Annotated in this window: 50 protein-coding genes and 2 pseudogenes (2 of these 52 running past the window's edge); 37 read left to right on the top strand and 15 right to left on the bottom strand. The window is 72.1% G+C overall.

What is annotated here, in order from left to right; genetic code table 11:
• From atpB to LOK55_RS04965, 9 genes are all read left to right on the top strand, one after another.
• A protein-coding gene (gene atpB / locus LOK55_RS05005; protein ID WP_229934567.1) for a F0F1 ATP synthase subunit A crosses the window boundary here: on the top strand, positions 1–141 show its final stretch. It extends 648 nt beyond the left edge of the window; 141 of the gene's 789 nt are visible here — the last part of the coding sequence; its start codon lies off the left edge, out of view; the stop codon is at positions 139–141.
• A 49-nt stretch (positions 142–190) separates the two neighbouring features.
• On the top strand, positions 191–427 hold the full coding sequence (gene atpE / locus LOK55_RS05000; protein WP_141380743.1) for an ATP synthase F0 subunit C: 237 nt from the start codon (positions 191–193) through the stop codon (positions 425–427).
• 29 nt (positions 428–456) lie between these two features.
• Positions 457–1,002, top strand: a complete 546-nt coding sequence (locus tag LOK55_RS04995; protein WP_229934496.1) for a F0F1 ATP synthase subunit B — start codon at positions 457–459, stop codon at positions 1,000–1,002.
• Positions 1,002–1,790 (top strand): F0F1 ATP synthase subunit delta, encoded by a 789-nt coding sequence (locus tag LOK55_RS04990; RefSeq protein ID WP_229934495.1) that lies wholly within the window; start codon positions 1,002–1,004, stop codon positions 1,788–1,790. Before LOK55_RS04995 ends, LOK55_RS04990 begins: the two co-directional genes overlap by 1 nt.
• 15 nt (positions 1,791–1,805) lie before the next feature.
• Entirely contained in the window at positions 1,806–3,446 is a 1,641-nt protein-coding gene (gene atpA / locus LOK55_RS04985; protein ID WP_229934494.1) for a F0F1 ATP synthase subunit alpha, read from the top strand.
• Positions 3,447–3,476: 30 nt separating this feature from the next.
• Complete coding sequence (locus LOK55_RS04980) at positions 3,477–4,391, top strand: F0F1 ATP synthase subunit gamma (protein ID WP_229934493.1); 915 nt, start codon at positions 3,477–3,479, stop codon at positions 4,389–4,391.
• Positions 4,392–4,414: 23 nt separating this feature from the next.
• The gene (gene atpD / locus LOK55_RS04975) at positions 4,415–5,869 is read left to right on the top strand and encodes a F0F1 ATP synthase subunit beta (protein ID WP_141380738.1); all 1,455 of its coding nucleotides are present in this window, start codon (positions 4,415–4,417) and stop codon (positions 5,867–5,869) included.
• A gap of 1 nt (position 5,870) precedes the next feature.
• On the top strand, positions 5,871–6,131 hold the full coding sequence (locus LOK55_RS04970) for a F0F1 ATP synthase subunit epsilon (RefSeq protein ID WP_229934492.1): 261 nt from the start codon (positions 5,871–5,873) through the stop codon (positions 6,129–6,131).
• A 93-nt stretch (positions 6,132–6,224) separates the two neighbouring features.
• Positions 6,225–6,974: a YaaA family protein gene (locus tag LOK55_RS04965; RefSeq protein WP_229934491.1), complete on the top strand. Its 750-nt coding sequence runs from the start codon at positions 6,225–6,227 to the stop codon at positions 6,972–6,974.
• A 52-nt stretch (positions 6,975–7,026) separates the two neighbouring features.
• Here LOK55_RS04965 and LOK55_RS04960 read toward each other — a convergent pair whose 3' ends face one another.
• Positions 7,027–7,527, bottom strand: coding sequence for a DUF4282 domain-containing protein (locus LOK55_RS04960; protein ID WP_229934490.1), 501 nt, complete (start codon positions 7,525–7,527; stop codon positions 7,027–7,029).
• A gap of 158 nt (positions 7,528–7,685) precedes the next feature.
• Between LOK55_RS04960 and LOK55_RS04955 the strand changes: the two genes are divergently transcribed.
• From LOK55_RS04955 to LOK55_RS04945, 3 genes are all read left to right on the top strand, one after another.
• A complete protein-coding gene (locus LOK55_RS04955; RefSeq protein ID WP_229934489.1) occupies positions 7,686–7,907 on the top strand; it encodes a hypothetical protein in 222 nt (73 codons plus the stop codon).
• 2 nt (positions 7,908–7,909) lie between these two features.
• Complete coding sequence (locus LOK55_RS04950) at positions 7,910–8,716, top strand: PP2C family serine/threonine-protein phosphatase (protein WP_229934488.1); 807 nt, start codon at positions 7,910–7,912, stop codon at positions 8,714–8,716.
• A 66-nt stretch (positions 8,717–8,782) separates the two neighbouring features.
• Positions 8,783–11,689 (top strand): FtsK/SpoIIIE domain-containing protein, encoded by a 2,907-nt coding sequence (locus LOK55_RS04945; protein ID WP_229934487.1) that lies wholly within the window; start codon positions 8,783–8,785, stop codon positions 11,687–11,689.
• Between the two features lie 108 nt (positions 11,690–11,797).
• Here the strand turns inward: LOK55_RS04945 and ald are convergent.
• Together ald and LOK55_RS04935 are read right to left on the bottom strand one after the other, a co-directional pair.
• Positions 11,798–12,913, bottom strand: a pseudogene (ald, locus tag LOK55_RS04940) (alanine dehydrogenase).
• Positions 12,914–12,980: 67 nt separating this feature from the next.
• Positions 12,981–13,970 carry an asparaginase gene (locus tag LOK55_RS04935; RefSeq protein ID WP_229934486.1) on the bottom strand — a complete coding sequence of 330 codons (990 nt, stop codon included), beginning with the start codon at positions 13,968–13,970 and terminating at the stop codon, positions 12,981–12,983.
• A gap of 59 nt (positions 13,971–14,029) precedes the next feature.
• Here LOK55_RS04935 and LOK55_RS04930 point away from each other — a divergent pair, with 59 nt between their 5' ends.
• Positions 14,030–14,503 (top strand): OsmC family protein, encoded by a 474-nt coding sequence (locus LOK55_RS04930; protein WP_229934485.1) that lies wholly within the window; start codon positions 14,030–14,032, stop codon positions 14,501–14,503.
• A 12-nt stretch (positions 14,504–14,515) separates the two neighbouring features.
• Here the strand turns inward: LOK55_RS04930 and LOK55_RS04925 are convergent, their stop codons facing one another.
• Complete coding sequence (locus tag LOK55_RS04925; protein WP_229934566.1) at positions 14,516–15,241, bottom strand: 1-acyl-sn-glycerol-3-phosphate acyltransferase; 726 nt, start codon at positions 15,239–15,241, stop codon at positions 14,516–14,518.
• A 207-nt stretch (positions 15,242–15,448) separates the two neighbouring features.
• Between LOK55_RS04925 and LOK55_RS04920 the strand changes: the two genes are divergently transcribed.
• Both LOK55_RS04920 and dxr read left to right on the top strand, forming a co-directional pair.
• Positions 15,449–16,414: an FKBP-type peptidyl-prolyl cis-trans isomerase gene (locus LOK55_RS04920; RefSeq protein WP_229934484.1), complete on the top strand. Its 966-nt coding sequence runs from the start codon at positions 15,449–15,451 to the stop codon at positions 16,412–16,414.
• 84 nt (positions 16,415–16,498) lie between these two features.
• Positions 16,499–17,596, top strand: coding sequence for a 1-deoxy-D-xylulose-5-phosphate reductoisomerase (gene dxr / locus LOK55_RS04915; protein ID WP_229934483.1), 1,098 nt, complete (start codon positions 16,499–16,501; stop codon positions 17,594–17,596).
• Between the two features lie 188 nt (positions 17,597–17,784).
• Here dxr and pflA read toward each other — a convergent pair whose 3' ends face one another.
• The 4 genes from pflA to LOK55_RS04895 form a co-directional block, all read right to left on the bottom strand.
• Entirely contained in the window at positions 17,785–18,621 is an 837-nt protein-coding gene (pflA, locus tag LOK55_RS04910) for a pyruvate formate-lyase-activating protein (RefSeq protein WP_268252310.1), read from the bottom strand.
• Between the two features lie 60 nt (positions 18,622–18,681).
• Positions 18,682–20,955 carry a formate C-acetyltransferase gene (gene pflB / locus LOK55_RS04905; protein WP_229934481.1) on the bottom strand — a complete coding sequence of 758 codons (2,274 nt, stop codon included), beginning with the start codon at positions 20,953–20,955 and terminating at the stop codon, positions 18,682–18,684.
• A 240-nt stretch (positions 20,956–21,195) separates the two neighbouring features.
• Positions 21,196–21,930, bottom strand: a complete 735-nt coding sequence (locus LOK55_RS04900) for a DUF1775 domain-containing protein (protein WP_229934480.1) — start codon at positions 21,928–21,930, stop codon at positions 21,196–21,198.
• Positions 21,931–22,062: 132 nt separating this feature from the next.
• Positions 22,063–22,704: a hypothetical protein gene (locus LOK55_RS04895; RefSeq protein ID WP_229934479.1), complete on the bottom strand. Its 642-nt coding sequence runs from the start codon at positions 22,702–22,704 to the stop codon at positions 22,063–22,065.
• Positions 22,705–22,838: 134 nt separating this feature from the next.
• Between LOK55_RS04895 and LOK55_RS04890 the strand changes: the two genes are divergently transcribed.
• Positions 22,839–24,182, top strand: coding sequence for an RIP metalloprotease (locus LOK55_RS04890; RefSeq protein WP_229934478.1), 1,344 nt, complete (start codon positions 22,839–22,841; stop codon positions 24,180–24,182).
• On the opposite strand, the gene LOK55_RS04885 is transcribed toward LOK55_RS04890, so the two are convergent.
• The gene (locus tag LOK55_RS04885; protein ID WP_229934477.1) at positions 24,157–26,166 is read right to left on the bottom strand and encodes an anthranilate synthase family protein; all 2,010 of its coding nucleotides are present in this window, start codon (positions 26,164–26,166) and stop codon (positions 24,157–24,159) included. The two genes, LOK55_RS04890 and LOK55_RS04885, sit on opposite strands and share 26 nt — an antisense overlap.
• Positions 26,167–26,393: 227 nt before the next feature.
• Between LOK55_RS04885 and ispG the strand changes: the two genes are divergently transcribed.
• On the top strand, positions 26,394–27,545 hold the full coding sequence (gene ispG / locus LOK55_RS04880) for a flavodoxin-dependent (E)-4-hydroxy-3-methylbut-2-enyl-diphosphate synthase (RefSeq protein WP_229934476.1): 1,152 nt from the start codon (positions 26,394–26,396) through the stop codon (positions 27,543–27,545).
• 152 nt (positions 27,546–27,697) lie between these two features.
• Here ispG and LOK55_RS04875 read toward each other — a convergent pair whose 3' ends face one another.
• Positions 27,698–29,299 (bottom strand): RNB domain-containing ribonuclease, encoded by a 1,602-nt coding sequence (locus LOK55_RS04875; RefSeq protein ID WP_229934475.1) that lies wholly within the window; start codon positions 29,297–29,299, stop codon positions 27,698–27,700.
• Positions 29,300–29,376: 77 nt separating this feature from the next.
• On the opposite strand from LOK55_RS04875, the gene LOK55_RS04870 reads away from it, so the two are divergent.
• From LOK55_RS04870 to LOK55_RS04855, 4 genes are all read left to right on the top strand, one after another.
• Positions 29,377–30,429 (top strand): hypothetical protein, encoded by a 1,053-nt coding sequence (locus LOK55_RS04870; protein WP_229934474.1) that lies wholly within the window; start codon positions 29,377–29,379, stop codon positions 30,427–30,429.
• An 11-nt stretch (positions 30,430–30,440) separates the two neighbouring features.
• Positions 30,441–32,213, top strand: coding sequence for a proline--tRNA ligase (locus tag LOK55_RS04865; RefSeq protein WP_229934473.1), 1,773 nt, complete (start codon positions 30,441–30,443; stop codon positions 32,211–32,213).
• 4 nt (positions 32,214–32,217) lie between these two features.
• Positions 32,218–32,391, top strand: coding sequence for an NIPSNAP family protein (locus tag LOK55_RS04860; protein ID WP_229934472.1), 174 nt, complete (start codon positions 32,218–32,220; stop codon positions 32,389–32,391).
• Between the two features lie 502 nt (positions 32,392–32,893).
• A complete protein-coding gene (locus tag LOK55_RS04855) occupies positions 32,894–33,970 on the top strand; it encodes a TIGR00730 family Rossman fold protein (protein WP_196325245.1) in 1,077 nt (358 codons plus the stop codon).
• Positions 33,971–34,014: 44 nt separating this feature from the next.
• Here LOK55_RS04855 and LOK55_RS04850 read toward each other — a convergent pair whose 3' ends face one another.
• Both LOK55_RS04850 and LOK55_RS04845 read right to left on the bottom strand, forming a co-directional pair.
• The gene (locus tag LOK55_RS04850) at positions 34,015–34,818 is read right to left on the bottom strand and encodes a DUF1206 domain-containing protein (RefSeq protein WP_229934471.1); all 804 of its coding nucleotides are present in this window, start codon (positions 34,816–34,818) and stop codon (positions 34,015–34,017) included.
• A 2-nt stretch (positions 34,819–34,820) separates the two neighbouring features.
• Positions 34,821–35,447: an acetate uptake transporter family protein gene (locus tag LOK55_RS04845; RefSeq protein ID WP_229934470.1), complete on the bottom strand. Its 627-nt coding sequence runs from the start codon at positions 35,445–35,447 to the stop codon at positions 34,821–34,823.
• 139 nt (positions 35,448–35,586) lie between these two features.
• Here LOK55_RS04845 and nusA point away from each other — a divergent pair, with 139 nt between their 5' ends.
• From nusA to rbfA, 4 genes are all read left to right on the top strand, one after another.
• Positions 35,587–36,576 (top strand): transcription termination factor NusA, encoded by a 990-nt coding sequence (gene nusA / locus LOK55_RS04840; RefSeq protein WP_141381122.1) that lies wholly within the window; start codon positions 35,587–35,589, stop codon positions 36,574–36,576.
• Entirely contained in the window at positions 36,569–36,838 is a 270-nt protein-coding gene (locus LOK55_RS04835; protein ID WP_308066637.1) for a YlxR family protein, read from the top strand. The genes nusA and LOK55_RS04835 overlap by 8 nt, the downstream gene beginning before the upstream one ends.
• A 92-nt stretch (positions 36,839–36,930) precedes the next feature.
• Positions 36,931–39,783 (top strand): translation initiation factor IF-2, encoded by a 2,853-nt coding sequence (gene infB / locus LOK55_RS04830; RefSeq protein ID WP_229934469.1) that lies wholly within the window; start codon positions 36,931–36,933, stop codon positions 39,781–39,783.
• 70 nt (positions 39,784–39,853) lie between these two features.
• On the top strand, positions 39,854–40,294 hold the full coding sequence (gene rbfA, locus LOK55_RS04825; protein ID WP_141381124.1) for a 30S ribosome-binding factor RbfA: 441 nt from the start codon (positions 39,854–39,856) through the stop codon (positions 40,292–40,294).
• Positions 40,295–40,378: 84 nt separating this feature from the next.
• Here rbfA and LOK55_RS04820 read toward each other — a convergent pair whose 3' ends face one another.
• A complete protein-coding gene (locus LOK55_RS04820; RefSeq protein WP_229934468.1) occupies positions 40,379–41,257 on the bottom strand; it encodes an A/G-specific adenine glycosylase in 879 nt (292 codons plus the stop codon).
• Positions 41,258–41,301: 44 nt separating this feature from the next.
• Here LOK55_RS04820 and truB point away from each other — a divergent pair, with 44 nt between their 5' ends.
• The 4 genes from truB to LOK55_RS04800 all read left to right on the top strand — a co-directional run bounded on the left by truB (position 41,302) and on the right by LOK55_RS04800 (position 44,164).
• Positions 41,302–42,294 carry a tRNA pseudouridine(55) synthase TruB gene (gene truB / locus LOK55_RS04815; RefSeq protein ID WP_229934467.1) on the top strand — a complete coding sequence of 331 codons (993 nt, stop codon included), beginning with the start codon at positions 41,302–41,304 and terminating at the stop codon, positions 42,292–42,294.
• Positions 42,291–42,659: a hypothetical protein gene (locus LOK55_RS04810; protein WP_141381127.1), complete on the top strand. Its 369-nt coding sequence runs from the start codon at positions 42,291–42,293 to the stop codon at positions 42,657–42,659. The genes truB and LOK55_RS04810 overlap by 4 nt, the downstream gene beginning before the upstream one ends.
• Positions 42,660–42,734: 75 nt before the next feature.
• Positions 42,735–43,199, top strand: coding sequence for a hypothetical protein (locus LOK55_RS04805; protein WP_229934466.1), 465 nt, complete (start codon positions 42,735–42,737; stop codon positions 43,197–43,199).
• The gene (locus tag LOK55_RS04800) at positions 43,196–44,164 is read left to right on the top strand and encodes a bifunctional riboflavin kinase/FAD synthetase (protein ID WP_229934465.1); all 969 of its coding nucleotides are present in this window, start codon (positions 43,196–43,198) and stop codon (positions 44,162–44,164) included. The genes LOK55_RS04805 and LOK55_RS04800 overlap by 4 nt, the downstream gene beginning before the upstream one ends.
• An 89-nt stretch (positions 44,165–44,253) precedes the next feature.
• On the opposite strand, the gene deoC is transcribed toward LOK55_RS04800, so the two are convergent.
• Positions 44,254–44,970, bottom strand: coding sequence for a deoxyribose-phosphate aldolase (deoC, locus tag LOK55_RS04795; RefSeq protein ID WP_229934464.1), 717 nt, complete (start codon positions 44,968–44,970; stop codon positions 44,254–44,256).
• A 125-nt stretch (positions 44,971–45,095) separates the two neighbouring features.
• On the opposite strand from deoC, the gene LOK55_RS04790 reads away from it, so the two are divergent.
• The 5 genes and pseudogenes from LOK55_RS04790 to LOK55_RS04770 all read left to right on the top strand — a co-directional run bounded on the left by LOK55_RS04790 (position 45,096) and on the right by LOK55_RS04770 (position 52,371).
• Complete coding sequence (locus LOK55_RS04790; RefSeq protein WP_141381131.1) at positions 45,096–45,308, top strand: heavy-metal-associated domain-containing protein; 213 nt, start codon at positions 45,096–45,098, stop codon at positions 45,306–45,308.
• Positions 45,305–47,546 (top strand): annotated as a pseudogene (locus tag LOK55_RS04785) (heavy metal translocating P-type ATPase). The gene LOK55_RS04790 and the pseudogene LOK55_RS04785 overlap by 4 nt, the downstream one beginning before the upstream one ends.
• Before the next feature lie 389 nt (positions 47,547–47,935).
• Positions 47,936–50,095, top strand: coding sequence for a DEAD/DEAH box helicase (locus LOK55_RS04780; protein WP_196323870.1), 2,160 nt, complete (start codon positions 47,936–47,938; stop codon positions 50,093–50,095).
• A gap of 162 nt (positions 50,096–50,257) precedes the next feature.
• Positions 50,258–51,286: a 6-phosphofructokinase gene (locus tag LOK55_RS04775; protein ID WP_229934463.1), complete on the top strand. Its 1,029-nt coding sequence runs from the start codon at positions 50,258–50,260 to the stop codon at positions 51,284–51,286.
• 236 nt (positions 51,287–51,522) lie between these two features.
• Positions 51,523–52,371, top strand: coding sequence for an endonuclease domain-containing protein (locus LOK55_RS04770; RefSeq protein WP_196323868.1), 849 nt, complete (start codon positions 51,523–51,525; stop codon positions 52,369–52,371).
• A gap of 163 nt (positions 52,372–52,534) precedes the next feature.
• On the opposite strand, the gene LOK55_RS04765 is transcribed toward LOK55_RS04770, so the two are convergent.
• Entirely contained in the window at positions 52,535–54,658 is a 2,124-nt protein-coding gene (locus LOK55_RS04765) for a S9 family peptidase (protein ID WP_229934462.1), read from the bottom strand.
• Positions 54,659–54,844: 186 nt separating this feature from the next.
• Between LOK55_RS04765 and LOK55_RS04760 the strand changes: the two genes are divergently transcribed.
• The 3 genes in view from LOK55_RS04760 to LOK55_RS04750 are tightly spaced (at most 29 nt apart) and all read left to right on the top strand, a layout consistent with a single transcriptional unit that may run on beyond the window.
• Positions 54,845–56,215, top strand: a complete 1,371-nt coding sequence (locus LOK55_RS04760; protein ID WP_229934461.1) for an inorganic phosphate transporter — start codon at positions 54,845–54,847, stop codon at positions 56,213–56,215.
• Positions 56,212–56,544 (top strand): peptidase, encoded by a 333-nt coding sequence (locus LOK55_RS04755; RefSeq protein ID WP_229934460.1) that lies wholly within the window; start codon positions 56,212–56,214, stop codon positions 56,542–56,544. Before LOK55_RS04760 ends, LOK55_RS04755 begins: the two co-directional genes overlap by 4 nt.
• 29 nt (positions 56,545–56,573) lie before the next feature.
• A protein-coding gene (locus LOK55_RS04750; protein WP_229934459.1) for a metallophosphoesterase crosses the window boundary here: on the top strand, positions 56,574–57,110 show its 5' portion. 372 nt of this gene lie beyond the right edge of the window; the window shows 537 of its 909 coding nt (coding positions 1–537); its start codon is at positions 56,574–56,576; its stop codon lies off the right edge, out of view.

Raw genomic sequence — 57,110 nt, 5'->3', positions numbered from 1 at the left:
TGGTCGGCCCTTGCGGCCGGATCGTTCGCCTTCGGCCTCGCCTTCACCCTGTTCGAAATCCTGGTGGCCGTCCTCCAGGCCTACGTCTTCACCATCCTCACCGCGGTCTACATCCAGCTCGCGGTGGCAGAAGAGCACTGAGCGGGCGAGGCTCCCGCCTCACCCACCCAACCCCGAAAGGAAAACACCCGTGGACGCAACTACGGTTCTCGCCGAGCTTTCCGGCAACGTCGCCACGATGGGCTACGGCCTCGCGGCCATCGGCCCCGCCATCGGCGTGGGCATCGTCGTCGGCAAGACGATCGAGGGCGTCGCCCGTCAGCCCGAGCTGGCCGGTCGCCTGCAGGTCCTCATGTGGATCGGTATCGCCTTCACCGAGGCGCTCGCCTTCATCGGCATCGCGACGTACTTCATCTTCACCAACTGATCGCCCGCCACCAGAGTTAAGGAGACAGGATGCACAGTCTTGTCGCGTACGCAGCGGAAGAAGGAGCGGCGCAGAACCCGCTCATCCCCGCGTGGTACGACATCATCTGGTCGGCGCTCTGCTTCGTCATCATCCTGTTCGTCTTCTGGAAGGTCGCCCTTCCGAAGATGAAGGCACTGCTCGACGAGCGCTCCGCCGCCATCGAGGGCAACATTGCGAAGGCGGACGAGGCCCAGCGCAAGGCCGAGGCCGCGCTCGAGGAGTACACGGCGCAGCTCGCCGAGGCTCGCAAGGAGGCCGGCGAGATCCGTGAGGCCGCCCGCGAGGACGGCAAGAAGATCATCGCCGAGGCGCGCGAGATCGCGTCTGCTGAGGCTGCGCGTCTGATCGCAACCGCGCACACGCAGATCGAGGCGGAGCGCCAGTCGGCCCTCGTCTCGCTGCGCAGTGAGGTCGGCACGCTCGCGCTCGACCTGGCCAGCGGTGTCATCGGTGAGTCCCTCTCCGACGACGCGAAGGCCAAGCGTGTCGTCGACCGCTTCCTCGCCGAGCTCGAGACCGAGAAGGTCACGTAATGGGCAGCGCGACCACTCAGGCACTGGCGACGACCACCGCCGAGCTGAAGGCAGCGAAGGTGAGTGACCTCACGGTCGCCCGCGAGTTGTTCACGGCCGCGCGTGAGATCGCCGAGTCGGCGCAGCTGAGCGGCGCGCTCTCGTCGTGGGGCGCTCCGGCAGCGGCGCGCGCCCAGGTCGCCCGCACCGTGTTCGCCGGTTTCGGCGCGACCTCGGTGCAGCTCGTGGCATCGGCGGTGTCGCAGCGGTGGTCCTCGACCGAGGACCTCATCGCCGGCATCGAGGAGCTCGCGATCCGCGCTGCCGCCATCGGTGCGCCGGACGCTGACATCGAGGGAGAGCTGTTCCAGATCGCCCGTACCGTCGCGGCGAACCCGGAGCTCGAGCTCGCCCTCGGCAGTCGCCTCGGTGACGCATCCGCCAAGGGTGCACTCATCGAGAAGCTGTTCTCCGGTCGGACGAGTGAGGCGACGACGCTCATCGCGTCGCAGCTCGTGCAGCAGCCGCGTGAGCGGCGCGTGCGCGCCCTGCTGAACCGTGCTCTCGACCTCGTCGCCGACGAGCGCGGCCGGACCGTTGCGACGGTGCGTGTCGCCGCGGCGCCGGATGCCGCGCAGCAGCAGCGCCTCGCGGAGGCTCTCCGCGCGCGCTACGGCAGCGACGTCACCGTCAACGTCGTCGTGGACCCCGAGGTCCTCGGCGGCATGCGGGTGGAGATCGGCGACGACGTCATCGACGGCACCGTCTCTTCCCGAATCAACGACTTGCGCCAGCGCCTCGCTGGCTAGAAAAGAAGGAACACCATGGCAGATCTCACCATCAGCCCCGATGCCATCCGGGATGCGCTGAAGGACTTCGTCGCATCCTACGAGCCGGCGTCCGCGAGCGCGACCGAGGTCGGCACGGTCGTCGACGCGGCCGACGGTATCGCCCACGTCGAGGGTCTTCCCGGCGTCATGGCCAACGAGCTGATCCGCTTCGACAACGGCGTGGAGGGCCTCGCGCAGAACCTCGACGAGAAAGAGATCGGTGTCGTCGTCCTCGGCGACTTCTCCGGCGTCGAGGCGGGCCAGAAGGTCACCCGCACCGGCGAGGTGCTCTCGGTCGCCGTCGGCGACGGCTACCTCGGCCGCGTCGTCGACCCGCTCGGCAACCCGATCGACGGTCTCGGCGAGATCGCGACCGAGGGTCGCCGCGCGCTCGAGCTGCAGGCGCCGGGCGTCATGAGCCGCAAGAGCGTGCACGAGCCGATGCAGACCGGCATCAAGGCCATCGACGCGATGATCCCGGTCGGCCGCGGCCAGCGTCAGCTGATCATCGGCGACCGCCAGACCGGCAAGACCGCGATCGCGATCGACACGATCATCAACCAGAAGGACAACTGGGCCTCGGGCGATGTGAACAAGCAGGTGCGCTGCATCTACGTCGCGATCGGTCAGAAGGGCTCCACCATCGCCTCCGTCAAGGGTGCGCTGGAGGATGCCGGGGCGATGGAGTACACGACGATCGTCGCCGCTCCCGCCTCCGACCCCGCCGGCTTCAAGTACCTCGCCCCCTACACCGGCTCGGCCATCGGCCAGCACTGGATGTACGGCGGCAAGCACGTGCTGATCATCTTCGACGACCTGTCCAAGCAGGCCGAGGCCTACCGCGCCGTGTCGCTGCTGCTGCGCCGCCCGCCGGGCCGCGAGGCCTACCCGGGCGACGTCTTCTACCTGCACTCGCGTCTGCTCGAGCGCTGCGCGAAGCTCTCCGACGACCTCGGCGCCGGATCGATGACGGGCCTCCCGATCATCGAGACCAAGGCCAACGACGTCTCGGCGTACATCCCCACCAACGTGATCTCGATCACCGACGGCCAGATCTTCCTGCAGTCCGACCTCTTCAACGCCAACCAGCGCCCCGCGGTCGACGTCGGCATCTCGGTGTCGCGCGTCGGTGGTGACGCCCAGGTGAAGTCGATCAAGAAGGTCTCGGGTACGCTGAAGCTCGAGCTCGCCCAGTACCGCTCGCTCGAGGCGTTCGCGATGTTCGCCTCCGACCTCGACGCGGCCTCCCGCCGTCAGCTCGAGCGCGGTGCGCGTCTGACCGAACTGCTCAAGCAGCCTCAGTACTCGCCGTACCCCGTCGAGGAGCAGGTCGTCTCGATCTGGGCCGGCACGAACGGCAAGCTCGACACCATCGAGGTCGAGGACGTGCTGCGGTTCGAGCGCGACCTGCTCGACTACCTCAAGCGCAACACCTCGATCCTCGACACCCTCCGCGAGACCAACGTTCTCGACGACGACACCGTCGCCGAACTTAACAAGGTCACCGACGCGTTCATCCTCGAGTTCCAGGGCGGCAAGGGCCAGGCCATCAACAAGCCCGGCCACGAAGAGGTCGCCTCGGCGCACGCGGAAGACGTCAACCAGGAGCAGATCGTCAAGGGTCGCCGCGGCTGAGGCCGGGCATCCCTCTGATACAGGACATCCATGGGCGCACAACTCCGGGTCTACAAGCAGAAGATCGCTTCTGCTCAGACGACCAAGAAGATCACGAAGGCGATGGAACTCATCGCGGCTTCGCGCATCCAGAAGGCGAAGGCGCGCGAGCGCGCCTCCTCGCCCTTCGCGCGTGCCGTGACGCGGGCCGTCTCCGCCGTCGCGACGCACTCCAACACCCAGCACCCGCTGACCACCGAGCGCGAGAACATCCGCCGCTCGGCGGTCGTCATCTTCGCCAGCGACCGGGGCCTGGCCGGCGCGTTCAACTCGCAGATCCTCCGTGAGGGTCTGCAGCTGGGCGAGCTGCTGCGCTCCGAGGGCAAAGAGGTCGAGTACTTCCTCGTCGGGCGCAAGGCCGTCGGCTACTTCCAGTTCCGTCGCATGCCGTCGGCGGGCGAGTGGGTCGGTGACACCGACACGCCGCACTTCAACACCGCCGAGCAGATCGCGGGCGCCCTGCTGGATGCCTACGACCGTGGCGGCGAGGAGGAGGGCGGTGTCGACGAGATCCACCTGGTCTTCAATCGCTTCGTCAGCATGATGACCCAGGAGCCGCAGACCGTGCGTCTGCTGCCCCTCGAGGTCGTCGAGGCCGACGAGGTCGCCGAGCCCTCCACCGGCCCGGCCCAGGTCTACCCGCTCTACGAGTTCGAGCCGAGCCCCGAGGTCGTGCTCGACGCGCTACTGCCGGTCTACGTGCAGAGCCGCGTGTTCAACGCGCTGCTGCAGTCGTCGGCGGCCAAGCACGCCGCCACCCAGAAGGCGATGAAGTCGGCCAGCGACAACGCCGACAACCTCATCACCGACTACACCCGCCTGCGCAACAACGCGCGTCAGGCCGAGATCACTCAGCAGATCGCCGAGATCGTCGGCGGCGCCGACGCCCTGGCATCCGGCAAGTAAGACCACACCGAAAGAGACAGACAATGACTGCCACCGCCACTGCCGAACAGGCCGAGACGACGGTCGTCGGGCGCGTCGCACGCGTCACCGGCCCGGTCGTCGACATCGAGTTCCCGCACGATGCGATCCCCGACATCTACAACGCGCTGAAGACGACGATCGTGATCGGCGACGACTCGGCCGAGATCACCCTCGAGGTCGCCCAGCACCTCGGCGACGACCTCGTGCGCGCCATCTCGCTGAAGCCGACCGACGGGATGGTCCGCGGCCAGGAGGTGCGCGACACCGGCGGCCCCATCACGGTGCCCGTCGGCGACGTGACCAAGGGCAAGGTGTTCAACGTCACCGGTGACATCCTGAACCTCGAGCCCGGCCAGCAGGTCGAGATCACCGAGCGCTGGGGCATCCACCGTCCCGCGCCGAACTTCGACCAGCTCGAGTCGAAGACCGAGATGTTCGAGACCGGCATCAAGTCGATCGACCTCCTCACCCCGTACGTGCAGGGTGGAAAGATCGGCCTGTTCGGCGGTGCGGGCGTCGGCAAGACCGTCCTCATCCAGGAGATGATCCAGCGCGTCGCGCAGGACCACGGTGGTGTCTCGGTGTTCGCCGGCGTCGGCGAGCGCACCCGTGAGGGCAACGACCTGATCGGCGAGATGGAAGAGGCGGGCGTCTTCGACAAGACCGCGCTCGTCTTCGGCCAGATGGACGAGCCGCCGGGGACGCGCCTGCGCGTGGCCCTGTCGGCCCTCACGATGGCGGAGTACTTCCGCGACGTGCAGAAGCAGGACGTGCTGCTCTTCATCGACAACATCTTCCGCTTCACGCAGGCCGGTTCCGAGGTGTCGACCCTCCTCGGCCGCATGCCCTCCGCCGTGGGTTACCAGCCGAACCTCGCCGACGAGATGGGTGTGCTCCAGGAGCGCATCACCTCGACGCGCGGCCACTCGATCACCTCGCTCCAGGCGATCTACGTGCCCGCCGACGACTACACCGACCCGGCTCCGGCGACGACCTTCGCCCACCTGGATGCCACGACCGAGCTCTCCCGCGAGATCGCGTCGAAGGGCCTCTACCCGGCCATCGACCCGCTCACCTCGACGAGCCGCATCCTCGACCCGCGCTACATCGGTGCCGACCACTACCGCGTGGCGACCGCCGTGAAGCAGATCCTGCAGAAGAACAAGGAACTGCAGGAGATCATCGCGATCCTCGGTGTCGACGAGCTCTCCGAAGAGGACAAGATCGTCGTGTCGCGTGCGCGCCGCATCCAGCAGTTCCTCTCGCAGAACACCTACATGGCGAAGAAGTTCACCGGTGTCGAGGGTTCGACGGTGCCGATCAAGGAGACCATCGAGTCGTTCGACGCGATCGTCCGGGGCGACTTCGACCACGTGGCCGAGCAGGCCTTCTTCAACGTCGGCGGCATCTCCGACGTCGAAGAGAAGTGGGCGCAGATCCAGAAGGAGAACGGCTGAGATGGCTCTCACCGTCACCCTCGTCTCCGCCGAGGAGGAGGTCTGGCACGGCGAGGCATCCCTCGTCGTCGCGAAGACCGTCGAGGGCGAGATCGGCTTCATGACCGGCCACGAGCCGGTGCTGGCGATCCTCGCCGAAGGCCAGGTGCGCATCACCGAGACCTCCGGCACGAAGGTCATCGCCTTGGCGCAGGATGGCTTCCTGTCGATGGAGGGCGATGAGCTCACCATCGTCGCCGGTCACGCCACCCTGGAGTCCTGACCCCTCACCGCTCGAGAAACCACTTCTCGCCTGAGAAACCCGTGCTGACGTGGTTTCTCACGCGGGGAGTGGTTTCTCGCTGTCTGGAGCACCATGCTGATCCTCTTGCCGCCGAGCGAGACGAAGCGCCCCGGCGGGCGAGCGCGTCCGGTCGAGCTCTCCGCGCTCGCGCTGCCGCAGCTCGCGCCGCAGCGCGAGGCCGTCGTCGACGCGCTCGTCGCGCTGAGCGCCGATGAGGAGGTCGCGGCGCGGGTGCTGAAGCTCTCCGCCCGCCAGCGCGGCGAGATCGCCGACAACGCGGCGCTGCGCACCGCCCCGACGCTTCCCGCGATCGACCGCTACACCGGGGTGCTGTTCGACGCCCTGGATGCCGCATCGCTCGACGCCCCGGCGCGCCGCTGGCTGGGCGCGCACGTGCTCATCCAGTCGGCGCCGTTCGGCCCGGTCGGCGCACTCGATGAGATCCCCGCCTACCGCCTCGCGGCGGGGGTGTCGCTGCCGGGGCTCCCCGCGCTCCGGCGCGTGTGGGCGGATGCCACGACCGCCGCCCTCGAAGAGTCGAAGCCCCGGTTCGTGCTCGACCTGCGCTCGGAGGCGTACGCGGCCCTCGGGCCCGTGCCGGGAGGCATCCCGAGCGCGTACCTGCGCGTCGTCACCGACGCCGGAGACGGCGCGACACGTGCGCTGAACCACTTCAACAAGCACGCCAAGGGCGACCTCGTGCGCCTGCTCGCCACCGCGCGCCCGCGCGTCGTGAACGCCGCGGCGCTGTGCGCCTGGGCGGGGCAGGCCGGTCTCGTGCTGCGCCCCGGAGCCCCGGGCGAGCTGGAACTCGTCGTCTGAGCCGGCGCCCCAACCGTCGCTTCCGCAGCGACGGCGACGGCGCCCCCGCCGGTCAGCGGCGCGGTGCGGGGGCGTGCTGGGTGTTCTGCGCGGTGCGCTCGGTGTTCTCAGCGATCGCGATGAGGGCGACCCCCGACTCGATCACGAAGCGCAGCACGACCACGGCGAAGAACGCCAGCACCGGCACGACGATGATCGTCGAGAGGATGAGCGCGATGCCGCCGCCGAGGTTCCAGCCGAGCGACCCGATGCCCGAGATGAGCCCGCCGACGAACACGAACACGAACGCGATGCCGATCGCGACGAGCCCGACGAGGAAGAACACGCTCGCCAGGCGGCGCGTGATGAAGCGCGTGAAGGTGATGTCGAAGAGGGCCGACATGAACCCGCGGCCGATGTCGTCGAGCTCGCCCACGAGGCGCGGCACGCCCGTGTCGTCGACGCCCGCGATGCCGGGGGTCGTCTCCGGCTGCGCCGCTGCGGCCTCGTGAGCCGCCGCCGAGGCGGGGCGGTCGGGCAGCGGCGGAGGGGTCTGGTTGGGCTGGTCGGTCATGGCGGTCCTTCCGGATGGGGTGCTCCGGTCAGGCTATCGACCGGTTCGGCCACCGCGCGAGTGCGGATACTGGTGGCCGAGGCATCCGCACCTCTACCATGACACCTGAAAACGCCACCTGCGCCTGCGGCGGCGTGCGTCGAGGAACGAAAGATCCCATGGGCGGATACTCCGACGACGGAGCCGTCGTCGCCGCCGACGCGCCCGCCGTCGACGACGCCGACGAGGAGCCCGCGCTCGTCGTACCCGAGCGGGTGCCGACCGAACCGGTGCCCGTCGTCTCGCCCGGCGCGGTGCCCCCGCTGCCGCCCGTGCCGCCGGAGACCGATGACGCCGGGGAGGGCGCGGAGGGCCCGGGCCCCTCGTCCACTAGAGTGTGAGCGTGCCCGAAGCCGCGACCCAGACGCACACCGTCCCGCTGCCGGACGGTGCGATCGAACTGCAGTGGTCCGCGGTGACCCACCGCGGTCGTCGGCGCGAGGTCAATCAGGACGCCGTGCTCGCCGAGTATCCGCTGTTCGTCGTCGCCGACGGGATGGGCGGTCACATCGGCGGCGAGATCGCGAGCGCGAGCGCCGTCGACCGGCTGCGCACCGTCGTCGAGAAGGGCGATGTCACGCCGAAGACGATCGAACGCGCCCTCGCGCGCGCCGTCACCGACATCGCCTCGCACCCCGAGACCACCGACGAGGGCACTGGCACCACGGTGACCGGCGTCTACCTCGACCTGAGCGGCGACGAGCCCACGTGGGTGACGCTGAACATCGGCGATTCGCGCGTGTACCTCTTCCGTGACGGCGGGCTCGCTCAGGTCACCACCGACCACTCCGTCGTGCAGGAGCTCATCTCGGCGGGCCGGCTGACTCCCGAAGAGGCCGAGAACCACCCCTACGGCAACGTGATCACGCGCGCCGTCGGGCCCTCCGACGGCGTCTCGCCCGACTACGTGCGGCTCGAGGTGGTCGACGGCGACCGGTTCGTCATCTGCAGCGACGGGCTCACCAAGGAGCTCACCGACTACGGCATCCTGCACTTCCTGCTGCAGCACGACGACCCGACCGAGGCCGCCGCCGCCATGCTCGAGGCGGCGCTGGAGAACGGCGGGCGCGACAACATCACGATCATCGTGCTGAACGCGCACCGCACCGGCGCGGCGGACGACGCCGCCTCCTCCCCAATCGGCGACTGACACACTCTCTCCACCGATCGGGCATCCGCGCCGCCGCGGCGGCGCGCGCGTGGCTTGACTGGGGGCATGCACGACGACCTCGATGAACCGCTCCGCCTGCCCGCCGCCCCGCCGGCGCCGCCCCGACCCGGCCTGCCCGTCGCCGCGGCGATCGTGCCCGTCGTCGGCGCGGTGGTGCTCTGGCAGCTGACCGGCTCGCCCACGGCGCTGTGGTTCGCCGCGCTCGGACCGCTCATGGCGATCGCCTCGTTCGCCGACGGGCTGCGCAGCGCCCGCCGTGCGAAGCGACGCGCACGCCGCGAGGCGGCCGGTGCGCTCGTCGACCTGGGCCGCGAGGTCGAGGAGCGGCACGCCGAGGAGCGGCGCCGGGCGTGGCGCCGCACGCCCGATGTCGCCGGGTACGCCGACGACCCCGACGAGATCTGGCGTGTCGTGCCCGGCCGGGCCGACGTGATCGTCGTCGGCCGCGGCGCGGCGCGGAGCGCGCTGCGCCTGGACGGCGACGCGCAGGAAGCGGATGCCCGTGCGGTACGCCGCAGGGCTCGCACCGCCGGCGACATGCCCGTGCACGTGCCGCTCGAGGCGGGCATCGCCGTCAGCGGGCCGCCGGTGCTCGCCGCGGCCGTCGTGCGGGCGCTCGTCGTGCAGCTGTGTCTGGCGCAGGCGCCCGGACAGGTGCGTCTCGTCGGCGACGCGCCCGCGCTCGCCGGTGACGGCGCGGGCGGTGCCGCGCTGCCGCACGCTGCGCCGACCCGCGGGGCGGTGGTGTTCGCCGGCTCGGGGGACCGGCCGGTGCCCGCCGACGCCGACACCCCGATCGTGCAGGTCGCCGAGGGAGCGCCGCCTCCGCCCCGGTGCGCCGCCGTGCTGACCCTCGAGGTGGCGGCGGGCGGTGCCGGGGCGGGGGATCCGCACGCTGGCGCTGCCGACGCGGGCGGTGGGTCGGCGATCGGCGGCGGCGCGGGGGTGATGCTCGCCCGGCTCGATCACGACGGCACGTCTCGCCGCGTGCGCGTCGAGGCGATCTCGCAGGCGCAGGCCGGTCGCGTCGCGGCGGTGCTCGCCGAGCGCGCCGCGACGCTCGGTCAGCGCGGCGACGCCGCGGTCGCGTGGGAGGATCTGCCCGCGGCGGGATCGGGTGCCGGTGGTGTGGGGGTCGATGGCGGCGGCGGGTCGGGTTCGCTTGCGGCCGTCGTGGGGGTCTCGGGCGGCGAGCCGGTGACGCTCGACCTCGTCGCCGACGGGCCGCATGCCGTGGTCATCGGGGTCACCGGGTCGGGCAAGAGCGAGCTGCTGACGACGTGGATCCTGGCGATGTGCCGCTCCCGCTCGCCCCGCGAGGTGTCGTTCCTGCTCGTCGACTTCAAGGGCGGACGCACCTTCGACGCGCTCGTCGCCCTGCCGCACGTGACGGGCGTCCTCACCGATCTGGACGAGGACCGCGCGCTGCGGGCGGTCGAGAGCCTCCGGGCCGAGATCCGGCACCGCGAGCGCGTGCTCGAGGAGTCCGGCGCCCGCGACATCGCCGAGGCGGCGGGGGCGCTCTCCCGCCTCGTGATCGTCGTCGACGAGTACGCCGCGCTCGTCGCGGTGCACCCGGGGCTGCACGACCTGTTCGCCGACATCGCGGCGCGCGGGCGAGCCCTCGGCATGCACCTGGTGCTCGCCTCGCAGCGGGCGGCGGGCGCCTTCCGCGACGGCGTGCTCGCCAACGCGCCGCTGCGCATCGCGTTCCGCGTGACCGATGCCGCCGACTCCCGCGCCGTGCTCGGGCAGGACGACGCGGTGCGCCTCCCCGGCACGCCGTCGGCACGGGGCACGGCCCTCGTCCGCGCGGCGGCGGACGCGGGGCCCCGCACCGTGCGCATCGCGCGGGCGGGCGAGCAGGCGGTGGCGCGGGTCGTCCGCGACGGGGCTACGCTGACCCCCGCCCGGCGGCCGTGGATGCCTCCGCTGCCCGATCGGGTCGAGCCCGCCGACGCGCACCGGATCGCGGGCAGCGCGCCGCGCGCCGGCGAGGTCGTGCTGGGCCTCGCCGACGAGCCGGAGCATCAGCGGCAGCGTGTCGTGGTGCTGCCGGAGGACGCGGCCGGCGTCGCGGTCGTCGGCGGACCGGGGAGCGGTCGCACGACGCTGCTGCGCGCCATCGCGGCGCAGGCGACCGCGCCGGTGTGGGTGCCGGCCGACGCGGAGGGCGCCTGGGATGCGGTGGCCGGGCTGAGCTCGGCGACCCGAGGTGCGGTCGTGCTCGTCGACGACGTCGACGCGATCGCCGGGCGCCTCGGCGACGATCACGCCGGCGCGTGGCTCGCCGCCCTCGAGCGCGGCTGTCGCGAGGCGCGGGCGCGGGGCATCACCCTGGTGATCGCGACCGCTCGCGCGTCGGGGCCGGCGTGGCGGCTGCTCGAACTGCTGCCGCACCGCGCGCTGCTGCCGCTCGCGAACCGCGCCGACCACGTCGCCGCCGGCGGCGAGTCGGCCGACTTCGTCGCCGGCGCCGCCAGCGCCACCCCGGGACGCGGCCGCTGGGGACGCACCCTCGTGCAGTTCTCGGCGGTGCGGGGCGGCGCGGCGATGTCCGGCGCCGCGGGCCGGCTCGACCGCGCCCCGCTCCTCTCGCTGAGCGGCATCCACCCGCTCGCGCTCGTCGCGCCGCCCGGCGCCGACCTCGGAGCGCTCCGCGCCGCCGCGGAACGGGCCGGGCGCCGTGTCGTCGGGGTGGGGGAGGCGGGGGCGTCCACGATCGGTGCCGGCGACGTCGTCGTGGGAACGCCCGACGGGTGGATCGCGCAATGGCGACTGCTCTCCGAGGCGCGGGAGCACTGCACCCTCGTCATCGACGCGGCGTGCGCGCCCGAGTATCGCGCCGTCACCGGGCGGCGTGAGCTGCCGCCCTACGCGGCCCCCGGGGCGCGCCGGGCGTGGGAGATCGCGCCGGGCGCACCGGCCCGACGGGTCACGCTGCCGGGGTGATGCGACGGTGTTCCGGAGCCGGTCGCCCCGCGCACCACCCGCGTCCCCCGTGCCTCGCGCGCCACCCGTGCCGCGCGCCTCACCGGCGTCGGCCGCACGCCACCCGGTTCACGCCAGCGCGTCGGCGAGCGGCAGCGGCTCGAGCCCGTGCGCCGCGGCGACGCCCGGGTTCACGACCCGCCCGCGTGCGGTGTTGAGTCCGAGCGCGAGCGCAGGATCGGCGCGCAGCGCGTCCCGCCAGCCGAGCCCCGCGATCCTGCGCACGTACGGCAGCGTCGCGTTGGTGAGCGCCGACGTCGAGGTGTTCGGCACCGCGCCCGGCATGTTCGCCACGCAGTAGAAGACGCTCCCGTGCACCGTGAACGTCGGGTCGGTGTGCGTCGTCGGGCGGGTGTCCTCGAAGCAGCCGCCCTGATCGACCGCGATGTCGACGAGCACCGACCCCGGCCGCATGCGCGAGACCATCTCGTTCGTGACGAGCTTCGGCGCCTTCGCCCCGGGGATCAGCACCGACCCCACGACGAGGTCGGAGCCGACGACCGCCCGGTCGAGGTCGAGCGGGTTCGAGGCCGCCGTCTTCACCCGGCCCTGGAAGTGGTCGTCGAGGAAGCGCAGCCGCGCGATGTTCGTGTCGAAGATGGTGACATCCGCGCCGAGCCCGGCCGCGATGACGGCGGAGTTCGCACCCGCCACGCCGCCCCCGATGATCGTGACGGTCGCGGGGCGGGTGCCGGGCACACCCGACATCAGCAGTCCGAGCCCGCCCGCCGAGCGCAGCAGGGTCGCGGCGCCGACCGTGGGTGCGAGGCGTCCCGCCACCTCGCTCATCGGGGCGAGGAGGGGCAGCCCACCCTCGGGCAGCTGCACCGTCTCTTAGGCGATCGCTGTTACTCCGTCGGCGGTGAGCCGGTCGGTGAGCGCGCGGTCGGCGGCCAGGTGCAGGTAGGTGAAGATCACGAGGTCGTCGCGGAAGTACCCGTACTCCGCCGCGATCGGCTCCTTGACCTTCAGCAGCAGCTCCGCCCGCGCCCACACGTCGGCGGCGTCGCCCAGCAACGTCGCGCCGGCGGCCTCGTACTCGGCGTCGGCCATCGACGAGCCCGCGCCGGCTCCCCGCTGCACGTACACCTGATGACCGGATGCCACGAGGTCGTGCACGCCCGCGGGCGTGAGCGCCACCCGGTACTCATTGTCCTTGATCTCGGTCGGAACGCTGATGCGCATGAGCCCCTCCTTCGAGCCTGTCGTGTCCGTCGCCGCAGGCTCTTGTGGAGCCGGGGCATCCGGACGGTTAGACCGTCGGCCGGATGCGGCCGACGTCGACTCCGCCCCCCGTGATCGAGAGCGGAAGCAGGGCCATCGTCTGGCCGACGTCGGCGGCAGCCAGGGCGCCCACGCGCTCGAGCAGGGCGAGGGCGATCGCGGTGGTCGCCCGTCCGCTGCCGTCGAGCACCTTCAGCGCGACCGTCGCACCGTTCGGGGCGACCATGATCATGACGCCCTCGGCGCCGCCCTTGGCGAAAACGCCGAGTCGCTCGATGACGATCGTGTCGGCGCGGCCGGGGCCGTCGATCGCCCACGGGTTCTCGCGCACGGCGCGCACGAGCGCGCCGGCGGTGCGGTGCAGGGCGAACGGCGAGCGCTCCGACGAGGTGCCGATGCGGTGCGCGGCACGGGCGAGCGACGACAGCCCCATCGCGTACACCGGGGCGCCGCAGCCGTCGACGGCCGTCGCTGCGACGCGCCCGCCGGTGAGGCGCTCGATGACCTCGCGGGTGTGCACCTGCAGCGGGTGCGCCGGGTCGAGGTAGGTCGCCGTGTCCCACCCGCTCGCGACGCACGCGAACAGCATCGCGGCGTGCTTGCCCGAGCAGTTCATCCGGATGCGCTGGGGCGAGCCGAGCTCGCGCACCAGCTCGTCGCGCGTGGCGGTGTCGGTCGGCCAGGCCGCCGGGCATCCGAGGTGCGACTCGTCGAGCCCGGCCTGATCGAGGATGCCCCGGACGACCGCCACGTGCCGGTCGGTGCCCGAGTGGCTGGCCGTGGCGAGTGCGAGCCGCTCGCCCGCGAGCTCGGCGCCGGCGGTGACCGAGCCGAGGGCCTGCAGCGGCTTGAGGCTCGAGCGCGGCAGGATCGGCGTCTCGACGTCGCCGAGGGTCAGCGCGACCGCGCCCGCGGGGTCGAGCACGACCGCCGCGCCGGCGTGCCGCGATTCGACGAAGCCGCTGCGCTCGATCACGGCGAGTTCGACGGAGGACGCGACGGTCAGGGTCTCTGGCACCGGCCCAGCCTACCGCCGCCTCCGACCGCGGCCCGGCGGACGGATGCCAGACTGACGGGATGAACCGAGAGCACCGGTACGCCCTGCGCAGCGTCTGGACCGGCAACCGCGGCACCGGCACGAGCGGCTACCGCGACTACGACCGCACCGTGACCGTCGACATCGACGGGAAGCCCGCGCTGGAGGCATCCGCCGACAGGCCGTTCCGCGGCGACCCGGCCAAGTGGAACCCCGAGGACCTGCTGCTCGCGGCGCTGTCGGAATGCCACCTGCTGTCGTACCTGCACGCGTGCGTGACCGCCGGGGTCGTCGTCGAGTCGTACCGCGACGAGGCGACCGGCGTGATGACCGAGGACGGCCGCGGCGGCGGCGCGTTCACCGAGGTCGTGCTCCGCCCCCGGGTCGTCGTGGCCGAGGCATCCATGATCGACGCGGCGCGCGCCGCGCACGCGCAGGCGCACGACTGGTGCTTCATCGCGAACTCGGTGAACTTCCCCGTGCGGCACGAGGCGGCGGTCACCGCCGTCGAATGACACAGGCGGCGGTCAGCGCCGTTCGTGGGGGAGCACCTGCTTGAGGCGCTCGACGGGGTTCGCGGCGGGCGCCTCGTTGTAGGCGTTCGCGAGCTCTTGACCCGACAGGGCGTGGATGGCTGCCATGATCTCGTCGGTCGCCTGGCGCCTGGCCCTGCCGCTCGAGGCGGGCCCGAGGTGGGACAGGTCGATCGGCTCGCCGTAGCGGACGATGACGCGCGGGTGGCGGTTCGGCATCCTCGCGCCGACCGGCATCGCCTCGTTCGTGCCGATGAGACCCACCGGAACGACCTTCGCCCCCTCTTCGAGAGCGAGGAACGCGACGCCCGTCCGCCCCTTGTAGAGGCGCCCGTCGAGCGACCTCGTGCCCTCGGGATAGAGCGCGATCGCACGCCCCGAGTGCAGGATGCGCCGGTGCTGGTCGAGGGCGTCGAGGGCGGCCTGGCCCGCACCGCGCTGCACGGGCGTCGCGCCGATCGCGGTGAAGAAGTGGCGGCTCAGCCAGCCGCGGAAGCCCGTGCCCTCGAAGTACGACGACTTTGCGAGGAAGTACACCGGGCGCGGCGCGAACATCGGGATCACCAGCGAGTCGATGAACGACAGATGGTTGCTCGCGAGGATCACCTTGCCGGTGCGCGGGATGTTCCGCCGACCCTCGATGCGGGGGCGGTAGAACAGACGGGCGAGCGGCACCAGCACGGCCCGCCCGAAGTAGTAGGTGAAGCCGACGCGGGGCACCTCGTGCGCTTCGGACGCGGCGGGTTCGGGCGCGTCCGTCGCGCCGTCCTGGTCTTGCGTCACCCGTAGATCGTAGTCCCCGATCCATTCCGCGCCGCGCATGCCGGTTCTCAGCGGGGACAGATGAAAGTGCGAGAGGATGAGACGGCCGCGCTGCGGCATCCTGCTTCCCGGCCCTTCCCGCCACCCATTCCTGTGAGGTCATCCGTGCGCCTGCGCCCGTTCGCCGCCCTATCCGCCGTCGCCCTCTCGGCGATCCTGCTCGCCGGCTGCTCCGGCTCGGGCGGGGGGGATGCCACGCCGTCGGTCTCCGCGTCGGGCGCGGCCGACCTGTGCTCCTCGGCCGCCCCGAGCGGCGCGGTCTCCGACGGCATCACCGTCACGGGCGACTTCGGCGCCGTGCCGACGGTCGACTTCACCAAGCCCGTCGACACGACCGACCTCACGCTGCAGCGTACGGTGCAGACCGAGGGCAGCGGCGCCCCGATCGCCGCGGGCGACTTCGTACAGTACGCCGCCACGATCCTCGACGGATCCACCGGCGCCGTGCTCTCGCAGGCAGGCTACACACCCGGCGAGATCCTGCCCGAGCAGATCTCCGCCGAGAACGGCGGCCAGATCTTCGGCTGCGCCACGATCGGCTCGCGGCTGACTCTCGCCACCGCGACCGGCGACGAGACCACCCCGTCGGTCGTCTACGTCATCGACGTGCTCGGCGTCACCCCCACCGCCGCGTGGGGCGAGGACCAGGCGCCCGTCGCCGGCATGCCCACCGTCACCCTCGGCGACGGCGGCGCGCCCTCGATCACGATTCCCGAGGGCCAGGCCGCGCCCAGTGAGACCCAGGTCGAGACCCTGAAGAAGGGCGACGGCGCGGTCGTGCAGCCCGGCAACCAGGTGCTGCTGCAGTACACCGGCGTGCGCTGGTCGAACGGCGAGACCTTCGACTCGACGTGGGACAAGGGCGGCGTGCCGACGGTGCTCACCACGACCGGCGTCGTCGCGGGCTTCCAGAAGGCGCTCGAGGGCCAGACCGCCGGCTCGCAGGTGCTCGTCACCATGACGCCCGCCGACGGCTACGGCGAGGGTGAGATCAACACCACCGACCTCAAGGGCGAGACCCTCGTGTTCGTCGTCGACATCCTCGCGACGGCCCCGGCCGCCCAGCAGTGATCCACCGCGCGCACTGATCGATCGACGGCGCCGGCGTCCCCTGTCAAATCAGGGGCCGCCGGCGCTCGCGGTTAGGCTGACAGCATGCGTCGCGTTCTGATCCTCGGCTCCACCGGTTCGATCGGCACGCAGGCCCTCGACGTCATCCGGGACCGCCGCGACCGTTTCGAGATCGTGGGGCTGTCCGCGGGCGCGAACGCCGAGCTCCTCGGGGCGCAGGCCGCGGAGTTCGGCGTTCCCGCGCAGGCGACCGCGCTCGCGTCGACCGACGGGGCGGATGCCGCGGAGCGGCTCGTCCGCGACGTCGACGCCGACGTGGTGCTCAACGGCATCACCGGGTCGATCGGCCTCGGCCCGACCCTCGCGGCGCTCGAGACCGGCCGCACCCTCGCGCTCGCGAACAAGGAGTCGCTCATCGTCGGCGGCGACCTCGTCACGGCGCTCGCCGCGCCGGGCCAGATCGTGCCGGTCGACTCCGAGCACTCCGCGATCGCCCAGGCGCTCCGCGCGGGGGAGCACGCCGAGGTGCGCCGCCTCGTGCTCACCGCCTCCGGGGGGCCCTTCCGCGGACGGACGCGCGCGTCGCTCGCGGACGTCACCCCCGCCGAGGCGCTCGCGCACCCCACCTGGAACATGGGCCGCGTCGTCACGACGAACTCGGCGACCCTCGTCAACAAGGGCCTCGAGGTGATCGAGGCGCATCTGCTGTTCGGCATCGATTACGACGACATCGACGTGGCCGTGCATCCCCAGTCGATCGTGCACTCGATGGTCGAGTTCGTCGACGGCTCGACGATCGCCCAGGCATCCCCGCCCGACATGCGCCTGCCGATCTCGCTGGGGCTCGACTGGCCGCACCGGGTCGCGGGCGTCGTGGTGCCGCTCGATTGGACGACGGCGCAGACCTGGACGTTCGAGCCGCTCGACGCCGAGGCGTTCCCCGCCGTCGAGCTCGCCAAGCACGTCGGACGCGCGGGAGGCACCTACCCCGCGGTGTTCAACGCGGCGAACGAGCAGGCGGTGGATGCCTTCCACGAGGGCGCCCTCGCCTTCCCCGGCATCCTCGACACGGTCCGCGCCGTGGTCGACGTGCACACCGCTCCCGGGGAGCTCACCCGGGAGAGCCTCGCCGAGGCGGAGGCCTGGGCGCGCGCCGAGGCGGACCGGCTCATCGCGGGCTGAGCCCCCGCCCGCGGACCTGCCGCGCGCCCGCGCGCTTGCCGCCCGCCCGCGGACCCCGCGGCGGAAAAGCGATCAGCCCGCCGGGATGGGGAAGGCGGACTGATGCTGGTCCCTCTCGCCGGTGAGCGGGATGGTGCCGACGCGGGATTCGGGGGGCCGCGGCGGCAGGTCGAGGTCGGTGGGGAAGGTCAGTAGGTGGTGAGTCCGTGCGCGCGGAACTGGTCGCGCACGCGCTCGGTGAGTGCGGGGGTCGGCGGCTGCGTGTTGCCGAGCTGGTAGTCGCGCCCGAGCGCCGCCCACTTGTCGCGGCCCATCTGGTGGAAGGGCAGCACCTCGACGCGGGTCACGGTGCCGGGCATGACCTCGTTGAGCGACGCGGCGTACTCGGCGACCCGCTCGACGTTGTCGATGTCGTCGGTGAGGCCCGGCACGAGCACGAACCGGATCCAGACCTCGGGCCCGTGCGGCATCTCGGCGAGCCGACGCCCGAACGCGAGCGTCGGCTCGAGGTCGCGGCCGGTGACCCGCCGATAGGTGTCGGGGTCGCCGCTCTTGACGTCGAGGAGCACGAGGTCGACGTCTTCGAGCATCGCGTCGGTGGCCGCGGCGCCGAGGAACCCGGAGGTGTCGATCGCGGTGTGGATGCCGAGGTCCTTCGCGCCGCGGAGGATCCGCGCCGCGAACGCCGGCTGCATGAGCACCTCGCCGCCGGAGAGCGTGATGCCGCCGCCGGTGGCGCGGAAGACGCCCCGGTAGCGCGCGATGCGGGCGAGCAGCTCGTCACTCGTGACGGGGTGCCCGTCCTTCATGGCGAGGGTGTCGGGGTTGTGGCAGTACAGGCACTGCAGCGGGCATCCGCTGAGGAAGGTCGTCAGGCGCGTGCCCGGGCCGTCGACGGCGGTGACCAGCTCCCACGAGTGCACAGAGCCGAGCCGGCCCTCGCGCATCGCGGTGAGCCGCTCGTGGCGGGAGACATCCGCCACCTCGAGACCCCCGAGGGGAGCCTCGATGGTGCTGTGGATCAGTGTGGCGACCACGGTCTCGGCTCCTTTCGGGGGTCTGCGGTGGATGGGGGACTCGGTGGGTTACACCGAGCCGTGGAAGGTGCGCGAGAGCACGTCGAGCTGCTGCTCACGGGTCAGGCGCACGAAGTTCACGGCGTAGCCCGACACACGGATCGTCAGCTGCGGGTAGTTCTCTGGGTGCTCCATGGCATCCTCGAGCGTCTCGCGGTTCAGCACGTTGACGTTCATGTGGTAGCCCTCGGAGCCGACGTACGCGTCGAGGAGGCCGGCGAGGTTCGTGACCTGCTCCTCCTTCGTGCGGCCGAGGCCTGCGGGAACCACGGTGTTGGTCAGCGAGATGCCGTCCTGCGACTCGGAGTACGGCAGCTTCGCCACCGACAGCGCCGAGGCGAGCATGCCGTGCGTGTCGCGGCCGTTCATCGGGTTGGCGCCCGGGGCGAACGGCTCGCCGGCGCGGCGGCCGTCGGGAGTGTTGCCCGTGGCCTTGCCGTACACGACGTTCGAGGTGATCGTCAGCACCGACTGGGTCGGCAGCGCGTTCCGGTACATCGGGTGGCGGCGGATCTTCGTCATGAAGCGCTCGACCAGATCGACGGCGATGCCGTCGGCGCGGTCGTCGTCGTTGCCGTAGGTCGGGAACTCGCCCGCGATGTCGTAGTCGACCACGATGCCGCGCTCGTCGAAGACGGGCGTGACGGTGGCGTACTTGATCGCCGACAGCGAGTCGGTCGCGACCGACAGGCCGGCGATGCCGCAGGCCATCGTGCGCAGCACGTCCTTGTCGTGCAGGGCCATCTCGAGCCGCTCGTACGCGTACTTGTCGTGCGACCAGTGGATGCAGTTGAGGGCCTCGACGTACGTCTCGGCGAGCCAGTCCATCGTGAGGTCGAAGCGGGCCATGACGTCGTCGAAGTCGAGCGCGCCCTCGCCGACCGGGGCGGCGGCGGGGGAGACCTGCTTGCCGGAGACCTCGTCGCGGCCGCCGTTGATCGCGTAGAGCAGCGTCTTGGCGAGGTTCACGCGGGCGCCGAAGAACTGCATCTGCTTGCCGACGCGCATGGGGCTCACGCAGCAGGCGATCGCGGCGTCATCGCCCCACGCGGGGCGGATGATCTCGTCGGACTCGTACTGCACGGCCGAGGTGTCGATCGACACCTGCGCGCAGTAGTCCTTGAAGCCCTGCGGCAGCTCGGGGCTCCAGAACACGGTCATGTTCGGCTCGGGCGCCGGGCCCAGGTTGTAGAGCGTCTGCAGGTAGCGGAACGAGTTCTTCGTCACGAGCGGGCGTCCGTCCTCGCCCATGCCGCCGATCGTCTCGGTGACCCAGGTCGGGTCGCCGGAGAAGAGCGCGTCGTACTCGGGGGTGCGGAGGAACCGGACGATCCGGAGCTTGATCACGAAGTCGTCGATGATCTCCTGCGCCTCGGTCTCGGTGAGCGTGCCCGCCTCGAGGTCGCGCTGGATGAACACGTCGAGGAAGGTGGAGGTGCGTCCGAGCGACATGGCGGCGCCGTTCTGCTCCTTCACCGCGCCGAGGTAGGCGAAGTACAGCCACTGCACGGCCTCTTTGGCGGTCGTCGCGGGGCCGGAGATGTCGATGCCGTAGGAGGCCGCCATCTGCTTGAGCTCCTGCAGCGCGCGGATCTGCTCCGCGTGCTCCTCGCGCTCGCGCGCGATCTGCTCGGTGAAGGGCGTGGTGTCCAGGCCCAGCTTGTCGATCTTCTTCGCGGCGATGAGCTGGTCGACGCCGTAGAGGGCCACCCGGCGGTAGTCGCCGATGATGCGACCGCGACCGTAGGCATCCGGAAGTCCGGTGATGATGTGCGACGAGCGGGCCGCGCGGACGTTCGGCGGGTAGACGTCGAAGACGCCCTGGTTGTGGGTCTTGCGCCACTCGCTGAAGACGGTCTTCAGGGTCTGGTCGACCTCGTAGCCGTAGGTGTCGAGGGCGCCCTCGACCATGCGCCAGCCGCCGTTGGGCATGATGGCGCGCTTGAGCGGGGCGTCGGTCTGGAGGCCGACGATGACCTCGTCGCCCTCGATGATGTAGCCGGGGCCGTGCGCCGTGATGCCCGCCGGGGTGTGCGGGTCGACGTCGTAGATGCCCTTCTCGCGCTCTTCGGGGAACATCGCCGAAAGGGTGTCCCAGACGCGCGTGGTGCGGGCGGTGGGGCCGGCGAGGAACGAGGCGTCGCCGGTGTACGGGGTGTAGTTGCGCTGGATGAAGTCGCGCACGTCGATCTGGTCCTGCCAGGGGCCGGCGGTGAAGCCTGCCCAGGCGGCGGGCTGCGCGTCGGATTCCTGTGCGGCGGGGTGGGGGGTGACGGTGGTCATGATGATCGCTTCCTTCGGCCCTCGTGGGGTCGGTCATACGAGGTCGAGATGTCTTCCCGATCGGTGCGCGCCCATCCGCGCGGTCCGTGATCTCAGGATAGAACTAGTGGTCAGACCACAGTTCGAAGATGCGCGGATGCCACAACGAACCCCGCCTCGAAACGGCGGGGCTTTGTGGTCAGTCCCCAAAGCCCCGCGGTGCGATCGCGCGCGGTGATCAGCCGCGCGCACGACCTCCGATCAGCTGCGCTTGCGACGCACCGTGAGGGCCACGCCGAGGGCGGCGAGACCGGCGACGAGGGCACCACCGGCCAGCCACCGGGCGACCGGATCGGCCTGCGCGGCGCCGTCGGCATGGGCCTCGCCCGAGGCATCCGCGTCGGCGTGATCGGCGTCGCCCGAGGCATCCTCATCCGAGGCGTCGGGCGAACCGTGACCGTGGCCCGCATCCGTCGCGACCGCGCCGAGGGCGACGACGGGAGCGGGGGAGGCGAGGTCGTCCTCGGTCTGCCCCTCCGTGGCGACCTCCGACCAGTCGGTCTCGCCGACGACGCACTTCTGCAGCACCGGGAAGGCGACCGAGGTCCCCGACGCCGACGAGGCGAAGATCACATCGAGCGAGACCGTCGCCGAGATGCCGCTCTCGATCGGCGTCACGGCCGTGTAGGTGACCTGGGTGGGGATGCCGTCGTCGCCGAGTTCGCGGCTGATCGTCCAGGCGCCGTCGGCGACCGGGGTGACGCCGTCGACGCCCTCGGGGATCGTCAGCACGACCGCGGTCGTGGGGGAGTCTTCGCAGCCGTGGCTGAACGAGAAGCCGAGGCGGGTCGAGGTGCCGGCGGCTGACTCGTCGGGGGTGACGTGCACGTGCGCGGAGGCGGCGAGGGGAGCGGCGATGACGAGCGCCGCGCCGAGGAGGCCGCCCAGGACGATCCGGCGGGTGGTGCGCGGGGGACGGGTGTGCGTGCGGGACATGGGGAACTCTCCGTGTGTCTGTGTCTGTGTGTCTGCGTGCGGCCGCGGCGAGAGCCGGGGCGCGCGTGCGGCGAAGGACGGACGCGCCCGATGGCGGACGGCCGGGATGACGCTGCGCCGGGGCGGAGAGCCTCAGACGGCGGCAGCGAGCGCGCGCCGCGCCGGCGGACCGCGACGGGTGACACAGTGCAGGAAGAACGCGGCGGCCGGGCCGCGACGCGGGAGGAACGCGGCCCGCGGGCTCGTCGGGCGGGCGGGTCGCGGCGCGTACGGCGGCCGCAGAACGCGCCGGATGCCGCGGGCGAGCGCCGCGAGCATCCGCTCGCCCCAGGCGAGTGCGGCGAACGTGATCGCGGCCGCCAGGACATGGCCGAGAGTCATTACCGCGGCAGCGGGATCGACGCCGCCGGCCGCAGGCGCCAGCAGCGTCAGCAGGTCGGCGTGCATCGCGTGCACCCCGTGCATCGCGGCGGCGTCGTGTGCGGCGCCGATCGGTCCCGCGCCGCCGACGGCGGCGAAGGTCGCGTGCAGGGCGAGCTGTGCGGCGGCGACCGCGGACGCGAGGCGCCACCGGCTCGGTCGGCGTCCGACGAGGAGGGTGCACAGCGGGGCGGCGAGGATCGTGACGGCCAGCATCAGCCAGGCGGGCGGCGCGCCCCCGCCGGAGAGAGTGTGCGCCGTGCCGGCGATGAGCACGGCGCAGGCAGCGGCGGTCGAACCGCGCAGCGCGCGCGCGGCGCGCGGCGCTCGTGCCGGCGCGCCGGGTGTGCTCACGTCCCCCCTCACATCGGGGAGCCTAACCGAGCCGGGCGCTGCGCGCGGCTCGGTGCCCGCGCGGGCCCGGGAACCTCGCGCGCCCGCCGCGGGGCTCGGCAAACTCAAAGCGGCGCGCGATACCCTCGCCTGCTGTGACCGTCATCGCCTTCATCATCGGGGTCGCGCTGCTCGTCGTCGGGCTCGCGGTCTCGATCGCGCTGCACGAGCTCGGTCACCTCTTCCCCGCCAAGCGCTTCGGCGTGCGGGTCGGGCAGTACATGATCGGCTTCGGCCCGACGCTGTGGTCGCGCCGGATCGGCGAGACCGAGTACGGCTTCAAGGCGCTGCCGCTCGGCGGCTACATCTCGATGGCGGGCATGTACCCGCCCTCGCGTCGTGCGGGTGCCGGCGACGGGGCGGACGGCTCCGGAACCGAGGGCAAGGCCGGCGGCGGCTTCTTCGCCACGATGGTGCAGGACGCGCGCGCAGCCAACGACGAGACCCTCGCCGGCCGCGACGGCGAGGACGGCGACACCGGGCGCGCGTTCTACGAGCTGCCCGTCTACAAGCGGGTCATCATCATGCTCGGCGGCCCCGTGATGAACTTCCTGCTCGCGATCGTGCTGTTCGCGATCGTGTTCAGCGGCATCGGGCTGCAGACGGCGACGACGACGATCGCCTCGGTGAACGAGTGCGTGCTGCCGGCGGGCATGACGCAGACCGAGTGCACCCCGGATGCCCCGGCGTCGCCGGCCGCGGCGGCGGGCCTCCGCCCGGGCGACGTGATCGTGTCGGTCGACGGCACCGCCGTCGCGACCTTCGCCGAGGCATCCGCCATCGTGCAGGCATCCCCCGGCCGCACGATCCCGATCGTGGTGCGCCGGGGCGGCGCCGAGCAGACGCTCCAGATCACGCCGATGCTCGCCGAGCGGCAGGTGGCGGGCGCGGACGGCACGGTCGAGACCGCCGAGGTCGGCTTCGTCGGCATGACGGCGACCGTCGAGTACGTGCGCCAGCCGATCGCCGACGGCCCGCAGGCGGCGCTCGCCCAGACCGGCCAGGTGTTCGGCATCATCTGGCAGCTGCCCGCGCGGGTCTACGACACCGCCGTCGACCTCATCACCGGTCAGTCGCGCGACCCGAACAGCCCGCTGTCGGTCGTCGGCGCGGGGCGCCTCGCGGGCGAGGTCGCCGCCACCGACGCGCCGATCCTCAACCGCGTCTCGAGCCTGCTCACCATCCTCGGCTCGCTCAACATCGCGCTGTTCGTCTTCAACCTGCTGCCGCTGCTGCCCCTCGACGGCGGACACGTCGTCGTCGCGCTGTGGGACGGCCTGCGCCGTGCCTGGGCGAAGCTGTGGCGCCGCCCGCCGCCGGCGCCCGTCGACGCCGCGAAGCTCGTGCCGGTGACGTTCGTCGTCGTCATCGCTCTGATCGCGATGACCGTCGTGCTGGTCGCCGCCGACCTCTTCAACCCCGTGCAGCTGCTGGGCTGAGCGCGTGCGCCAGGAGGCGGTCCAGCGTCTCGAGCCCGTCGCGCGACAGGATCGACTCCAGGTGCCCCTGGATCGACGCGTACCCGGGGCCGCGCAGCGCATAGACGTCGCCTGATGCCGGGTCGGCGGCGATCTCGGTGACCTCGCCCGTCTCCGGGTCGACCCGCTCGGTGGTGCCCGGCTGGACGCGTGCCGTGAAGGTGTTGTAGAACCCGATCGAGGCGGGGTGGCCGAACACGTCGACCTCCTTCTGCAGGCCCTGGTGCGGCGCCGCGAGCGGGGCCAGCGCGATGCCGAGCGTGTCGGCGAGCATCTGGTGGCTGAGGCACACCGCGAGAAGGGGGCGACCGGCATCCTTCCGCGCGGCGACGATCTCGCGCATGCGCGCGATGCGGGGGCTCGCGTCGTCACGGGGGTCGCCGGGCCCGGGGCCCGCCACCACGACGTCGGCCGCGTCCACCGCGTCGTCGGAGGCCGCGTGCCACGGGGCGATCGTCACCGCGAAGCCGAGGTGGCGCAGCTGGTGGGCGAGCATCGTGGTGAAGCGGTCCTCGGCATCCACGACGAGCGCCGTGCGGGCGGCGGCCTCGCCCGGTGAGCCCTCGCCCGGTGAGCTGTCGTGGCGTGCGCTCTCGTGGCGTGCGCCCTCGCTCGGGGATTCGGGGCCCTGGGGGTTCAGCCAGAACGGCGCGAGGCGTTCGTTGCGCGCGGCGAGCAGCTCCGCGATCTGCGGGTCGTCGGCGAGGGCGCGGCGCTCCGCGGCGGGGGCGTCCTCGTCGAGCGCCGCGCGCTCGGCGGCCTCGTCGCGGGGGATCGCGCCGATCGCGCCGAGCACCCCGGCGGCCTTGCCGTGGGTCTCGCCCACCTCGCCGTCCGGGTCGGAGTGGCGCACGAGCGTCGCGCCGACGGGCACGCGCAGGCGCCCGTCGACCAGATACGCGGTGCGGATGAGGATCGGCGCGTCGAGGTCATGCCCCGACGTCGAGGGGGTGAACAGCGCGGCGACGCCCGAGTAGTACCCGCGCGGCGTGCGCTCGTGCCGCGTGATGACGGTGCACGCGTTCTGCATGGGCGACCCCGTCACGGTCGGGGCGAACATCGTCTCGCGCAGGATCTCGCGCGGATCCATCGTGCTCGTGCCGCGCAGCATGTACTCGGTGTGGGTCAGGCGCGACATCTCCTTGAGATGCGGACCGGTGATGCGCCCGCCGTCGCTGCAGACGGCGCTCATCATCTTGAGCTCCTCGTCGACGACCATGAAGAGCTCCTCGGTCTCCTTCGTCGAGGAGAGGAACTCGGTCAGCGTATCGGCGGTCGCGCCACCGGCGGGGTGTCGGAACGTGCCCGAGATCGGGTTCATCGTCACCGTGGTGGATCCGGGCGCCGCGGGCGGGCCGCTCTGCGCGCTCACGTGCGCCTCGGGGCTCGCGCCGACGGCGAGGTGCCCGGGCGTCGAGACGAGGAAAGTCCAGTACGCGCCGCGCTCGTGCTCGAGCAGCGCGCGGAACCAGGTGAGACCCGCCGTCAGCGGGTCGACGTCGACCCGGGCGGTGAAGTCGCGCCGGATCACGAAGTTCGCGCCCTCGCCGCGGCCGATCTCGTCGGCGATGACGGTGCGCACGATATCGGCGTATTCCTCGTCCGGAATGTCGAAACCGGCGTCAGCGAGGGCGACCGGCTCGGCGGGGAGCGCCGCGAGCACCTCCGCGCGCGGCAGCGAGTGGTGGGCCTTGACGACGAGGCAGCGCAGCGGCGCCTGGTCGTCGTGGCAGTCGAAGCCGCGCTCGACGACCTGCCGGAACGGCACCAGGGCGAGCACCTCGCGAGGGGCGGCGCTCGCGTCGTGCAGCGGGATGTCGGCGAGCAGGTCGACGTCGACGACGTCGCCGGTGAGGAGTTCGACGGTGTCGGCGTCGCGCGCGATCAGGGCGAAGGGCTCGCCGGAGCGCACCGTCGCCTCCAGCAGGGTGGGGCTCGCGGTCATCGCCGGGCCTTTCTCGAGGTCGGGCGGGCTGCATTTCGTCCGGGAACGAAAAGACCGCCTCGAGGGCGGTCTGTGTACAGGTTACGAGCACACCGCCTCAGCGGGTGGGCCACCAGGAGGTGCTCGTGAACATGCAGTCACGATACACCATCGCATCGGAGACCGTGCGGCGGCTAGGGTCCGCGGGGTCCAGCCTTCCCCCGGCGTGTGCGGCGTAGGCTGATGGCGTGCCAGCAGTGAACCTCGGGATGCCCCGCGTGCCGGAAGTCCTCGCCCCCCGCCGCAAGACCCGCCAGATCAAGGTCGGCTCGGTCGGTGTCGGCAGCGACTCGCCCGTGAGCGTCCAGTCGATGACGACCACCCCGACGCACAACATCAACGCGACGCTGCAGCAGATCGCCGAGCTCACGGCGTCGGGCTGCGAGATCGTGCGCGTCGCGGTGCCGCGCCCCGAAGACGCCGATGTGCTGCACATCATCGCGAAGAAGAGCCAGATCCCGGTCATCGCCGACATCCACTTCCAGCCCAAGTACATCTATCAGGCGATCGATGCCGGGTGCGGCGCCGTGCGCGTGAACCCGGGCAACATCCGCGAGTTCGACGGCAACGTCGGCGCGATCGCGAAGGCGGCGAAGGATGCCGGGGTCTCCCTCCGCATCGGCGTGAACGCCGGATCGCTGGATCGGCGTTTGCTGGAGAAGTACGGCAAGGCGACGCCGGAGGCGCTCGTGGAGAGCGCCGTCTGGGAGGCATCCCTCTTCGAGGAGCACGACTTCCACGACTTCAAGATCTCGGTCAAGCACAACGACCCGGTCGTCATGGTGAAGGCGTATCGGATGCTCGCCGAGCGGGGCGACTGGCCCCTGCATCTCGGGGTCACCGAGGCGGGACCGGCGTTCCAGGGCACGATCAAGAGCGCGACGGCGTTCGGGATCCTGCTGTCCGAGGGCATCGGCGACACGATCCGCGTCTCGCTCTCCGCGCCCCCGGCCGAGGAGGTCAAGGTCGGTCATCAGATCCTGCAGTCGCTGAACCTCCGCGAGCGCAAGCTCGAGATCGTCTCCTGCCCCTCCTGCGGGCGCGCCCAGGTGGATGTCTACACCCTCGCCGACAACGTCACCGAGGGTCTCAAGGACATGACCGTGCCGCTGCGCGTCGCCGTGATGGGCTGCGTCGTGAACGGCCCGGGCGAGGCCCGCGAGGCCGACCTCGGCGTGGCATCCGGCAACGGCAAGGGACAGATCTTCGTCAAGGGCGAGGTCATCAAGAGCGTGCCCGAGGCCGACATCGTCGCGACCCTCATCGAAGAGGCCAACCGCCTCGCCGCAGAGATGGGCCCCAGCGCCCCCGTGGGCACCGCGCAGGTCGTCACCGCCTGACCCGGCGCGCCGGACGCTCCGCGCCGTCACGGACGCAGGAGATATCGCGAAGGCAGGATGCCTGGGCCCCGTTTCGTCCTGCGTGGGTGATTTCTCCTGCCTCGGTGATGCGGCCGGCGGGCGAGGTGACCAGCCGACGGCCGGCGGCGAGGTCAGGCGGGGCGGAGGTCCACGGTGCCGTCGGCGATCGAGGCCGCGGCGACCCGCACCTGAACGGTCGAGCCGGGCGGCGCGTCGAGCGCGGGCACCTTCGCGTCGATGGGCGGGTCGTCCAACTGCACCCGAGCGACGCCCGATCGTGCGCTCACCACGACGCCCGAGAACACCTCACCGACGTGCGGAGTCAGCAGCGCCGCCTCGACCCGGTCGATGGCCCCGGCATCCAACTGGGACGCCTTCTGACCGCTCCGCGCCATGAGCGCGGGCAGGTCGGGCAGCGACGCACGCGCCCACTCCGGCACCTCGCGCCCGTTCGCGAGCGCCTCGCACACGACGAGCACCCACCGGTCGACAAGGCGGCGAAGGGGCGCCGTCGCGTGCGCATACGGGGCGCCGATGGCCGCCTGATCGGTGTGCTCGGGCACCTCGCCGTCGAACGCGACGTACGCCGCGCCGCGGAAGAGCCCGGCCGCGTATTCGCGCACCGCGCGCGCCGCCGGCGACCGGTCGAGTCCGCGCAGGTAGTCGCCGTAGGCCACGGCCTCCCGCCAGGGAAGCCCCAGCGCGACCGTCTGCGCGCGGAAGTCGACGATGTCGTCGGCGTCGGCGGGTGGCATGGTGCGGACGATCCCGACCCGTCCGCGCAGCATGATCTCAGCGGCGGCCATGCCGGTCAGCAGCGACACGTGCGCGTTCCAATCCTCGAGCGGCACGCCGTAGCTGCGCTCCAGCCGGAAACCGCCCGATCCGTCCGGCTCGATGCTCGTCTCGGGCACGTTCAGGCTCGCGCCGCCCCGCTCGCGCTCCCGTTCGGCCCGCGCGGCGCCGAACCACGGCATCGCGAGCAGCGTGGCCGGCGCGGTGCCCGCGTCGATCGCGCGCTGCGCCTCGTCGTAGGCCCACTGCTCACGGGCGCGCACGACGGCCCGCACGAGCGTCGTCGTCACCGGCCGGGCGCCGGCGTCGAGCTCGAACCGCCAGACGAAGGCGCGCCGATCGACGCCGGGAAGGAGCGAGGCGGCGTCGTCGCTCAGCACCGACGGGTGCAGGGGGATGCGCCCGTCCGGCGCGTACATCGTCTGCCCGCGGCGGCGCGTCTCGGCGTCGAGCGCACTGCCGGGTGCGACGAAGGCCGGCACATCCGCGATCGCGTAGTGCAGCACCGCCGTCCGCCCGGCGCCCTCCCCGGTGACCTCGAGGTGCAGCGCCTGATCGAGATCGGTCGCGCCGGCGGGGTCGATCGTCACGAAGTCGAGATCGCGCAGGTCGGCGAAACCCGCCGTCGCCGGGTCGGTCGACACGTCGCGCGCCGCGCGCTCCGCCTCCTGCTCGACGTCCGGGGGAAATGCCTCCGGCAGGTCGAGGGAGCGGCGGAGCGCCGTGAGCGAGGCGGTGAGCTCGGCCGTGATCCCTGCGGCGCCGGTGCGGGCCCCGGATGCCTCGGAGGAAGGCCCCTCCGGCCTCGCCGCCGCTCCTGCCGAGGCCGCCCCCGCCGCCGCGGCGGCCCCCGCCGCCCCGACCGCCGCGCCGCTCCGCGCCGCCCCAGTCCGGGCACGAGACGGGGCGGGCACGAACCGGAGGCGACGCGAGGACACGGGGTCAGTGTAGGCGGCGGGGTCTTCGCGGGCGGGTCCACACCTCCTCCACAGGGTCGGGCCAATAGCATGCTGCGGTGCGAACTGTGCGGGTGAGGTCCGGAGCGGTGCTCCTCGTCGTGGCGGCTCTGCTGCTGTCCGGCTGCGCCGCGGAGGCGAGCGCCGACGAGTCGGCCGGCTCCTCGGCATCCGGATCCGCGACCGCCAGCCCGACCGCCACCCCCAGCCCCACCCCGAGCGCCACGCCCGCGCCGCGCCAGCCGACGTCCCCCGTCGCCGGCGGCTGCGACGGCCTTGCGGCGGCCCCGGGCGTCACCGACGTCGTCGGGCAGGTGCAGCGCGTCACCGAGCCGCGCGACCTCTGGCGCGTGGGCATCGAGACCGCGGGCGGCCTGACCTGCTCGCTGCTGACGACGCGGCTCGCCGCCGACGCCTACGTCATCCCCGACGCCCTCGTCGTCGGCGAGGTCGCCAAGGTCACCGCCGCCCCGGGCTGCGACACCGGCGCCCGGGCGATGGAGTGCTGGGCGCCCGTCGCGGCGAACGGCCACGTCACGCTCGTCGTCGGATCGTTCTCGCCGGGGGCTGACAGCGAGGCATCCATCGCGCTCGTCGGCGAACTCGCCGGGGCCTTCTCGGGCGTCGTGACCGACGGCGCCGCGGTGCGCTCGCAGAAGGCGACGTGGGAGCGCCCGCTCGACTGCACCGCGATGGCCGAGATCATCGGCCTGACCTCGATCCTCGGGTCCGACGCGGCGCACACCTCGCTCGTGCGCCCGCCCGCCCGCACCGTCGAGGCGCGGCTCGCGGAGGCATCCACCACCTCGTCGCGCTGCGACTGGGAGCGCACGCCCACCCAGAAGGGCGACCTCGGCTCGAGCTACAGCATCATCGCCGTCCCCGACGGAGCGTGGGCGTGGAAGCAGGTCGCCTCCCGCGTGCCCGACTCGGTCGATGCGACGGTCGGCGGTCACCCCGCCCGCGTCACCTCGACGGGCGACGTGTACCTCTCCGACGGGGTGAACCTCCTCCACCTCACCGGCCAGCGCCTGGCCGGTGTGAGTGTCGTCGACACGTCGCTCGGGGTGCTCTCGGTGCTCTCCGCGGGGTCGGGACACACGCGCGGCTAAGCTTGTCGCTCGTGGTCACCCGTCTGTCGAACTACTTCCTCCGCACGCTCCGCGAAGACCCCTCGGATGCCGAGGTCACGAGCCATCGGCTGCTCGTGCGCGCCGGCTACATCCGCCGTGCCGCGCCCGGCATCTTCACGTGGCTGCCGCTGGGACTGAAGGTCAAGGCGAAGATCGAGGGCATCATCCGCGAGGAGATGGCCGCGGCCGGGGCGTTCGAGGTGCACTTCCCGGCGCTGCTGCCCCGCGACCCCTACGAGCAGTCGGGCCGCTGGACGTCCTACGGCGACGGCATCTTCCGCCTGCAGGACCGCAAGGGCGCCGACTACCTCCTCGCGCCGACGCACGAGGAGATGTTCACGCTGCTCGTGAAGGACCTCTACTCGTCGTATAAGGACCTGCCGCTGACGATCTACCAGATCCAGGACAAGTACCGCGACGAGGCGCGCCCGCGCGCAGGGCTCCTGCGTGGACGCGAGTTCACGATGAAGGATGCCTATTCGTTCGACTACACCGATGCGGGCCAGGATGCCTCGTACATGGCCCAGCGCGATGCGTACGAGCGCATCTTCCAGCGCCTCGGCCTCGAGTACGTCATCGTCGCCGCCGACAACGGGCTGATGGGCGGCGCGCGCAGCGAGGAGTTCCTGCACCCGACGGCGATCGGCGAGGACACCTTCGTGCGATCGGCGGGCGGGTACGCGGCGAACGTCGAGGCGTTCAGCACCGCGCCGGCCGAGCCCGTACCCTTCGACGCCGACGCGGCGCCCGTGGTCTTCGACTCGCCGAACACGCCGACCATCGAGACGCTGGTCGCGCACAGCAACGCCGTGCTCGACACGGCGAACGGGCCGTACACCGCCGCCGACACCCTGAAGAACGTCGTGCTGGCGCTGACGCACGCCGACGGCACGCGCGAGCTCGTCGTCGTGGGCCTCCCCGGCGACCGCGACGTCGACGACAAGCGCGCCGAGGTGGCCTTCGCCCCCGCCGCCGTCGAGCCGGCGACCCCCGAGGACTTCGAGCGCAACCCGCTTCTCGTGAAGGGCTACATCGGACCGTGGTCGCCGGAGGGCGCGATCCTCGGCGAGGAGTCGGCCACCGGCATCCGCTACCTCGTCGACCCGCGGGTGGGTGAGGGCACGAGCTGGATCACGGGCGCGAACCTCGACCAGAAGCACGCGCACTCGGTCGTCGCCGGCCGCGACTTCTTCGCCGACGGCGTCGTCGAGGTCGCCAACGTGCGCGCCGGCGACCCCGCCCCCGACGGATCGGGCCCGGTGGAGCTCGCGCGCGGCATGGAGATCGGGCATGTCTTCCAGCTCGGGCGGTTCTTCGCCGAGACGCTGGGGCTCAAGGTCCTCGACGAGAACGGCAAGCTCGTCACGGTCACGATGGGCTCGTACGGCATCGGAGTCACGCGCATCCTCGCGATCCTCGCCGAGCTCAACAACGACGAGCGGGGCCTCGTCTGGCCCGCGTCGGTCGCGCCGTTCGACGTGCACGTCGTGGCAACCGGTCGTGACCAGGCGGCGTTCGCGCTCGCCGAGCAGGTGTCGGCCTCGCTCGAGGACGCCGGCTTCGACGTGCTGTACGACGACCGCCCCAAGGTGTCGCCCGGCGTGAAGTTCGGCGACGCCGAGCTCGTCGGCGTGCCGCAGATCGTCATCGTCGGCCGCGGCGCCGCCGACGGCGAGGTCGAGCTGTGGGACCGCCGCTCGGGCGAGCGGGTCGTCGTGCCCGCCGCGGAGGTCGTCGGCCGGCTCGGGGCCGGGCGGGGCTGACCGCATGATCACGTGCGTCGTGACCTACACGATCGATCCGGCCAAGACGCGCGAGTTCGAGGCATTCGCCCGGGCGTGGATGGATCTCGTGGGTCGTCACGGCGGCGTTGAGAGCGGGTGCGTGCTGCGCTACGAGCGCACGTTCATGCGTCCGCTGCTGCCGACGGGGCAGGACTGAGGCATCCGCGACGCGTGCGGGAGCGACGCCCGCGTAGCGCTGCAGAAACCGGCATCCGTGCCTGGATGAACCTGTGGCGGGTGCCGGTTTCGTGCGCGTCAGCGCGAGCGAGGGCCGCGCGAGCCAGCGCGCCGTAGCTCCAGCCGCCGCCGTCGTGGCGCCGGGGTCAGCACTCGATCTTGCCGTGGTGCGGGCGAGGGCGTCGGTGCCGGTGATCTCAGTCATGCGCTCAGATTCGCACGGGCTCGCGCTGCCGGGGACGGGCTTGCGCATCCTCTCGCGCCGTGGGAGGCGGCCGGCGGCGCCCAGCGTCGCGCGACAGGAACCTGCATCCGCGACAGGAACGCGCGCCCGCGCCAGAAAAAGCCTGTGGCGGATGCCGGTTTCTGTAGCGCCAGCGGCGGACGCGCCCCGCCCGAGCGCCGGGCGGCACCGCCGGCGCGGAGGCATCCGTTCACCCGCGCGCCACCGGCGCGACGATCGACGTGACAGGGTAGATGCCATGACGGCCAGAACCATCCCGCCCGAGGTCACCGACGACATCCGCGCGCTCATCACCGACGCCGGGATCGACGCCGATAAGCAAGACCTCGTCGCGCGCATCCTCGCGACCGGCGTCGGGATGGGCCTCGACGACACCGACCGGCTCGACCTAAAGATCACCTCGGCCGCCCTCACCGAGATGCGGGCGGCGTTCGCGCTGTTCGCGCCGTTCCGGGGCATCCCCAAGGCGACGATCTTCGGCTCGGCGCGCACCCGACCCGACGACGCGCTGTACCGCGCCGCGTCCGACGTGGCGCATGCGCTCGCCGAGCGGGGCTGGATGATCGTCACCGGCGCGGGGCCCGGCATCATGCAGGCCGCCGCCGAAGGCGCGGGACCCGACCACTCGCTCGGCGTGAGCATCCGGCTGCCGTTCGAGGAGAAGCCGAACGCCGTCATCGCGAAGAACGACCGCAACGTCGCGATGAAGTACTTCTTCACGCGCAAGCTCATGCTCGTGAAGGAGTCGCGGGCCTTCATCTGCGTGCCGGGCGGCTTCGGCACCCTCGACGAGATGTTCGAGCTGCTCACCCTGCAGCAGACCGGCAAGGCCGATCCGACGCCCATCGTGCTGCTCGACCGCGCCGGGGGCACCTTCTGGGCGGGCCTCGAGCGCTTCGTGCACGAGCATCTCGTCGCGAGCGGCGTCATCTCGCCCGATGACTTCGACCGCGTGCTCGTGACCGATTCGGTGGATGCCGCGGTCACCGAGATCACGGGGTTCTATCGCAACTACGACTCGCTGCGCTGGGTCGGCGGCCGGCTCGTGATCCGCCTGCACACCGCGCCCACCGACGACGAGCTCGACGACCTGAACGCCCGGTTCGGCGACCTGCTCGCGGAGGGCCGCATCGAGCGCACCGCGCCCCTGCGGGCCGAGGTGCGCGACAACGACCGGCTCGAGCTGCCGCGCGTCGTGCTGCGGCTCGACCAGTTCAAGGTGGGCGCGCTGCACCGCCTCATCCGGGCGCTCAACGACCTGCCCTCGGCGGCGGCGGAGACCGAGACGACGCCGGTGCCCGTATCGGGGCGCTGAGCCCGGACGCAGCCCAGGGCCTGCCCCCCGGGCGCAAGCCCCCGCTACAGCCGCGCGTACCGGGCGCGGAAGAAGAGGAACAGGCCGTACGCGATGAAGCCGACGCCGACGAGCGCGACGAGCAGCGGTCCGAGGAAGAGCCCGCGCAGCGTGGCGAACGCGTCGTCGAGGCCGCCCGCCTGCGAGGCATCCGACGTCACCGCGGCGACGACCAGGAGCACCCCGACGATCGCCAGGGCGATGCCCTTCGCGATGTAGCCGACGACGCCGAGCGTCGTGACGAACGTGCCGAGGGCGCCCGAGGGGATCGTCATCTTCTTCTGGAACGACCGCATCACGCCCATCACGACGAACGCGACACCGCCGGCGGCGACCCCGATGCCGACGAGCGCGAGCACGATCCCGCCGCCGGGAAGCTCCAGCACGCCGCGGCTCGCGTCTTCGGCGCTGCGGTTGCCCTCGGTGCGGGCGCCGAGCGCGACCGACGCCGACACGGTGCCGAGCGCGGCGAAGAAGACCGCCTGCCCCGCCTCCGAGATCCGGCGCCCCCAGGTCTTGGCCGTCGAGGCGTCCCGCAGGACGAAGGCCTCGATCAGGTGGTAGAGCGCCAGCGCCCACAGGAGCACCGCGATGATCCACAGCACCGCGAGGCCGAGCGGCGCGCCCGCGATCGCCCGGAGCGCCCCCGAATGGTCGGCCTCGCCGCTGCCGCCGAAGGCGAGCGTCAGCACCAGCAGGCCGATGAGCACGTGCACGACGCCGCTGGCCGCGTACCCGCCGCGCGCGAGCGCGCGGACGAGCGGGCTCGACTCCACCTGGCGCGCGGCGGACCGCGCGGTGTCGGCCATCCTCACGACTCCGAGTCGGCGGAGCCGGCGATCCACGCCGGGCCGAGCGGGATGACGTGCCGGCCCATCGTGCGCCAGTAGAACTTCTCGATGAGCATGGAGGTCGCGAGGGCGGAGGCCCCGATCAGGAACCATGCGCCGACGACGCCGAGGCCGTCCGCGCCCGAGAAGGCGCCGGTCGCCTCGAGACCGAGGCCGATCCCCACGCACAGGAGCGTCAGCGGCAGGACGGTGTTGTGCGTCGCGCCCGCGACGGCGAAGCCGAACGCGAGCAGCGAGAAGATCAGCATGAACAGGGGTTTGGCGGGCCCGGACACCTCGAAGAATCCGAGCTCGCCGCCGAGGAGGAAGCCGGGCATGCAGATCCAGTACCACCCGAAGGCGTTGTAGACGACGAAGTGGAAGTCGTCGCCGATGAAGTACGACAGCATGCCCGCGGTCACCTGCACGATGCCGCCGAAGGCGGCGCCCACCCAGAACACCGCGCTCTCGTCGTGCACGCCGAGGTGCGCCAGCTGCGCGGTGAGGGTCGCGATGACGAAACCGAGGAGGCCGATCAGCCCGGGATCGGCGGTTCCGCTGTGCCGCCGGGCGCCGGAGCGGGAGGGAGGATCGCCGAGGGTGCTCATGGGGCCAGTATGGCGACCTGCGGGGGCGGACACCACCGGGGCGGGGCGCCTCGCCGCCGCCGCTCAGCGAGGCATCCGGTAAACTCGGCGGAATGACGCGGGGCGAACCCCCGCACGACAGCTGAATAGGGAGGACGTCGTGGACATCGATCTGGGACTGCTGCGGACGGTCGAGCGCGAGAAGGAGATCCCCTTCGAGGAGCTCGTACGGATCATCGAACAGGCCATCCTCACCGCCTATGCCAAGCACACCTCGCCCGACGGCGAGCTGCCCGAGGGTACCCGCGCGGTGCTCGACCGCAAGACCGGTCACGTCGCCGTCTTCGTGCCGCTCCTCGACGAGGAGGGCGCGGTCATCGGCGAGGAGGAGTCGACTCCCGAGGACTTCGGGCGCATCGCCGCCTTCGCCGCCAAGCAGGTGATCGGTCAGCGCCTGCGCGACATCGCCGACGATGCGATCCTCGGCGAGTTCCGCGGCAAGGAGGGCGACATCGTCGCCGGCGTCATTCAGCAGGGCCCGAACCCCCGCATGGTGCACGTCGACCTCGGCACGGTCGAGGCCATCCTCCCGCCCGAAGAGCAGGTCGCCGGCGAGGAGTACCCGCACGGCGCGCGCCTGCGCGTCTACGTGACCTCTGTGTCGAAGGGCCTCAAGGGCCCGCAGATCACCGTGTCGCGCACGCACCCGGGCCTCGTCCGCAAGCTCTTCGCGCTCGAGGTGCCCGAGATCGCGTCGGGCCTCGTCGAGATCACCTCGCTCGCCCGCGAGGCGGGCCACCGCACCAAGATCGCCGTCGTCGCCACCGACCCCGCCATCAACGCCAAGGGCGCCTGCATCGGCGAGCTCGGCCGCCGCGTGCGCGCGGTGACCGAGGAGCTCGGCGGCGAGAAGATCGACATCGTCGACTACGACCCGGAGCTGGCGAAGTTCGTCGCGAACGCGCTATCGCCGGCGAAGGTGACCTCGAGCTTCGTGCTCGACGCGAACACGAAGGCCGTCCGCGCGCTCGTCCCCGACTACCAGCTCTCGCTCGCGATCGGCAAGGAGGGCCAGAACGCCCGCCTCGCGGCCAAGCTCACCGGCGCCAAGATCGACATCCAGCCCGACTCGATTCTCGAGGATGCCTGACGGGGGTAAGATGGATCCCGTTCGAACGTGCGTGGGATGCCGCGCGCGTGCCCCCCGATCCGCCCTGTTGCGGGTCGTCGTGCAGGGCGGCTCGCTCGTCGCAGACGAGAAAGCGGTCCTTCCCGGGCGGGGTGCGTGGGTGCATGACACGGATGCCTGTGTGCAGGCGGCTCTCCGCCGCCGCGCTTTCGGACGAGCATTGCGCGCGTCGGGTTCCCTCGACACGCAGACCTTTCAAGAAACCCACCAGCGAAAAGGCTGAACGGCTATGGACACGAAGTGAACGGCTCGAAATGAGACCCGTCCGCACGTAACGGTCCGCCCTGTCCGGGGTGGACCCCAGACAGGAGAATTGTGGCAAATCCACGAGTGCACGAAATCGCCTCGGAGATCGGCGTCGACAGCAAGGTCGCCCTCGCGAAGCTGAAGGAGCTCGGCGAATACGTCAAGAGCCCTTCCTCGACCATTGCGCCCCCCGTGGCGCGGAAGCTGCGTGCGGCCCTCGAGGCCGACGGCGCGGCGAAGCCCGCTGAGGCCCCCGCCGCCAAGACGACCGCACCGCGGCCGTCGACCGGCGCGCGCCCCGGCCCCGCGAAGCCCGCGGCGCCGACCCCCGGTCCCGCGACGAAGGCCCCCACGGCCGAGCCCGCTGCGGCGCAGACCCCGGCTCCCGCCTCGACGGCGTCGGCGCCTGCGGCCACGTCCGCGCAGAGCGACACGGCCGCGTCCGCGACGCCCGCGTCGACGGCCACGCCCGGCTCGGCGACCCCGACGCCCGGCGCAGGTTCGCCCGGCGCAGGCGCGTCCGGCTCCGGGGCATCCGGCTCCGGGGCATCCGGTTCGGCGACTCCCGCCGCGCCCCGCCCCGGCGGCGCACCGCGCCCCGGCAACAACCCGTTCGCCTCGTCGCAGGGCATGGGGCAGCGCCCCGCCGGCCCGCGCCCGGGCAACAACCCGTTCGCGTCGGCGCAGGGCATGGGCCAGCGCCCGACGCCCGGCAACATCCCGCGCCCGCAGGCGCCGCGCCCCGGCGCGCCCCGCCCCGGCGCGCCCCGCCCCGGCGCCCCGCGCCCCGGTGGTGCCGGTCGCCCCGGCGCCGGTGGCCGTCCCGGCGCTCCGTTCCAGCAGCGTCCCGGCGGCCCCGGCCGTCCCGGCGGCGCCGGCGGCTTCCAGCGTCCCGGCGCGCCCGGCGGCGCTCCCGGCGGGTTCGCCGGTCGTCCCGGCGGTGGCGGCGGCCGTGGCCGTGGCCCCGGCGGCGGCACCGCGGGTGCCTTCGGCAAGGGCGGCGGCAAGTCGAAGCAGCGCAAGTCGCGTCGGGCGAAACGGCAGGAATTCGAGATGAGGGATGCCCCGGTCGTCGGTGGCGTCAACGTCTCGAAGGGCAACGGCGAGATCATCCGTCTCCGTCGCGGCGCGTCGATCGCCGACTTCGCCGACAAGCTCGAGGCGATCCGCGGCTACACCGTGCAGCCCGGCACGCTCGTGACGATCCTCTTCAACCTCGGTGAGATGGCGACGGCGACCGAGTCGCTCGACGAGGCCACCTTCGAGGTGCTCGGCGAGGAGCTCGGCTACAAGATCCAGATGGTCTCGCCCGAGGACGAGGACAAGGAGCTCCTCGAGGGCTTCGGTCTCGACCTGGAGGCCGAACTCGAGGCCGAGAGCGAAGACGACCTCGAGATCCGCCCGCCCGTGGTCACCGTCATGGGCCACGTCGACCACGGTAAGACGCGACTGCTCGACGCGATCCGTCAGACCAACGTGGTCGCCGGCGAGGCCGGTGGCATCACGCAGCACATCGGTGCGTACCAGGTGTGGACCGAGCACGACGGCATCGACCGTGCGATCACCTTCATCGACACCCCGGGTCACGAGGCGTTCACCGCCATGCGTGCCCGCGGTGCGCAGGTGACCGACATCGCGATCCTCGTGGTCGCCGCCGACGATGGCATCATGCCCCAGACGGTGGAGGCCCTGAACCACGCCCAGGCGGCGAACGTGCCGATCGTGGTCGCGGTGAACAAGGTCGACAAGCCCGACGCCAACCCGGCCAAGGTGCGTCAGCAGCTCACCGAGTACGGCCTCGTGGCCGAGGAGTACGGCGGAGACGTCATGTTCGTCGACGTGTCGGCGCGCGAGAACCTCAACATCCAGGCTCTGCTGGATGCGGTGCTCCTCACCGCCGACGCGGGACTCGACCTCACGGCGAACCCGAACAAGGCGGCGCGCGGTGTCGCGATCGAGGCGAAGCTCGACAAGGGCCGCGGAGCGGTCGCGACCGTGCTCATCCAGTCGGGCACGCTGCGCGTCGGCGACGCGATCGTCGCCGGCACGGCCTATGGCCGCGTGCGGGCGATGGTCGACGAGAACGGCGACGCGGTCGAAGAGGCCTGGCCCTCGCGTCCCGTGCAGGTGCAGGGTCTCAACTCGGTCCCGCGCGCGGGCGACACCTTCATCGTCACCGAAGAAGACCGCCTCGCCCGGCAGATCGCCGAGAAGCGTGAGGCCGCCGAGCGCAACGCCCAGCTCGCCAAGGCGCGCAAGCGCATCTCGCTCGAGGACTTCACCCGCGCTCTCGAAGAGGGCAAGGTCGAGTCGCTCAACCTCATCATCAAGGGTGACGTCTCCGGTGCCGTCGAGGCGCTCGAGGAGTCGCTGCTCAAGATCGAGGTCGACGACTCGGTGCAGCTGCGGATCATCCACCGCGGCGTCGGTGCGATCACCGAGTCCGACATCAACCTGGCCACGATCGACAACGCGATCGTGATCGGCTTCAACGTGCGTCCCGACACGAAGGCGCGCGAGCGCGCCGCCCGCGAGGGTGTGGATGTCCGGTTCTACTCGGTCATCTACAACGCGATCGACGACGTCGAGCAGTCGCTCAAGGGCCTGCTCAAGCCGGAGTACGAAGAGGTCCAGTCGGGTGTCGCCGAGATCCGCGAGGTGTTCCGCTCCTCGAAGTTCGGCAACATCGCCGGTGTCATCGTGCGGTCGGGGACGATCACCCGCAACGCGAAGGCACGGGTCATCCGCGACGGCGTCGTCATCGCCGATGGCCTGGCCATCGAGTCGCTGCGCCGCTTCAAGGACGACGTCACCGAGGTGCGCACCGACTTCGAGGCCGGTATCGGTCTCGGCAAGTACAACGACATCCAGATCGGTGACGAGATCGAGACCACCGAGATGGTGGAGAAGCCGCGCGGCTGATCCGACCTTTCCGGGATGCCGCGCTCGAGCTTTCGAGCGCGGCATCCCCGGTCCGTTCCAAGGAGGAACCATGGCATCCGAACGACAGGCACGGCTGGCGGACCGCATCCGCGTGCTCATCGCGGAGCGTCTGGAGAAGGGGCTGCGCGACCCGCGGCTCGGATTCGTGACGATCACCGACGTCCGCGTCACCGGTGACCTGCAGCACGCCTCGGTGTTCTACACCGTGTACGGCGACGACCAGGCCCGTGAGGACACGGCGGCCGCGCTGAAAGCGGCGACCGGCATGCTCCGCAGCGAGGTCGGAAAGCAGCTCGGCGTGCGGCTCACCCCGTCGCTGGAGTTCATCCCCGATGCGCTGCCCGAGAACGCCGGCCACATCGCCGATCTTCTCCGTGAAGCGCAGGAGCGGGATGCCGCTGTCGCCGGTCTCGCCTCGGGCGCCAGCTACGCCGGCGACGCCGACCCGTACCTGAAGCCGCGAGACGACGAAGACGACGACCGGGCCTGAGCGCCCGTCCGTCCCGGGCGTCGCGATGCGGATCGTGTGCGCCGTCGTGATCGCCGAGGCCGACGGCGTCCCGGCGGGGTCGGCCTAGGCGGAGGCACCGCGCGGGAGGCGCAGGAAGCCGTCCGAAGCCTCGACGAGGCCGTCGGCGATGAGCGTGAACAGGGCGCGGTCGCGCTGCGCGGCATCCGGCCAGTCGGATGCCACGGCATCCTGTCGCAGCTCGTGCGCGGCAGACTCGCGCAGCGCGCGCAGGATCGCGCCGCGGGCCTGCCGGTCGCTGCCCTCGTATCGGGCCTGCTTCCGCCGGGCATCGCCCGTGTCGGGGTAGCCGGCCGCCCGCCACGCGCAGATATGCGCGATGGGGCATGCGTCGCATCGCGGTGTGCGGGCGGTGCAGACGAGCGCGCCGAGCTCCATCGCCGCTGCGTTGACGATGGCGGCATCCACGTCGTCTGCGGGGAGCAGCCCCGCCATCGCGGCGAGATCGCGCTTCGACGGGGGCGCCGGCTGCGACCTGCCCTCGAGGGCGCGCGCGAGCACCCGGCGCGTGTTGGTGTCGACGACGGGATGGCGGTCTCCGTACGCGAACACCGCGACAGCGCGCGCGGTGTAGTCCCCGATGCCGGTCAGGGCGAGCAGGGCCTCGACGTCGCGGGGCACGACGCCATCGTGGCGGTCGCGGATCTCCGCCGCCGCTCGGTGCAGCCATAGCGCGCGGCGCGGGTAGCCGAGGTTCGCCCACTGCCGCACCGCCTCAGCGGGCGGGTCGGCCGCGAGGGCCGCGGGCGTCGGCCAGCGGTCGAGCCACGCCTCCAGCAGCGGGATGACCCGGGCGACGGGCGTCTGCTGCAGCATGAACTCGCTCACGAGGATGCCCCACGCCCCGAAACCCGGCCGCCGCCACGGCAGATCGCGCGCCGCGCCCCGGTACCACGCGATCAGCGGGGTCGCGAGGTCGGGCATCCCGCCAGCCTACGTGCCGCGGCGTCGCCGCCTAGGCTGGGAGGATGCCCGACGCGAACCCGACCCCGGCGGCGGACCCGAACCCGGAACCGGCTGACAAACCGGCGGCCCCGACGCCGAACCCGGCCCCGAACGGCATTCTGCTGGTGGACAAGCCCGGCGGCGTCACGAGTCACGACGTCGTCGCCCGCGCGCGCCGCGCGCTGCACACCCGCAAGATCGGCCACGCCGGCACGCTCGATCCGATGGCGACCGGCCTCTTGATCCTCGGCGTCGGCCCCGCGACGCGTCTGCTCACCTACATCGTCGGGCTCGACAAGACGTACGAGGCCACGATCCGGCTCGGCGTGGCCACCGACTCCGACGACGCCGACGGCGCCGTGACCGCACATGCCGAGCCGGCGGCCGTCGCGCGCGTCACCGCCGCCGACATCGCGGCGGGCGTCGCCGACCTCACCGGCGACATCTCGCAGGTGCCGAGCACGGTGTCGGCCATCAAGGTCGGCGGAAGGCGTGCCTATGACCTCGCCCGCGCGGGCGAGGAGGTCGCCCTCAAAGCCCGCGACGTGACGGTCAGTCGGTTCGACGTGCTCGCGGTGCGTCCGGCAACGACCGACGACGGTGCACCGGTGCTCGACCTCGACGTCGTCGTCGACTGCTCGAGCGGCACCTACATCCGCGCGCTCGCCCGCGATCTCGGCGCGGCACTCGGCGTCGGCGGGCACCTGACGGCCCTCCGGCGCACGCGCATCGGCGCGTTCCGCGTCGAGGATGCCGCCGTGGAGATCGACCCCGACATGCCGCTCCGCTCCGCCGCGGGAGTCGCCGCCGCCGTCCTCGGCGCCCTGCCCGTCACCGCTGATGAGGCGCGCGACCTCCGACACGGCAAGCGCCTCCCCGGCGCCGCCGTGCGCCTCGTCGGCGCGGCGACGCCCACGCCCGCCGCGATCGACCCCGACGGCCGCCTGATCGGCATCGTCGAGCGCCGCGGCGACGATCTGAAGAGCGCCATGAACATGGCCGAGGATGCCTCGTGATCGGCTGGTTCGCGATCGTCCAGGTCGTCGTCGCCACCGTCGTGGGAATCGCGGCGATCGCCGCCGGCCTCGCCGGTCGCCGGCCGGGCGACGTGACCGTCGGCGGGATGGCGCTCGTGCTGCTGCTGCTCATCGCACAGGTTGTGATCGCCGTCGTCGCGCCGCTCGTCGGCAACGCACCCGCCGGCAGCCCCATCGAGTTCTGGGCGTACCTGATCGGCGCGCTCCTCATCCCGCCGCTGGCGGTGTTCTGGGCGCTCGTCGAGCGCAGCCGCTGGAGCACCGTCATCATGGGGATCGCCGCGCTCTCCGTCGCCGTCATGGTGTGGCGGATGAACGTCATCTGGACGACACCCGCGCTCTGACCGGTCGGCCGGGCCGCCGCTTGGCCGCCGCCGGCCACCGCCGAGGCATCCATCGGCGCCTATCATGGACAGGTCATGTCTACCCTCGGCACCTCCGCGCCCGCCCGCATGACGGGCATCGGCCGGGTGCTCGTGGTGGTCTACGCGATCATGGCGCTCGCGGCGACGGGACGCTCCGCGGTGCAGATCCTCGAAGACTGGGACAACGCGCCGCTCGCCTACGCGCTGTCGGCGGCCGCCGCCCTCGTGTACATCCTCGCGACCGTCGCCCTGGTGAGATCGGATGCCCGGGGCTGGTACACCGTCGCCTGGATCGCGATCTCGTTCGAGCTCGTCGGTGTGCTGGTCGTCGGCACGCTGAGTCTCACGCACCCCGAACTCTTCTCGCACGACGCGACCGTCTGGTCGGGGTACGGGTACGGGTATTTCTGGGTACCGCTCGTGCTGCCCTTCGTCGGCATCTGGTGGCTGTTGACGCACCGGGGCGGTGCGCCCGTGTACGAGCCGCAGGAAGCGGTCGAAGAGAGGTCGAGCTGGTGAATGTCTTCCGCGCGCCGGGCGACGTGCCCGCCGGGTTCGGGCCGAGCGTGGTCGTCATCGGCAAGTTCGACGGCGTCCACTCCGGGCATCGGTCCGTGATCGACCGCGCCCGCGTCACCGCGACCGACGCGGGGGCACGCGTGGTCGCGGTCACGTTCGACCGCAACCCGCTGAGCCTCCTGTGCCCCGAGCTGTGCCCCGATCCGCTCTCGAGCGTCGATCAGAAGCTCGAGCTGCTCGCCGACGCCGGCGTCGACGCGACGCTCGTGCTCCGCTTCGACGCCGACCTCGCCGGCCTCGCCCCGCGCGCCTTCGTCGAGCACGTGCTCGTCGACGCCCTCGGAGTGGTGATCGTGATGGTCGGCGACGACTTCCGCTTCGGCCGCGGGGGAGCGGGCGACCCGGCGCTGCTCGCCGAGCTCGGTGCCGAGTTCGGCTTCGACGTCGACGTCGTGGGCGACGTGCAGGGCGGCGGCCGCCGCGTCTCGTCCACCTGGGTGCGCGACCTGTTGACGGACGGCGACGTCGAGGGCGCCGCGCGCCTGCTCGGTCGCCCGCACGCCGTGGCGGGCGAGGTCGTCCACGGACTCAAGCGCGGGCGCGAGCTCGGCTTCCCGACCGCGAACCTGTCGCCGGATGCCGAGGGGTTCATCCCCGCCGACGGCGTCTACGCCGGGTGGCTCGTCGACCTCGGCCCGGCGTCCGCGGCATCCGACACCCGCGCGCCCGTCACGCGCTACCCCGCGGCGATCTCGGTGGGCACGAATCCGACGTTCGACGACGTGCCGACGCGGCAGGTCGAGGCGTACGTGCTCGATGAGACGACGCTCGACCTGTACGGCCACCGCGTGCAGATCCTGTTCACGCACCGCATCCGCGGCATGGTCGCGTTCGAGGGGATCGACCGGCTCATCGCGCAAATGACCGACGACGTCGCGCGCGTGCGGGTGGCGCTCCGCGCCTGATCGGGGGCGGAGCCTGGGCCCCGGCGGGACCGCGGCTCGGCGTCTGCTCCCCGGCGGGCCCGCGGGCGGACCGGCCGGGGATCCGTGCGTCAGTACGAGGTGTCGTGGACGGCGCCGGTGGCTTCGTCACCGGCATCCACGCGGCGGGCCTCGCCGAGGATCACGGCGCTGCCGCTCGTGCCGAGGCGCGTCGCGCCGGCGCCCAGCATGGCGAGGGCGTCGGCGTAGCTGCGCACACCGCCGGAGGCCTTGACCTGCACCTCGGGGCCGACGCTCGCGCGCATCAGCTCGACGTGCGGCACGGTCGCGCCGCCGCCGGCGAACCCGGTCGAGGTCTTCACGAAGTCGGCGCCGCCCTGCTCGGTGAGGCGGCTGCCGCGGGCGATCTGCTCGTCGTCGAGGAGCGCGGTCTCGAGGATGACCTTGGTGATGTGACCGGATGCCGCGTCGACGACCGCGGCGATGTCGGCGACGACCTGGTCGTCGAATCCCGAGCGGAGCGCGCCGATGTTGATCACCATGTCGAATTCGCTCGCGCCGTCGGCGAGGGCCTGACGCACCTCGGCGACTTTCGCAGCCGTCGAGGTCGTGCCGTGCGGGAAGCCGATGACGGTGCCGACGGCGACGCCCGTGCCCGCGAGGCGCTCGACGGCGTGCGGGATGTCGCTCGGGCGCACGCACACGCTGAACACCTTCCACTCTGCGGCGATGTCGAGCTCGGCGTCGACGTCGGCCCGGGTGAGCTCGGGCTTGAGGATCGCGTGGTCGATGGTCTCGGCGAGGGCGCGTTCGGTGATCGTGGCCATGGTTCCAGCGTACGCGAGGGGACCGTGGTCGGCGGAGTCGCTCGGGAATACCCCAAGGGGGTATCCTGTTCTCGAACGCTGGAGCGGGTCGCAGCCGGCGACCGGCAGCAACGGAGGAGAGCGGAATGACCGAGCAGACCTACGCCGTCGAGGGAATGACCTGTGCGCACTGCGCGGGCGCCGTCTCGCGCGAGGTGCGCCGCATCGAGGGCGTGTCCGACGTGCGCGTCGACGTCGCCGCGGGAACGCTCACCGTGGGCGCGACCACCCCCGTCTCCGACGACGCGATCGCCGCGGCGGTCGACGAGGCCGGGTACACGGTCGTCACCGCTCGATGAGCGCCGCCGTCGGCACCGCCGCGCGCGCGGGGGGATCGCGCGCGGAGGCCGTGCTCGACATCGAAGGGATGACCTGCGCGAGCTGCGTGGCGCGCGTCGAGAAGCGCCTGCAGAGACTCGACGGCGTCGCGGGATGCTGCGCCTAGCGGCCCCGAACTGAGCGACGCCGCGCCGCTCGATGACGAGGCCGCCGCGACCGAAACGCCCGCGCCTGCCCGCGCCTCCGCTCGCTTTGCGGGGGCGACGCTCCGCACCCGCCTGCTCGTCAGCGCGGTGCTCGCGGTGCCGGTCGTCGCGCTCGGCATGGTTCCGGCGTGGCAGTTCCCCGGCTGGCAGTGGGTCTCGCTCGTGCTGGCGACACCGGTCATCCTCTGGGGCGGCTGGCCGTTCCATCGGGCGACGTTCGCGAACGCGCGACACGGCGCGATGACGATGGACACGCTCATCACGCTCGGCACCGGCGCGGCCTACCTCTGGAGCGTCTGGGCGCTCCTGTTCGGCACCGCGGGCCGCATCGGCATGCGCCACGACGGCGGACTGTTCGACCCCGTGCACGATCCGTCGTCGCTGGTCTACTTCGAGGTCGCCGCGGCCGTCACGGTGTTCCTCTTGCTCGGCCGGTTCGTCGAGCAGCGCTCCAAGCGCCGCGCGGGCGCCTCCGTGCGCGCCCTCATGGAGCTCGCCGCGAAGGACGTCGAGCTCGAAGACGGCACGCGGGTGGACATCGCCCGTCTGCGGGTCGGCGACCGGTTCGTGGTGCGTCCGGGCGAGAAGGTCGCCACCGACGGCGTCGTCGCGGAGGGACGCGCATCGGTCGACGAGAGCATGATCACCGGGGAGTCGGCCCCCGTCGAGGCATCCGTCGGCAGCGCCGTCACGGGCGGCACGCTCGCGGTCGACGGACGCCTGATCGTCACCGCGACCTCGGTCGGCGACGACACGAGGCTCGCGCACCTCGCGCGGCTCGTCGAAGACGCGCAGGCCGGAAAGAGTCGCGTGCAGCGGCTCGCCGACCGCATCTCGGCGGTGTTCGTGCCGATCGTGATCGTGCTGTCGGCCGTGACCCTCCTCGTCTGGATGCTCGTCGGCGGATTCAGCGGCGAGAGCGTCGCCGCCGGGTTCACCGCCGCCGTCGCGGTGCTGATCATCGCCTGCCCCTGCGCACTCGGCCTCGCGACGCCGATCGCGATCCTGGTCGGCACCGGGCGCGGGGCGCAGCTGGGTGTGCTCATCACGGGGCCCGAGGCGCTCGAATCGGCCGAGCGGATCGACACCGTCGTGCTCGACAAGACCGGCACCGTCACTTCGGGCGAGATGACGGTGGTGTCGCTCACGCCGATCGGCGGGGCGGATGCCACGGAGGTCGCCGCACTCGTCGGCGCCCTCGAACACGCGTCGGAGCACCCCGTCGCCCGGGCCATCGCCGCGCTCGCGGGCGGGGCGGCCGCGGGCTCGCTCGCGGGGGAGGGTGGTGCGCCGCTCGCCGTGACCGACTTCGCCGGCCTCGCGGGCCGCGGAGTCACCGGCACCGTCGACGGGCACGCCGTGTTCGCCGGACGTCCGGCGTTCGCCGCCGAGCAGGTCGGCGTGCTCGCCGAGGTCAGCACCGCTGCGGTGGCTGCGGCGGTCGCCGCCGCCGAGGAGCGGGGCGCCACCGCCGTCGTCGCGGGGTGGGACGGCGCGATCCGCGCGGTGATGGCGGTCGGCGACACGGTGCGCCCCGACACCGCGGCAACGGTCGGGCGCCTGCGCCAGATGGGCCTCGACGTCGTCCTCCTCACGGGCGACAACGAAGGTGCCGCGCAGGCGGCGGCAGCGGTCGCGGGCATCGACGAGGTCATCGCGGGCGTGGTGCCGGAACAGAAGGTCGCCGAGATCGCCCGTCTGCAGGCATCCGGTCACCGCGTCGCGATGGTCGGCGACGGCGTCAACGACGCGGCCGCCCTCGCGACCGCCGACCTGGGTCTTGCGATGGGCGGGGGAACGGATGCCGCGATGCACGCGAGCGACATCGCGCTCGCCGGGCACGGGCTCGCCCCGGTCGTCACGGCGCTCTCGCTCAGCCGCCGGACGATGCGGGTCATCCGCGGGAATCTGTTCTGGGCGTTCGCGTACAACGTCGCGGCTCTGCCGCTCGCGGCCTTCGGCCTGCTGAACCCGATGATCGCGGGCGCCGCGATGGCCTTCTCGAGCGTCTTCGTGGTGCTCAACAGCCTGCGCCTGCGCTCCGCCGCCTGACGGCGCGCTCTCCCCGCGCCGCCGGCAGACGGGCATCCAGGCTCTCCGCCACGAGCACGAGCTGCCGACGCGTCAGGTCGGCCGCCTCTCCGGCATCCGTCTCGGGTGCGCCAGCGCGTGACGCGCTTCGAGGCGGGGCGTGCCGGGCCCATCGACCGGGTCGAGCTGACGCTGGCGCTGTGCCTGCATGCCGCCTTCGGCTAGACTGTGAGCCGAGATTCCCGCGTCCCCGTCGCCGCAGCTCGCAGAAGCGAGTACCCGCAGCCGGATCCGCAGGTCTCGCGCATTTCCCCGCGGCATCCGCCGCGGACTTCGACCGGCCGGCCCGTCACGCAACTGATGGGGCCGGTGTCACGCCGGTTCGCCCGGCTTTTCAGCTCAGGAGGAGCATGCCGCCCACGGCATCCACCGCGCCCGCCCGTCGGCGCGGCGCATCGAACCGGGGGTCGTCCGCCCGTCGCGACGACGACGCCCCCCTCATCCCGATCCTCGCCCGCAAGGTGCGCGAGGTCGAGGCCAAGGCCCAGCGCGGAAAGCTCGGGCCCACCAACCGCGTCAAGTTCCAGGTGATCGCCTTCCTCGTCCGCGAGGAACGCGCCCGCGTGAAGGCCGACGAGGAGATCCCCGCCGCCGCGCGCGCCGAGCTGCTCAAGCGCCTCGACGGCGTCGCGACCATCCTCGCCAAGACGGCCGCCCGCGACACCTCGCTCATCCAGCTGCTCGAGGTCGACCAGGCCACCTCGCCGGTCGCCAAGCGCATGCGCCGCGACTGGCTGCTCGAGTCGGGGGCGGAGCTCCCCGAGGACGAGCTGATCATCACCGACGTGGCGCCCGTGCAGACCTCCGTGGTCCCCGCCGCCGTCGCGTCGCGCCAGGTGACCCCGCCGCAGATCGAGGCGCGCCGCGAGGCGAACCCGTTCCTCGCGCCCGACGTGGCGCTGCGCGCCCCGGCATCCACCGCCCGTCGTCGCCTCGACGGCTGGGAGCTCATGGGCCCGCTGTACAAGGCGTTCGAGACCGGCGCCGGCGGAGCGAACGCCTCGATGGAGCTGCCGCCCGTCCCCGAGTTCGACCGCCTCTCGCCCAAGGGGCTCGAGATCATGCCGCACCAGTCGCGGTTCCTCGAGTCGGTGCGCGCGGGACACCGCTCGTTCCTCCTCGCCGACGAGCCGGGCCTCGGCAAGACGGCGCAGTCGGTGCTCGCGGCATCCGTCGCGAACGCGTACCCGCTGCTGGCCGTCGTCCCCAACGTCGTCAAGATGAACTGGGCGCGCGAGGTCGAGCGGTGGACGCCGCAGCGCCGTGCGACGGTCATCCACGGCGACGGCGACCAGGTCGACGCCTTCGCCGACGTGTTCATCGTCAACTACGAGGTGCTCGACCGGCACCTGTCGTGGCTCTCTTCGCTGGGCCTTCGCGGCATGGTGGTCGACGAGGCGCACTTCATCAAGAACCTCGGCTCGCAGCGCTCGCAGAACGTGCTCGCGCTCGGCGCGCGCATCCGCGAGCAGGTGAGCGACCCGCTCATGCTCGCCCTCACCGGCACACCGCTGATCAACGACGTCGAGGACTTCGACGCGATCTGGCGCTTCCTCGGCTGGACGAACGGCGAGAAGCCCGGTCCGGAGCTGATGGCGAAGCTGGATGCCACGGGCTTCACCCCCGCCGACAAGGCCTTCTATCCCGAAGCGCGCGACGCCGTCATCTCGATGGGCATCGTGCGCCGCAAGAAGAAGGACGTCGCCGCCGATCTCCCCGACAAGCTGATCGCCGATCTGCCCGTCGAGCTCGACGACGAGTACGGCCGCTCGATCCGTGAGGCCGAGCGCGAGCTCGGCGAGCGGCTCGCGGCCAAGTACCGCCGCATCATCGAGGCGCGCGGTGACCGGGTCATCCGCGGCGAGGCCGATGACGACATCGTGCGCCTCGTCGCGCACGGCGAGCTCGAAGAGGCCAAGGCCGCCGGTGCCGGCGCCGACAACGTGTTCACCATGGTGCGGAAGATCGGTCAGGCGAAGGCCCTGCTCGCGGCCGACTACGCCGCGCAGCTGCAGCGCTCGGTCGGCAAGGTCGTGTTCTTCGCGAAGCACATCGACGTGATGGATGCCGCGGAGGCGCATTTCGCGCAGGCGGGGCTTCGCACCGTCTCGATCCGCGGCGACCAGACGACCACCGCCCGCCAGCAGGCCATCGACGCATTCAACAACGATCCGGACGTCGCGATCGCGGTCTGCTCCTTGACTGCCGCCGGCGTCGGGGTCAACATGCAGGCGGCCTCGAACGTCGTGCTCGCCGAGCTGTCGTGGACGGCCGCCGAGCAGACCCAGGCGATCGACCGTGTGCACCGGATCGGGCAGGACGAGCCCGTCACGGCGTGGCGGATCATCGCGGCGCACACGATCGACACGAAGATCGCCGAGCTGATCGACTCGAAGCAGTCGCTGGCCGCACGCGCCCTCGACGGCGAGCAGGTCGACCCGACCTCGAGCGATTCGGTGCAGCTGTCGGCGCTCATGCATCTGCTCCGCCAGGCGCTCGGAGCCGACTGAGGCATCCATCCCGCGTCGCGCCCCGGCGCGGAGCGCGCACCGAGCCCGCCGTCTATTTAGGACGGCGGGCTCGGTGGCATCCGCGCCCGTTCCGGCGATAGTGTCGACAGAGGCACCGACGCCCCTGACATCCCCAGCGACATCCAACCGAAGGATCCCCACATGAAGATCGGCATCCTCACCAGCGGCGGCGACTGCCCCGGCCTGAACGCGGTCATCCGCGCCGTGGTCCTCAAGGGCACCACGACCTACAACATCGAGTTCGTCGGCATCCGCGACGGGTGGCGCGGCGTCGTCGACGGTGATTTCTTCCCGCTGACGCGCCACGAGGTGAGGGGGCTCTCAAAGGTCGGCGGCACGATCCTCGGCACCTCGCGGACGAACCCCTACGAGGGCCCGCGCGGCGGCGCCGAGAACATCAAGGCGACGCTGTACCGCCACCACATCGACGGCATCATCGCGATCGGCGGCGAGGGCACGCTTGCGGCGGCGAACCGCCTCTACAACGACGGCATCAACGTCATGGGCGTGCCGAAGACGATCGACAACGACCTGCGCGCGACCGATTACTCGTTCGGTTTCGACACCGCCGTCAACATCGCCACCGAGGCGATGGACCGCCTGCGCACGACCGGCGACTCGCACCAGCGCTGCATGGTCGCCGAGGTCATGGGTCGCCACGTTGGGTGGATCGCGCTGCACTCGGGCATCGCCGCGGGCGCGCACGTGATCTGCATCCCCGAGGTGCCGATGTCGATCGACGAGATCACCGCGCAGGTGCAGAAGGCCCACGACCGCGGCCGCGCGCCGCTCGTCGTCGTGTCGGAGGGCTTCACCCTCACCGGCATGGACGAGGCCTACAGCGACAAGGGGCTCGACGCCTTCAACCGCCCGCGCCTGGGCGGCATCAGCGAGATCCTCGCGCCCGAGATCGAGCGCATCACGGGCATCGAGACGCGTGCGACCGTGCTCGGCCACATCCAGCGCGGCGGCTCGCCGTCGGCCTTCGACCGCGTGCTCGCGACGCGGCTGGGCCTGCACGCGGCCGACGTCGTCGCGGAAGAGGCCTGGGGCCAGATGGTCTCGCTCAAGGGCACCGACATCGTGCGCGTGCCGTTCGAGGACGCGCTCGGCGAGCTCAACACCGTGCCGCTGTACCGCTACGAAGAGGCCGCCGCGCTCTTCGGGTGACGCTCGCGCGTCACGGACGCAGGACAAATCACCGTGGCAGGACGGAATCCACCGGATCCGTCCTGCCTTCGTGATTTGTCCTGCCTCGGTGATGTGGCGTGGGGTGATGTGGCGTGGGGTGATGTGGCGTCGCGTGGGGGCCGGCGCCTCCTCCCCAGGCGGGTGGATGCCAGGGTTCTCCACCGATCGCGCCGATCGCGTCCCACGGGCGAGAGCTCCGCGCGATGCTGGCGGGCATGAGATCGCACGCAGAGCTCGTCGCCTGGCTGCACGCCCGGGGCGGGATCGCCCACACGACGGCTCTCCGCGACGCCGGCTTCACGACCCATGGCATCCGCCAGGCGGTCCGCGGGGGCGCCGCGCACTGGGAGCGGCGGTCGTGGTTGGCGCTCGCCGGCGCCGATCCGGTGCTCCGACAGGCGGCGGCGCTCGGCGCGCGCGTCACCTGCCTCACGGCGGCCGCGCGGGCGGGGCTGTGGACGCCCGCGCACGACGAGCTCCACCTCTCGGTGCCGCCGACGGCCGCCCGGCGCGACCCGACCGGCGTGCGCCTGCACTGGGGAGTCGCGCCGATGCCGGTCGCCCGCACCACCCTGATCGAGCCCGTCATCAACGTCCTCGCGCACGTCGCGGGGTGCGCCGCGCCCGCCGACGCGCTGTGCGTGTGGGAGTCGGCGCTCCGGAAGGGCGCCGTGCAGCCGGGAGTGCTCACCGGCGTGCGGTGGCGGGGATCTGCGCAGCAGCTAGCAGCACTGGCATCCGTCCTGTCCGATTCGGGGCTCGAGACGCGCTTCGTCGTGCTCATGCGCGGGCTGGGTGTGGAGGTGCGCCAGCAGGTGTGGATCGACGGGCATCCGGTCGACGGGCTCATCGGGGAGCGGCTGGTCGTGCAGCTCGACGGCTTCGCGCACCATCAAGGTGCCGATCGTCGACGCGACCTCCGCGCCGACGCGCGCCTCGTGCTGCTCGGCTACACGGTGCTGCGCTTCGACCTCGTGCAGCTCCTCTTCCACCCCGACGAGGTCGTCGCGACGATCGCCACGGCCCTCGCGCAGCAGCGCCACCTGACGTCGGCGCTGCGCTGATCCCGCCTCGCCGCGCATCACCGGCGCAGGACAAATCACCGGCGCAGGACGAAACCACCCCGAGGCATCCTGCCTCCGTGAGATCTCCTGCCTCGGTGATGCTCCACACCACCGCCACATGCCCCACGCAGCCACCGGGCCAGGCGAAGCGGATGCCCCGGACTCAGTCCTCGGCGAGGCCGAGCACGTCGAGCAGCCACGCCAGCTCGAACGCGCGCTGGTGCCAGGCGTTGTAGCGGCCCGAGACGCCGCCGTGTCCGGCGACCATCTCGCACTTGAGCAGCGCGTCCGCTCCCACCGCGCGCAGGCGCGCGACCCACTTCGCCGGCTCGACGTAGTACACCCGGGTGTCGTTGAGCGAGGTCGTCGCGAGGATCCGCGGGTAGTCGACCCCCTCGCGCACGTTCTCGTACGGCGTGTACGTCTTCATGTACTCGTAGACCGACGGGTCGTGCAGCGGGTCGCCCCACTCATCCCACTCGATCACCGTGAGCGGCAGCGACGGGTCGAGGATCGTCGTCAGGGCATCCACGAACGGCACGTCGGCGAGGATGCCGGCGAACAGCTCCGGTGCGAGGTTCGCGACGGCGCCCATCAGCAGGCCGCCCGCCGAGCCGCCCTCGGCGACCAGCCGCGAGGGAGAGGTGACGCCGGATGCCACGAGGTGCCGCGCCACCGCGACGAAGTCGGTGAACGTGTTGCGCTTTCTTCCGAGCTTGCCGTCCTCGTACCACTGCCGCCCCAACTCGCCGCCGCCGCGGACGTGCGCGATCGCGAACACGACGCCGCGGTCGAGCATCGACAGCCGCGCCACCGAGAACCCCGGTTCGATGGAGTGCTCGTACGAGCCGTATCCGTACAGGTGCACCGGGCGCGGCTCACCCGCGCCGGGCTCGCCGAACGAGCGCTTCCAGACGAGCGACACCGGCACGCGGGTGCCGTCGTCGGCGGCCACCCACTCGCGGCGCTGCGCGTAGTCGGAGGGCGAGTAGCCGCCGAGCACGGGCTGCCGCTTGCGCAGCAGGAACTCGCCGGTCGCCACGACGTAGTCGTAGACGGTGCCGGGCGTGATGAACGAGCCGTAGCCGAGGCGCACGATCGGCGTCGCCCACTCGGGGTTGCCGCCCGCGCCGGCCGCGTAGAGCTCTTCGTCGAAGTCGAGCTCGTCGATCGCGCCGGTCTCGTAGGAGAGGATGCCGAGGCGCGCGAGCCCCTCGCGGCGGTACGACACGACCGCCCAGTCGCGGAACGCCGACACGTCGAGAAGCCGCCGCCCGGGCTCGTGCGCCGAGATGACGGTGCGCGGCCCGGTCGGGTCGTCGGCCGCGACGCGGACGAGCTCGAAGTCGAGCGCGCCGTCGTTGTGCACGATATAGAGCACGTCCTCGCCGCCGACGACGGCGTGGGTCGCGGAGTACTCGACCCCTTCGCGGCGCGGCCAGATCGAGCGGGGCGGCGTGCGGAGGTCGGATGCCGGCACGAGGTATTCCTCGGTCGTGATGGAGGAGCCCACGTCGATCACGAGGTAGTGCTCGCTGCGGGTGAAGCCCGCCCCGACCCAGTACCGTTCGTCGGGTTCGTGGAAGAGGCGGACGTCCGCGGTGGCATCCGTTCCCACCTCGTGCAGCCATACCGAGTCGGGCCGCCAGGCGTCGTCCATCGTCGTGTAGACCACGAACCGGCCGTCGGGCGAGAAGCAGGCGCCCGCGGAGGTGTTCTCGACGACGTCGTCGAGGTCGGCGCCGGTGGCGAGGTCGCGCACGCGCAGTGAGTAGCGCTCGTCGCCCTCGACGTCGACGCCGTACAGCAGCCGGGTGCCGTCGGTGGAGACGTCGAAGCTGCCGAGCGAGAAGAACTCGTGGCCGGCCGCGGCCTCGTTGCCGTCGAGCAGCACCTGCTCGCCGGGCACGTCGACGCCGGGCGTCAGCGCCGGGGGAGTCCAGTCCTCCGGGGAGGCGAGCGGTGCGCGGCAGTGGATGCCGTACTGCTGCCCCTCGACCGTGCGGCCGTAGTACCACCACTCGCCCTGCCGGGTGGGCACCGACAGGTCGGTCTCGAGGGTGCGCGAGCGGATCTCCTCGAAGATCCGCTGGCGGAGCGGGGCGAGGTGCGCCGTGCGGGCCTCGGTGTAGGCGTTCTCGGCCTCGAGGTGGGCGATCACGGCGGGGTCCTCTTTGGCGCGCAGCCACTCGTAGTCGTCGACGACGTCGTCGCCGTGATGCGTGCGGGTGGTCGGGTGGACGACGGCGCGGGGTCCCGCGCTGCCGCCGAGAGGGGCGCTGCTCACCCTTCCACGCTAGTCGACGCCGGGGTGCGGGGGCCGTTTGCTCCGGCTCCCGCGTCCCGCAGACACGCCGCGATGTGCGAAGATTTCTGAGGTCCGGTTGCCGGAGCATGAACCCACGGTGAACTCTTCGTTCGCACCGCCGATTCCGTCGGCTCCCTTTTTCCTCTCTCCCGACGAAAGCGAACTGTGGAAACCGCTGCCCTCATCGTCGTGCTGGTGATCGTGCTGGCGCTCTTCTTCGACTTCACCAACGGCTTCCACGACACGGCGAACGCCATGGCGACGCCGATCGCAACCGGTGCGCTCAAGCCCAAGGTCGCCGTCATGCTCGCCGCGAGTCTCAACCTCGTCGGCGCGTTCCTGTCGACGGAGGTCTCCAAGACCATCTCGCACGGGATCATCCGCGAAGACCAGATCACACCGATCGACTTCCTCCCGATCATCTTCGCCGGGCTCATCGGTGCGATCGTCTGGAACATGCTCACCTGGCTGCTGGGCCTTCCCTCCAGCTCGTCGCACGCGCTGTTCGGCGGCCTGATCGGCGCCACGCTCGTCGGCGCGAGCGCGCAGGCGATCGATTTCGGCATGGTGCTGAGCAAGGTCGTGCTGCCCGCGCTCATCGCCCCGTTCACGGCCGGGGTGATCGCCTTCCTCGCGACCCGCCTCGCCTACGCGATCACCCGCCGCTACGACAACAAGCCCGACGGCCGCGACGGGTTCCGCTGGGGCCAGATCTTCACCTCATCCCTCGTCGCCCTCGCGCACGGCACCAACGACGCGCAGAAGACGATGGGCGTCATCACCCTCGCCCTCATCATGGTCGGTTGGCAGGATGTCTCGCACGCCGATCCCCAGACCTGGGTGATCTTCGCGTGCGCGTTCACGATCGCGCTCGGCACGTACATGGGCGGCTGGCGCATCATCCGCACCCTCGGTAAGGGGCTCACCGACGTCAAGCCCGCGCAGGGCTTCTCGGCCGAGACCTCCACGGCCGCCACGATCCTCGCCTCGAGCGCGCTCGGCTTCGCCCTCTCGACGACGCAGGTCGCCTCGGGCTCGGTGATCGGCTCGGGTCTCGGCCGCCGCGGATCGACGGTGCGCTGGGGGACGGTCGGGCGCATCGCGGTCGGCTGGGTGCTGACCCTGCCCGCCTCCGCCGCGGTCGGCGCGTTGGCGGCGCTCCTCGTCGTATGGTTCGGCCCGTGGGGCATCCTCATCGACGCCGTGCTCGCGGTCATCGTCATCGTGGGCCTCTTCCTGCGCTCGCGCCGCGACCAGGTCGACGCCGGCAACGCGATGAGCGAAGTCGCCGACTCGGGCCACGCGGTCAAGGTGCCGCGCAAGGCCCCGCCAACCCGCCGCCAGCGCGCGATCGCGCGCGAGGAGGCGCGGCTGAAGGCCGAGGCCGAGGCCCGCGCGAAGGCGGAGCGCAAGCAGCAGAAGGCCCGCGAGAAGCAGCAGGCCAAGGCGGATGCCCGCCGGGTCGCCGACGATCGGCGCGGGGCGGAACGCAGTGGCTCCGAACATGGCAGCGAGGGGAAGGGATCCCAGCGATGAGCATCGAGGTCGACTGGTTCGCATTCGTGCAGGTGTTCGTCGCCGCCCTGATCGGCGCGCTCCTGGTGGTCGGCTTCTACGCGATGGGCCTGCGGCTGCTCGTGCGCGCGGGCCGGGCGCCGGTCGTCGCGCCGGCGGAGTTCACCGACGCGATCACCGTGATCAGCGAGAAGGATGCGCGCCGCGCGGCGAAGGCGGCGGCCAACGCCGCCAAGAAGAGCCCGCTCACCGACGCGCAGAAGCAGGCGGCGCTGGTGGGCGCGTACGCGTCGTTCACGATGTGCGCGCTCGCGGTGCTGGCGGGCCTCGCGCTCATCGTCGTCAAGTGAGTGTCGCGGTGTCGGCCTAGGCTGAGGCCATGGTCTCGGCGCACCCGCAGTTCGGTCAGCATCCGCCGGCGCGGCGCGTGATCGTCCACCTCAGCGATACGCACCTGCTCGCCGGCAATCGGCCCCTCGGAGGCCGCTACGACACCGCCGCGAACCTCACCGCCACCCTCGCGGCGGTCGAGCGCACCGGCGTCCGCCCCGATGCGATCGTCTTCACCGGAGACCTCACCGACCTCGGCGAGCCCGAGGCCTACGCGGCCCTGCGCGCCGAGGTCGAGCCGTTCGCCGCCCGCCTCGGGGCACCGCTCGTGTGGGTGGCCGGAAACCACGACGAGCGGCCCGCGCTGCGCGCCGCACTCCTGGGCGCCGCGCCCACCGAGGAGCCGGTGACGGGGGTGTGGGACCTCGACGGCCTGCGTTTGATCGCGCTCGACTCGACGGTGCCCGGGTGGCATCACGGCGACCTCGACCCGGGCCAGCTCGAGTGGCTCCGCGGCGTGCTCGCCGAACCCGCCCCGCTCGGCACGATCCTGGCCCTCCACCACCCGCCGCTGCCGAGCCACATC

The organism is Microbacterium sp. F2E, from assembly GCF_020905435.1.
Lineage (GTDB): Bacteria > Actinomycetota > Actinomycetes > Actinomycetales > Microbacteriaceae > Microbacterium > Microbacterium lacticum.
This window is presented reverse-complemented; position numbering and strand designations above follow the sequence as displayed.

What these genes read in the sequence shown, in the direction of transcription:
- LOK55_RS04780 (WP_196323870.1), top strand. Translation starts at nt 47,936, where the DNA reads ATGCCGCCCACGGCATCCACCGCGCCCGCCCGTCGGCGCGGCGCATCG.
- rbfA (WP_141381124.1), top strand. Translation starts at nt 39,854, where the DNA reads ATGGCATCCGAACGACAGGCACGGCTGGCGGACCGCATCCGCGTGCTC.
- LOK55_RS04755 (WP_229934460.1), top strand. Translation starts at nt 56,212, where the DNA reads ATGAGCATCGAGGTCGACTGGTTCGCATTCGTGCAGGTGTTCGTCGCC.
- LOK55_RS04990 (WP_229934495.1), top strand. Translation starts at nt 1,002, where the DNA reads ATGGGCAGCGCGACCACTCAGGCACTGGCGACGACCACCGCCGAGCTG.
- LOK55_RS04835 (WP_308066637.1), top strand. Translation starts at nt 36,569, where the DNA reads ATGCCTGACGGGGGTAAGATGGATCCCGTTCGAACGTGCGTGGGATGC.
- pflB (WP_229934481.1), bottom strand. Translation starts at nt 20,955, where the DNA reads ATGACCACCGTCACCCCCCACCCCGCCGCACAGGAATCCGACGCGCAG.
- LOK55_RS04960 (WP_229934490.1), bottom strand. Translation starts at nt 7,527, where the DNA reads ATGACCGACCAGCCCAACCAGACCCCTCCGCCGCTGCCCGACCGCCCC.
- LOK55_RS04820 (WP_229934468.1), bottom strand. Translation starts at nt 41,257, where the DNA reads ATGCCCGACCTCGCGACCCCGCTGATCGCGTGGTACCGGGGCGCGGCG.
- truB (WP_229934467.1), top strand. Translation starts at nt 41,302, where the DNA reads ATGCCCGACGCGAACCCGACCCCGGCGGCGGACCCGAACCCGGAACCG.
- LOK55_RS04855 (WP_196325245.1), top strand. Translation starts at nt 32,894, where the DNA reads ATGACGGCCAGAACCATCCCGCCCGAGGTCACCGACGACATCCGCGCG.
- dxr (WP_229934483.1), top strand. Translation starts at nt 16,499, where the DNA reads ATGCGTCGCGTTCTGATCCTCGGCTCCACCGGTTCGATCGGCACGCAG.
- LOK55_RS04775 (WP_229934463.1), top strand. Translation starts at nt 50,258, where the DNA reads ATGAAGATCGGCATCCTCACCAGCGGCGGCGACTGCCCCGGCCTGAAC.
- deoC (WP_229934464.1), bottom strand. Translation starts at nt 44,970, where the DNA reads ATGGCCACGATCACCGAACGCGCCCTCGCCGAGACCATCGACCACGCG.
- LOK55_RS04930 (WP_229934485.1), top strand. Translation starts at nt 14,030, where the DNA reads ATGAACCGAGAGCACCGGTACGCCCTGCGCAGCGTCTGGACCGGCAAC.
- LOK55_RS04980 (WP_229934493.1), top strand. Translation starts at nt 3,477, where the DNA reads ATGGGCGCACAACTCCGGGTCTACAAGCAGAAGATCGCTTCTGCTCAG.
- LOK55_RS04860 (WP_229934472.1), top strand. Translation starts at nt 32,218, where the DNA reads ATGATCACGTGCGTCGTGACCTACACGATCGATCCGGCCAAGACGCGC.
- atpD (WP_141380738.1), top strand. Translation starts at nt 4,415, where the DNA reads ATGACTGCCACCGCCACTGCCGAACAGGCCGAGACGACGGTCGTCGGG.
- LOK55_RS04900 (WP_229934480.1), bottom strand. Translation starts at nt 21,930, where the DNA reads ATGTCCCGCACGCACACCCGTCCCCCGCGCACCACCCGCCGGATCGTC.
- LOK55_RS04805 (WP_229934466.1), top strand. Translation starts at nt 42,735, where the DNA reads ATGTCTACCCTCGGCACCTCCGCGCCCGCCCGCATGACGGGCATCGGC.
- LOK55_RS04995 (WP_229934496.1), top strand. Translation starts at nt 457, where the DNA reads ATGCACAGTCTTGTCGCGTACGCAGCGGAAGAAGGAGCGGCGCAGAAC.
- LOK55_RS04845 (WP_229934470.1), bottom strand. Translation starts at nt 35,447, where the DNA reads ATGAGCACCCTCGGCGATCCTCCCTCCCGCTCCGGCGCCCGGCGGCAC.
- LOK55_RS04965 (WP_229934491.1), top strand. Translation starts at nt 6,225, where the DNA reads ATGCTGATCCTCTTGCCGCCGAGCGAGACGAAGCGCCCCGGCGGGCGA.
- LOK55_RS04850 (WP_229934471.1), bottom strand. Translation starts at nt 34,818, where the DNA reads ATGGCCGACACCGCGCGGTCCGCCGCGCGCCAGGTGGAGTCGAGCCCG.
- atpA (WP_229934494.1), top strand. Translation starts at nt 1,806, where the DNA reads ATGGCAGATCTCACCATCAGCCCCGATGCCATCCGGGATGCGCTGAAG.
- LOK55_RS04770 (WP_196323868.1), top strand. Translation starts at nt 51,523, where the DNA reads ATGAGATCGCACGCAGAGCTCGTCGCCTGGCTGCACGCCCGGGGCGGG.
- LOK55_RS04970 (WP_229934492.1), top strand. Translation starts at nt 5,871, where the DNA reads ATGGCTCTCACCGTCACCCTCGTCTCCGCCGAGGAGGAGGTCTGGCAC.
- LOK55_RS04885 (WP_229934477.1), bottom strand. Translation starts at nt 26,166, where the DNA reads ATGACCGCGAGCCCCACCCTGCTGGAGGCGACGGTGCGCTCCGGCGAG.
- LOK55_RS04955 (WP_229934489.1), top strand. Translation starts at nt 7,686, where the DNA reads ATGGGCGGATACTCCGACGACGGAGCCGTCGTCGCCGCCGACGCGCCC.
- LOK55_RS04790 (WP_141381131.1), top strand. Translation starts at nt 45,096, where the DNA reads ATGACCGAGCAGACCTACGCCGTCGAGGGAATGACCTGTGCGCACTGC.
- LOK55_RS04945 (WP_229934487.1), top strand. Translation starts at nt 8,783, where the DNA reads ATGCACGACGACCTCGATGAACCGCTCCGCCTGCCCGCCGCCCCGCCG.